At 64.8% G+C, this 57671-nt stretch carries 48 protein-coding genes (1 of these 48 running past the window's edge); 20 read left to right on the top strand and 28 right to left on the bottom strand.

Annotation, left to right across the window (positions count from 1 at the left end; all coding sequences use genetic code 11):
- Nucleotides 1–724: 724 nt before the first annotated feature.
- Nucleotides 725–1684 (bottom strand): LysR substrate-binding domain-containing protein, encoded by a 960-nt coding sequence (locus HTA01S_RS16355; protein WP_068173811.1) that lies wholly within the window; start codon nucleotides 1682–1684, stop codon nucleotides 725–727.
- 122 nt (nucleotides 1685–1806) lie between these two features.
- Here HTA01S_RS16355 and HTA01S_RS16360 point away from each other — a divergent pair, with 122 nt between their 5' ends.
- From HTA01S_RS16360 to dgoD, 13 genes are all read left to right on the top strand, one after another.
- Nucleotides 1807–3258 carry an aldehyde dehydrogenase family protein gene (locus HTA01S_RS16360; protein ID WP_068173812.1) on the top strand — a complete coding sequence of 484 codons (1452 nt, stop codon included), beginning with the start codon at nucleotides 1807–1809 and terminating at the stop codon, nucleotides 3256–3258.
- Nucleotides 3259–3304: 46 nt separating this feature from the next.
- Nucleotides 3305–4270 carry an ABC transporter substrate-binding protein gene (locus tag HTA01S_RS16365; protein WP_068173860.1) on the top strand — a complete coding sequence of 322 codons (966 nt, stop codon included), beginning with the start codon at nucleotides 3305–3307 and terminating at the stop codon, nucleotides 4268–4270.
- Between the two features lie 75 nt (nucleotides 4271–4345).
- Nucleotides 4346–5416 (top strand): multiple monosaccharide ABC transporter substrate-binding protein, encoded by a 1071-nt coding sequence (gene chvE / locus HTA01S_RS16370; RefSeq protein WP_068173813.1) that lies wholly within the window; start codon nucleotides 4346–4348, stop codon nucleotides 5414–5416.
- 102 nt (nucleotides 5417–5518) lie between these two features.
- On the top strand, nucleotides 5519–7036 hold the full coding sequence (gene mmsA, locus HTA01S_RS16375; RefSeq protein WP_068173814.1) for a multiple monosaccharide ABC transporter ATP-binding protein: 1518 nt from the start codon (nucleotides 5519–5521) through the stop codon (nucleotides 7034–7036).
- A 1-nt stretch (nucleotide 7037) separates the two neighbouring features.
- Nucleotides 7038–8279: a multiple monosaccharide ABC transporter permease gene (gene mmsB, locus HTA01S_RS16380; RefSeq protein WP_068173815.1), complete on the top strand. Its 1242-nt coding sequence runs from the start codon at nucleotides 7038–7040 to the stop codon at nucleotides 8277–8279.
- Between the two features lie 12 nt (nucleotides 8280–8291).
- Nucleotides 8292–9818 carry a sugar ABC transporter ATP-binding protein gene (locus HTA01S_RS16385; RefSeq protein WP_068173816.1) on the top strand — a complete coding sequence of 509 codons (1527 nt, stop codon included), beginning with the start codon at nucleotides 8292–8294 and terminating at the stop codon, nucleotides 9816–9818.
- 1 nt (nucleotide 9819) lies between these two features.
- Nucleotides 9820–10845: an ABC transporter permease gene (locus HTA01S_RS16390; protein WP_068173817.1), complete on the top strand. Its 1026-nt coding sequence runs from the start codon at nucleotides 9820–9822 to the stop codon at nucleotides 10843–10845.
- Nucleotides 10846–10856: 11 nt separating this feature from the next.
- Entirely contained in the window at nucleotides 10857–11894 is a 1038-nt protein-coding gene (yjfF, locus tag HTA01S_RS16395) for a galactofuranose ABC transporter, permease protein YjfF (RefSeq protein WP_068173818.1), read from the top strand.
- 32 nt (nucleotides 11895–11926) lie between these two features.
- Entirely contained in the window at nucleotides 11927–13660 is a 1734-nt protein-coding gene (locus HTA01S_RS16400; RefSeq protein ID WP_068173819.1) for an IlvD/Edd family dehydratase, read from the top strand.
- A gap of 7 nt (nucleotides 13661–13667) precedes the next feature.
- Nucleotides 13668–14600, top strand: a complete 933-nt coding sequence (locus HTA01S_RS16405; RefSeq protein WP_068173820.1) for a dihydrodipicolinate synthase family protein — start codon at nucleotides 13668–13670, stop codon at nucleotides 14598–14600.
- Nucleotides 14601–14735: 135 nt separating this feature from the next.
- Entirely contained in the window at nucleotides 14736–15710 is a 975-nt protein-coding gene (locus HTA01S_RS16410) for a 2-dehydro-3-deoxygalactonokinase (RefSeq protein ID WP_068173821.1), read from the top strand.
- A 34-nt stretch (nucleotides 15711–15744) separates the two neighbouring features.
- Nucleotides 15745–16389: a 2-dehydro-3-deoxy-6-phosphogalactonate aldolase gene (locus HTA01S_RS16415; RefSeq protein WP_068173822.1), complete on the top strand. Its 645-nt coding sequence runs from the start codon at nucleotides 15745–15747 to the stop codon at nucleotides 16387–16389.
- 41 nt (nucleotides 16390–16430) lie between these two features.
- Complete coding sequence (gene dgoD, locus HTA01S_RS16420; RefSeq protein ID WP_068173823.1) at nucleotides 16431–17579, top strand: galactonate dehydratase; 1149 nt, start codon at nucleotides 16431–16433, stop codon at nucleotides 17577–17579.
- A 31-nt stretch (nucleotides 17580–17610) separates the two neighbouring features.
- Here dgoD and HTA01S_RS16425 read toward each other — a convergent pair whose 3' ends face one another.
- The 13 genes from HTA01S_RS16425 to HTA01S_RS16480 form a co-directional block, all read right to left on the bottom strand.
- Complete coding sequence (locus HTA01S_RS16425; RefSeq protein ID WP_068173824.1) at nucleotides 17611–18120, bottom strand: hypothetical protein; 510 nt, start codon at nucleotides 18118–18120, stop codon at nucleotides 17611–17613.
- Nucleotides 18117–18680, bottom strand: a complete 564-nt coding sequence (locus tag HTA01S_RS16430; protein WP_068173825.1) for a hypothetical protein — start codon at nucleotides 18678–18680, stop codon at nucleotides 18117–18119. The genes HTA01S_RS16425 and HTA01S_RS16430 overlap by 4 nt, the downstream gene beginning before the upstream one ends.
- A 58-nt stretch (nucleotides 18681–18738) precedes the next feature.
- Nucleotides 18739–20310, bottom strand: a complete 1572-nt coding sequence (locus HTA01S_RS16435; RefSeq protein ID WP_245638107.1) for a GspE/PulE family protein — start codon at nucleotides 20308–20310, stop codon at nucleotides 18739–18741.
- A gap of 30 nt (nucleotides 20311–20340) precedes the next feature.
- The gene (locus tag HTA01S_RS16440; RefSeq protein WP_068173826.1) at nucleotides 20341–21540 is read right to left on the bottom strand and encodes a type II secretion system F family protein; all 1200 of its coding nucleotides are present in this window, start codon (nucleotides 21538–21540) and stop codon (nucleotides 20341–20343) included.
- Entirely contained in the window at nucleotides 21537–22019 is a 483-nt protein-coding gene (locus tag HTA01S_RS25565; protein ID WP_068173827.1) for a hypothetical protein, read from the bottom strand. The genes HTA01S_RS16440 and HTA01S_RS25565 overlap by 4 nt, the downstream gene beginning before the upstream one ends.
- Before the next feature lie 11 nt (nucleotides 22020–22030).
- Nucleotides 22031–22450, bottom strand: a complete 420-nt coding sequence (locus tag HTA01S_RS16450; protein ID WP_068173828.1) for a type II secretion system protein — start codon at nucleotides 22448–22450, stop codon at nucleotides 22031–22033.
- Entirely contained in the window at nucleotides 22437–22946 is a 510-nt protein-coding gene (locus HTA01S_RS16455) for a type II secretion system protein (RefSeq protein WP_068173829.1), read from the bottom strand. The genes HTA01S_RS16450 and HTA01S_RS16455 overlap by 14 nt, the downstream gene beginning before the upstream one ends.
- Entirely contained in the window at nucleotides 22943–25231 is a 2289-nt protein-coding gene (locus HTA01S_RS16460) for a general secretion pathway protein GspD (protein WP_245638112.1), read from the bottom strand. Before HTA01S_RS16460 ends, HTA01S_RS16455 begins: the two co-directional genes overlap by 4 nt.
- 75 nt (nucleotides 25232–25306) lie before the next feature.
- Complete coding sequence (locus tag HTA01S_RS16465) at nucleotides 25307–26314, bottom strand: hypothetical protein (protein WP_157572145.1); 1008 nt, start codon at nucleotides 26312–26314, stop codon at nucleotides 25307–25309.
- 9 nt (nucleotides 26315–26323) lie between these two features.
- Nucleotides 26324–26671 carry a hypothetical protein gene (locus HTA01S_RS16470; RefSeq protein WP_157572146.1) on the bottom strand — a complete coding sequence of 116 codons (348 nt, stop codon included), beginning with the start codon at nucleotides 26669–26671 and terminating at the stop codon, nucleotides 26324–26326.
- A 222-nt stretch (nucleotides 26672–26893) separates the two neighbouring features.
- Nucleotides 26894–27184, bottom strand: a complete 291-nt coding sequence (locus tag HTA01S_RS25350) for a hypothetical protein (RefSeq protein ID WP_157572147.1) — start codon at nucleotides 27182–27184, stop codon at nucleotides 26894–26896.
- Nucleotides 27184–30957: an RHS repeat domain-containing protein gene (locus HTA01S_RS16475; RefSeq protein WP_084236177.1), complete on the bottom strand. Its 3774-nt coding sequence runs from the start codon at nucleotides 30955–30957 to the stop codon at nucleotides 27184–27186. The genes HTA01S_RS25350 and HTA01S_RS16475 overlap by 1 nt, the downstream gene beginning before the upstream one ends.
- Before the next feature lie 17 nt (nucleotides 30958–30974).
- Nucleotides 30975–33731: a SpvB/TcaC N-terminal domain-containing protein gene (locus HTA01S_RS16480; RefSeq protein ID WP_084236178.1), complete on the bottom strand. Its 2757-nt coding sequence runs from the start codon at nucleotides 33729–33731 to the stop codon at nucleotides 30975–30977.
- Nucleotides 33732–33945: 214 nt separating this feature from the next.
- Here HTA01S_RS16480 and rpoH point away from each other — a divergent pair, with 214 nt between their 5' ends.
- Entirely contained in the window at nucleotides 33946–34920 is a 975-nt protein-coding gene (gene rpoH, locus HTA01S_RS16485) for an RNA polymerase sigma factor RpoH (RefSeq protein ID WP_407656119.1), read from the top strand.
- Nucleotides 34921–35077: 157 nt separating this feature from the next.
- On the top strand, nucleotides 35078–36877 hold the full coding sequence (locus tag HTA01S_RS16490; protein WP_068173836.1) for a sensor domain-containing diguanylate cyclase: 1800 nt from the start codon (nucleotides 35078–35080) through the stop codon (nucleotides 36875–36877).
- A 4-nt stretch (nucleotides 36878–36881) separates the two neighbouring features.
- On the opposite strand, the gene HTA01S_RS16495 is transcribed toward HTA01S_RS16490, so the two are convergent.
- From HTA01S_RS16495 to HTA01S_RS16540, 10 genes are all read right to left on the bottom strand, one after another.
- Nucleotides 36882–37925 (bottom strand): metallophosphoesterase, encoded by a 1044-nt coding sequence (locus HTA01S_RS16495; RefSeq protein ID WP_068173837.1) that lies wholly within the window; start codon nucleotides 37923–37925, stop codon nucleotides 36882–36884.
- An 86-nt stretch (nucleotides 37926–38011) separates the two neighbouring features.
- On the bottom strand, nucleotides 38012–39559 hold the full coding sequence (gene lysS / locus HTA01S_RS16500; protein ID WP_068173862.1) for a lysine--tRNA ligase: 1548 nt from the start codon (nucleotides 39557–39559) through the stop codon (nucleotides 38012–38014).
- 214 nt (nucleotides 39560–39773) lie between these two features.
- A complete protein-coding gene (locus HTA01S_RS16505; RefSeq protein WP_068173838.1) occupies nucleotides 39774–40490 on the bottom strand; it encodes an ABC transporter ATP-binding protein in 717 nt (238 codons plus the stop codon).
- Nucleotides 40491–40502: 12 nt separating this feature from the next.
- Entirely contained in the window at nucleotides 40503–41273 is a 771-nt protein-coding gene (locus HTA01S_RS16510) for an ABC transporter ATP-binding protein (RefSeq protein WP_068173839.1), read from the bottom strand.
- 13 nt (nucleotides 41274–41286) lie between these two features.
- Nucleotides 41287–42372 carry a branched-chain amino acid ABC transporter permease gene (locus HTA01S_RS16515; RefSeq protein ID WP_068173840.1) on the bottom strand — a complete coding sequence of 362 codons (1086 nt, stop codon included), beginning with the start codon at nucleotides 42370–42372 and terminating at the stop codon, nucleotides 41287–41289.
- Nucleotides 42373–42385: 13 nt separating this feature from the next.
- The gene (locus HTA01S_RS16520; protein WP_068173841.1) at nucleotides 42386–43315 is read right to left on the bottom strand and encodes a branched-chain amino acid ABC transporter permease; all 930 of its coding nucleotides are present in this window, start codon (nucleotides 43313–43315) and stop codon (nucleotides 42386–42388) included.
- A 231-nt stretch (nucleotides 43316–43546) separates the two neighbouring features.
- Nucleotides 43547–44854, bottom strand: coding sequence for a replication-associated recombination protein A (locus HTA01S_RS16525; protein WP_068173842.1), 1308 nt, complete (start codon nucleotides 44852–44854; stop codon nucleotides 43547–43549).
- A gap of 17 nt (nucleotides 44855–44871) precedes the next feature.
- Nucleotides 44872–45507: an outer membrane lipoprotein chaperone LolA gene (gene lolA / locus HTA01S_RS16530; RefSeq protein ID WP_068173863.1), complete on the bottom strand. Its 636-nt coding sequence runs from the start codon at nucleotides 45505–45507 to the stop codon at nucleotides 44872–44874.
- Between the two features lie 46 nt (nucleotides 45508–45553).
- On the bottom strand, nucleotides 45554–47914 hold the full coding sequence (locus HTA01S_RS16535) for a DNA translocase FtsK (RefSeq protein WP_068173843.1): 2361 nt from the start codon (nucleotides 47912–47914) through the stop codon (nucleotides 45554–45556).
- A 124-nt stretch (nucleotides 47915–48038) separates the two neighbouring features.
- Nucleotides 48039–48713 carry a Crp/Fnr family transcriptional regulator gene (locus HTA01S_RS16540; RefSeq protein WP_068173844.1) on the bottom strand — a complete coding sequence of 225 codons (675 nt, stop codon included), beginning with the start codon at nucleotides 48711–48713 and terminating at the stop codon, nucleotides 48039–48041.
- Between the two features lie 157 nt (nucleotides 48714–48870).
- On the opposite strand from HTA01S_RS16540, the gene trxB reads away from it, so the two are divergent.
- The 3 genes from trxB (at nucleotide 48871) to rpmG (ending at nucleotide 50446) form a co-directional block, all read left to right on the top strand.
- Entirely contained in the window at nucleotides 48871–49818 is a 948-nt protein-coding gene (gene trxB, locus HTA01S_RS16545) for a thioredoxin-disulfide reductase (protein WP_068173864.1), read from the top strand.
- Between the two features lie 211 nt (nucleotides 49819–50029).
- Nucleotides 50030–50263, top strand: a complete 234-nt coding sequence (rpmB, locus tag HTA01S_RS16550; RefSeq protein ID WP_056269541.1) for a 50S ribosomal protein L28 — start codon at nucleotides 50030–50032, stop codon at nucleotides 50261–50263.
- A 12-nt stretch (nucleotides 50264–50275) separates the two neighbouring features.
- The gene (rpmG, locus tag HTA01S_RS16555; RefSeq protein WP_068173845.1) at nucleotides 50276–50446 is read left to right on the top strand and encodes a 50S ribosomal protein L33; all 171 of its coding nucleotides are present in this window, start codon (nucleotides 50276–50278) and stop codon (nucleotides 50444–50446) included.
- A 189-nt stretch (nucleotides 50447–50635) separates the two neighbouring features.
- On the opposite strand, the gene HTA01S_RS16560 is transcribed toward rpmG, so the two are convergent.
- Complete coding sequence (locus HTA01S_RS16560) at nucleotides 50636–51862, bottom strand: DesA family fatty acid desaturase (RefSeq protein WP_068173846.1); 1227 nt, start codon at nucleotides 51860–51862, stop codon at nucleotides 50636–50638.
- 167 nt (nucleotides 51863–52029) lie between these two features.
- On the bottom strand, nucleotides 52030–53298 hold the full coding sequence (locus HTA01S_RS16565; RefSeq protein ID WP_068173847.1) for an RsmB/NOP family class I SAM-dependent RNA methyltransferase: 1269 nt from the start codon (nucleotides 53296–53298) through the stop codon (nucleotides 52030–52032).
- A gap of 34 nt (nucleotides 53299–53332) precedes the next feature.
- Here HTA01S_RS16565 and HTA01S_RS16570 point away from each other — a divergent pair, with 34 nt between their 5' ends.
- Entirely contained in the window at nucleotides 53333–54952 is a 1620-nt protein-coding gene (locus HTA01S_RS16570; protein ID WP_068173848.1) for a peptide chain release factor 3, read from the top strand.
- 120 nt (nucleotides 54953–55072) lie between these two features.
- Here the strand turns inward: HTA01S_RS16570 and HTA01S_RS16575 are convergent, their stop codons facing one another.
- Nucleotides 55073–55981, bottom strand: coding sequence for a porin (locus HTA01S_RS16575; RefSeq protein WP_068173849.1), 909 nt, complete (start codon nucleotides 55979–55981; stop codon nucleotides 55073–55075).
- A 278-nt stretch (nucleotides 55982–56259) separates the two neighbouring features.
- On the bottom strand, nucleotides 56260–57156 hold the full coding sequence (locus tag HTA01S_RS16580) for a porin (protein ID WP_068173850.1): 897 nt from the start codon (nucleotides 57154–57156) through the stop codon (nucleotides 56260–56262).
- Between the two features lie 354 nt (nucleotides 57157–57510).
- Between HTA01S_RS16580 and coq7 the strand changes: the two genes are divergently transcribed.
- Nucleotides 57511–57671: the beginning of a 2-polyprenyl-3-methyl-6-methoxy-1,4-benzoquinone monooxygenase gene (coq7, locus tag HTA01S_RS16585; protein WP_068173851.1), read on the top strand. Its footprint extends 493 nt past the window's final position; 161 of the gene's 654 nt are visible here — the first part of the coding sequence; the start codon lies at nucleotides 57511–57513; its stop codon lies beyond the right edge, outside the window.

Here is a 57671-nt window from a genome sequence, read left to right on the forward strand (position 1 = left end):
GGCTGAGGCTGAGGCTGAGGCTGAGGCTGAGGCTGAGGCTGAGGCTGAGGCTGAGGCTGGGGCTGGGGCTGGGGCTGGGGCTGGGGCTGGAACTTGGGCTCGAGCTGGGGCTGATGTCGGCGTGACGTAACAGGCCTTCAAAACCCCCATCAATGGATCACCAAAAATGGCATTGCTGCAATTCACGCCATTGGTGAAGCGGCGGGGACGGGTCCAGGTATTGCTTGCACCATAGATCACATTCGCAGTGCCATTGAAACTGCACTGCTGCCCCTCTATGGCACAGGACATATAGCCAACCGGGGGCGTATCGACGCTCTGCCCTTGCGCATGACTTGCTACACCGACAAAACAACATCCCAGCGCAACCACCAAAGGCCTGAAACGAAAAGGCCTCGAAGTCGCTTGAACACGTGTTTGTTTCAGCATGGGTCCCCCTGGATGCGTTGATGGTTGGCTCTTAAACCCGGACCAACGAGCAACATCAGACACGGGTTGCGGCGCGAGCATATCGACGACGCACCATTGCATCCACACCTCGGGCATGGGGACTGGATGGACGGTCGATTCCGTCTGATGGAAAGAAATACTGCTTTACGAAAGTGAGCTCGCAAAGCAACCAGCTCCCGGTTGCACTCGCTTCGAACAGCTTGACGTGACGTCCCCGGGTTTTCGCCGTCGCGAGCTGACCGTCAATGAAACCAGGGAGGGGGTTAAACCGGCACTAATCCTGCTCCAGCCGCCGCCCATACTGGGCCATGCTGGTCTGCTTGAGCGCTTTCATCATCACCTTGGCCGCGGGCGAGAGCAGGCGGTCGGTGCGGGTGATGATGCCGAAGGCGTCCATATGGCAGGGCATGTCCAGCGGCAGCACGGTGACGAGGCCGTGTGAGGCGTAGTAGTGCGCCACGTCGGCCGCCAGCACGGCCACCATGTCGCTCTGCTGCAGCATGCGCGTGATGAACAGCAGGGCCGAACTCTCGATGGTGTTGATCGGCGGGGCCAGGCCGTCCTGCTGGAACATGAGGTCGAAGCGGTGGCGCAGCACGCTGCCCGCGGGCGGCACGATCCAGCCGGCCGCGAGCACGTCGCGCAGGGTCAGCCCGCTCATGCCCGAGAGCGGGTGGCCCGGGCGGGCGATGGCGCAGATCAGCTCTTCGGTCAGCGGTTCGTAGCGCAGATGGGTCTTGTCGTGCTCGGCGAACAGCCGGCCCACCACGATGTCGAGCGCGCCCTGCTCCAGCCGGTCCAGCAGCACCGGGCTGGTCTCGATGTCGAGCGAGATGCGCAGACTGGGGTGCTCCTGTTTGACCAGGGCCACCGCCGCCGGCAGCAGGGTGAGGCCGGGTGAGGTGATGGCGCCGATGCCCACCTGCCCGTAGTGGCCGGTCTTGAGCGCGTTGAGCTCGTCGTGCGCCTGGTTCAGGCTGGCCAGCGCCATGCGCGCGTGGCGGATCATGGTCTCGCCGTACCAGGTGGGCCGCATGCCCCGGGGCAGGCGATCGAACAGCGACACCTCCAGCACGTCCTCCAGATCCTTGAGCAGCTTGGAGGCGGCCGGCTGCGTCATGCTGAGCACCTGGGCCGCGCGGTGGATGTTGCCTTCCTCGGCCAGCGCCACCAGCAACAACAGCTGGCGGGTCTTGAGGCGGGCGCGGATGAACCAGTGGTTGTAGGTGCTCATGGGTGAAGGATTGGGGGTTTTCCAGAATGTTCGGATAGATATGTATTTTGTCCAAAAAACGATTGGATTGATATACAAACCCCACATAGACTGCAGCCCGAGACAAAAAGTCAAGGGCACCCATGAAACTCGGCGACATGCAGCAGAACCCCCGGCACTTCATCAACGGGCGCTGGGAGATCGGCACCACCACCGGGGTGAGCACCAACCCGTCCGACACCCGCGAGGTGGTGGCCGAATACGCCCGGGCCGACCGCAACCAGACCGAGCTGGCGATCCGCGCCGCCGCCGACGCCCTGCCCCACTGGAGCCAGAGCAGCCCGCAGCGCCGCGCCGACGTGCTCGACCAGATCGGCAGCGAGCTGCTGGCGCGCAAGGACGAGCTGGGCGCGCTGCTGGCACGTGAAGAAGGCAAAACCTTGCCCGAAGGCGTGGGCGAGGTGGCGCGCGCCGGCCAGATCTTCAAATTTTTCGCCGGCGAGGCGCTGCGCATACCGGGCGAGGTCATCGCCTCGGTGCGCCCGGGCGTGCGGGTGGACGTGACGCGCGAACCCGTGGGCGTGGTGGGCATCATCGCGCCCTGGAACTTCCCCTTCGCCATTCCCGCCTGGAAGATCGCGCCGGCCCTGGCCTACGGCAACACCGTGGTGTTCAAGCCGGCCGAGCTGGTGCCGGCCTGCGGCTGGGCGCTGGCCGAGATCATCAGCCGCTGCGGCCTGCCCGCCGGCGTGTTCAACCTGGTCATGGGCAGCGGCCGCGAGGTCGGCCAGACGCTGGTGGACCACCCGCTGGTCAACGCGCTGAGCTTCACCGGCTCGGTCTCCACCGGCGAGCGCATCCTCAAGGCGGCCACGGCGCGGCGCGCCAAGGTGCAGCTGGAGATGGGCGGCAAGAACCCGCTGGTGGTGCTGGCCGACGCCGATCTCGACCAGGCCGTGGACTGCGCGCTGCAGGGCTCCTATTTCTCCACCGGCCAGCGCTGCACGGCGTCGAGCCGCCTGATCGTGCAGGCCCAGGTGCACGACGCCTTCGTGGCCAAGCTGCGCCAGCGCCTGAGCACGCTCAAGGTGGGCCACGCGCTGGAGCGGGGGACCGAAATGGGGCCGGTGGTGGACCGCGCCCAGCTGGAGCAGAACCTGGCCTACATCGAGATCGCGCGCAACGAAGGGGCCGAACATGTCTGGGGCGGCGACCTGCTGCAGCGACCCACGCCAGGACACTACATGAGCCCGGCGCTGTTCCTGGCCAAGCCCGAACACCGCGTCGCACGCGAAGAAATCTTTGGCCCGGTGGCCTGTGTGCTGCGCGCCGACGACTACGAACACGCGCTGGTGCTGGCCAACGACACGCCCTTCGGCCTGTGCGCGGGCATCTGCACCACCTCGCTCAAATACGCGATGCACTTCAAACGCCACGCCGAGGTCGGGATGACCATGGTCAACCTGCCCACGGCGGGCGTGGACTTCCATGTGCCTTTCGGTGGGCGCAAGGAATCGAGCCACGGCTCGCGCGAACAAGGCCGCTACGCGGTCGAGTTCTACACCACCGTCAAGACCGGCTACATGCTGGCCTGAACCGTTTCCCGCAAGCGCCTTTCTCAATCAACCAGGAGACAACATGATGAAACTGAACCGTCGCACCCTCGCCGCCGCCATCGCCTGCGCCCCGCTGGCCGGGCTGCTCCCCGCCGCCGCCTGGGCCCAGAAGCCCATCGTGCTGGGCTTCAGCCAGGTCGGTGCCGAAAGCGAATGGCGCACCGCCAACACCGAGTCGATCAAGTCGGCCGCCAAGGAAGCCGGCATCGAGCTGAAGTTCTCCGACGCCCAGCAGAAGCAGGAAAACCAGATCAAGGCGATCCGCTCCTTCATCGCGCAGAAGGTGGACGTGATCGCGTTCTCGCCGGTGGTCGAGTCGGGCTGGGAAACCGTGCTGCGTGAAGCCAAGGCCGCCAAGATCCCGGTGGTGCTGACCGACCGCGCGGTCAATGTGAAGGACACCTCGCTCTACGTGTCCTTCATGGGTTCGGACTTCGTCGAAGAGGGCCGCAAGGCCGGCCGCTGGCTGGTGGAAAAAATGAAGGACCAGAAAGGCGAGGTCAACATCGTCGAACTGCAGGGCACCGTGGGCTCGGCCCCGGCCATCGACCGCAAGAAGGGTTTCGAGGAAATCATCAAGGCCGATCCGAAGTTCAAGATCATCCGCAGCCAGACCGGTGACTTCACCCGCGCCAAGGGCAAGGAAGTGATGGAAGCCTTCCTGAAGGCCGAAGGCAAGAAGATCAACGTGCTGTACGCGCACAACGACGACATGGCCATCGGCGCCATCCAGGCCATCGAAGAGGCCGGCATGAAGCCCGCCAAAGACATCACCATCATCTCCATCGACGCCGTCAAGGGTGCCTTCGAAGCCATGATCGCGGGCAAGCTCAACGTGTCGGTGGAGTGCAGCCCGCTGTTGGGCCCGCAGCTGATGGCCGCCGTGAAAGACATCAAGGCCGGCAAGGCGGTGCAGAAACGCATCGTGACCGAAGAAGGCATCTTCCCGATGGAAGTCGCCGCCCAGGAGTTCCCCAAGCGCAAGTACTGATCCGGCCCCCGGATCGCCCTCAACCCCGCGCGCCCTCCCGGGCGTGCGTTTTCCCGAAAGACTGGAGACACATACATGAAACGTGCAACCCTCAAGGCCGCGCTGGCCGCCCTGGCCCTGGGCGCCGTCGGCGTCTCGCCCCTGGCGATGGCGCAGGACAAAGGCAGCATCGGCATCTCGATGCCCACCAAGTCCTCGGCCCGCTGGATCGCCGACGGCGACAACATGGTCAAGGTGCTCAAGGAGCGTGGCTACAAGACCGATCTGCAATACGCCGACGACGACATCCCGAACCAGCTCGCTCAGATCGAGAACATGATCACCAAGGGCGTCAAGGTGCTGGTGATCGCCTCCATCGACGGCACCACGCTCTCGCGCGTGCTGCAGAGCGCGGCCGACAAGGGCGTCAAGGTCATCGCCTATGACCGCCTGATCAAGGGTTCGAAGAACGTGGACTACTACGCCACCTTCGACAACTTCCAGGTCGGCGTGCTGCAGGCCGGCTCCATCGTGGACAAGCTCGGCCTGAAGCAGGGCAAGGGCCCGTTCAACATCGAACTCTTCGGCGGCTCGCCCGACGACAACAACGCCTTCTTCTTCTACGACGGCGCCATGAGCGTGCTGCAACCGTACATCGACAGCGGCAAGCTGGTGGTGCGCAGCAAGCAGCTGGGCATGAACAAGGTCGGCACGCTGCGCTGGGACGGCGCGGTGGCGCAGGCCCGCATGGACAACCTGCTCTCGGCCTTCTACGGCACGGAAAAAGTGCACGCCGTGCTCTCGCCCTACGACGGCCTGTCGATCGGCATCCTGTCCTCGCTCAAGGGCGTGGGCTACTGCACGGCGCAACAGCCCTGCCCGGTGGTCAGCGGCCAGGACGCGGAAATCCCCTCGGTCAAGTCCATCCTCAAGGGTGAGCAGTACTCGACCGTGTTCAAGGACACGCGTGAGCTGGCCAAGGTCGCGGCCAACATGGTGGACGCCACGCTCTCGGGCAAGCAGCCCGAGATCAACGACACCAAGACCTACAACAACGGCGTGAAAGTCGTGCCCTCCTACCTGCTCAAGCCGGTGGCCGTGGACGGCTCCAACTGGAAACCGGTGCTGGTCGGCAGCGGCTACTACAAGGAATCGCAAATCAAGTAAGCCCTCGCCGGTGAACTCCCGCCGCTCGCGTGCCCACACGGCCACGCGGGCGGCGGGCCTTTCCGGGTGCGAACCCCAGGCCTCTACAGACAAGCCCAGATCATGTTGCTCGAAATGCGGGATATCCGCAAAACCTTCCCCGGGGTGGTGGCGCTCAACCAGGTGAACCTGCGCGTGCGCGCGGGCGAGATCCACGCCATCGTGGGTGAAAACGGCGCCGGCAAATCAACCCTGATGAAGGTGCTCTCCGGGGTCTACCCCCACGGCAGCTACAACGGCGAGATCGTCTTCGAAGGGCAGGAACGCCGCTTCGACGACATCCGCGACAGCGAACACCTGGGGGTGATCATCATCCACCAGGAGCTCGCGCTGGTGCCGTTGTTGTCGATCGCGGAGAACATCTTCCTGGGCAACGAAACGGCGCGCCACGGCGTGATCGACTGGATGGCCGCGCACAGCAAGACGCAGGCGCTGCTGCGCAAGGTCGGCCTCAAGGAGTCACCCGAAACCCTGATCACCCACCTGGGCGTGGGCAAGCAGCAGCTGGTGGAGATCGCCAAGGCGCTGTCGCGCCAGGTCAAGCTGCTGATCCTGGACGAGCCCACCGCCAGCCTGAACGAAACCGACAGCCAGGCGCTGCTCGACCTCCTGCTCGAACTCAAGGGCCAGGGCATCACCTGCATCCTGATTTCGCACAAGCTCAACGAAATTTCCCGCGTGGCCGACTCCATCACCATCCTGCGCGACGGCAGCACGGTGGAGACGCTCGACTGCCGCGCCGGCGCCATCAGCGAAGACCGCGTGATCCAGGCCATGGTGGGCCGCGAGATGGCCGACCGCTACCCCCGGCGCCAACCCAACATCGGCGAAACCGTGTTCGAGGTGCGCAACTGGCGCGCCTACCACCCGCACCACAGCGACCGCGAATTCATCAAGGGGATCGACCTGCAGGTGCGCCGCGGCGAGATCGTGGGCATCGCCGGGCTCATGGGCGCGGGCCGCACCGAGCTGGCCATGAGCATCTTTGGCCGCTCCTGGGGCCACCGCATCAGCGGCGAGGTGCTGCTGCACGGCCAGCCCATCGACGTGAGCACGGTGGAAAAGGCCGTGCGCCACGGCCTGGCCTACGTCACCGAAGACCGCAAGGGCAACGGCCTGGTGCTCAGCGAAGACATCCAGTTCAACGTGTCGCTGGCCAACCTCGACGGTGTGTCCTCGGCCACCGTGATCGACAACGGGCGCGAGCACCGGGTGGCCGAAGGCTACCGCGAGAAGCTGCGCATCCGCTGCTCGGGCGTGGACCAGAAGACCGTGAACCTCTCGGGCGGCAACCAGCAGAAGGTGGTGCTGAGCAAATGGCTCTTCACCAACCCCGAGGTGCTGATCCTCGACGAGCCCACGCGCGGCATCGACGTGGGCGCCAAGTACGAGATCTACACCTTGATCGCCCAGATGGCGGCCGAGGGCAAGTGCGTGATCGTGATTTCTTCGGAGATGCCCGAGCTGCTCGGCATCTCGGACCGCATTTATGTGATGAACGAAGGCCGCTTTGTGGCCGAGATGCCCACGGCCGAAGCCTCCCAGGAAAAGATCATGCGCGCCATTGTGAAAGCCAGTTGATATGAGCCAGATGACCCCCACCACCACCGCCACACCCGCCACCGTCACCGCCGTGGCCCCCACCGAAGCCGTGGCCCACCACGGCAAGTCGCCGCTGGACCACCTCAAGCACAACTTCCGTGAGTACGGCATGTTGATCACGCTGGTGGCCATCATGGGCTTCTTCCAGTACATGACCGACGGCACGTTGATGCAGCCGCTGAACCTCACCAACCTGGTGCTGCAGAACAGCTACATCGTCATCATGGCGCTGGGCATGCTGCTGGTGATCGTGGCCGGCCACATCGACCTCTCGGTGGGCTCTGTCTGCGGCTTCATCGGCGCGCTGGCGGCGGTGCTGATGGTGGAATACGAATGGCATTTCGTGCCGGCCTCCATCGTGTGCCTGCTCTGCGGTGGCCTGATCGGCGCGGCGCAAGGCTGGTTCGTGGCCTTCTCGCGCATCCCCTCCTTCATCGTCACGCTCGCGGGCATGCTGGTGTTCAAGGGCCTGGCGCTGGCGCTGCTGGCCGGCCAGTCGGTGGGCCCTTTCCCCGACGCCTTCCAGATGCTCAGCTCGGGCTTCATCCCCGACCTGTTCGACGCCGAAGGTCTGCGCCTGACCTCGCTGCTGCTGGGCGTGGCGGTGGCCGCGGCGCTGACCGTGGCCGGCGTGCGCGCGCGCGCCAACCGGCTCAAGCACGGTGTGCACGCCGAACCCACCGCCTTCTTCCTCATCAAGACCGCCGTGTTCACCGCGCTGCTGATCTATTTCGCCTACCTGCTGGCCTCGTACAAGGGCCTGCCCAACGTGCTGATCGTGATGGCGCTGCTGATCGTGCTGTTCGACTTCGTCACCAGCCGCACCACCATCGGCCGCCGCATCTACGCCATGGGCGGCAACGAGAAGGCCGCCAAGCTCTCGGGCATCAAGACCGAGCGGCTGTCGTTCTACGCCTTCGTCAACATGGGCGTGCTCGCCGCGCTGGCCGGGCTGGTGTTCGCCGCGCGGCTGAACACCGCCACACCCAAGGCCGGCCTGGGCTTCGAGCTCGACGTGATCGCCGCCTGCTTCATCGGCGGGGCCTCGGCCTCGGGCGGCGTGGGCAAGGTGATGGGCGCGGTGATCGGCGCTTTCATCATGGGCGTGATGAACAACGGCATGTCCATCCTGGGCATCGGCATCGACTACCAGCAGGTCATCAAGGGCGTGGTGCTGCTCGCCGCAGTGCTGGTCGACGTCTACAACAAAAACAAAGCCTGAGGTGGCTCACCCATGAGCGCAACCACCGCCCCACCCGTGCTCGAACTCACGGGCATCCACAAGCAGTTCTCGGGCATCCCTGTGTTGCGCGATGTGCAACTGCGCCTGTACCCGGGTGAGATCCATGCGCTGATGGGGCAGAACGGCGCGGGCAAGTCCACGCTGATCAAGGTGCTCACTGGCGTGCTCGAAGCCAGTGGCGGGCAGATGCGCCTGGGTGGTGAATCGGTCTGGCCCGACTCGCCACGGGCCGCCCAGCGCCTGGGCATCAGCACGGTGTACCAGGAGGTCAACCTCTGCCCCAACCTCTCGGTGGCGGAAAACATCTTCGCCGGGCGCTACCCGCGCCTGGGCCTCGCGCAGGGTTTCCGCATCGACTGGGCCACGCTGAACCGGCGTGCGCGCGAACTGGTGGCGCGCATCGGGCTGGACATCGACGTGACGCGACTGCTGTCGGACTACCCCGTGGCGGTGCAGCAGCTGGTGGCGATCGCGCGCGCGCTCAGCATCGAGTCGCGCGTGCTGATCCTGGACGAGCCGACCTCCAGCCTGGACGACGACGAGGTGCAGAAACTGTTCGAGGTGCTGCGCCGCCTGCGCGACGAGGGCCTGGCCATCGTCTTCGTCACGCACTTCCTGAACCAGGTCTACGCCATCTCCGACCGCATCACCGTGCTGCGCAACGGCAGCTGGGTGGGCGAATGGCCGGTGGGCGAGCTGCCGGCGCAGGCGCTGATCGCGGCCATGCTGGGCCGCGAACTGGCCGCGCAGTCCACCGAGGCGCCGGTCTCACCTGTGTTCGACGAGGTCACCCCGGCCTTGCTGCAGGCCGAGGGCCTGGGCCAGAGCGGCCAGCTGCAGGCGGTGGACCTGCGGGTGCGCGCGGGCGAGGTGGTGGGCCTGGCCGGCCTGCTGGGCGCGGGCCGCACCGAGCTGGCGCGGCTGCTGTTCGGCCTGGAGTCGCCCGACCGCGGCGTGCTGCGCATCGACGGAAAAGCGGTGGCGTTCTCCAACCCCATGGACGCGATCCGCCACGGCTTGGCACTGTGCCCGGAAGAGCGCAAGACCGACGGCATCGTGGCCGAGCTCTCGGTGCGCGAGAACATCGCGCTGGCGCTGCAGGCGCGCATGGGCGTGGGCAAGTTCCTCTCGCGCGCCGAACAGACCGCGCTGGCCGAGCGCTACGTGAAGCTGCTGGGCATCAAGACCGAGAGCGTGGACAAGCCCATCGGCCTGCTCTCGGGTGGCAACCAGCAAAAGGCCATCCTGGCGCGCTGGCTCGCCATCGAACCGCGCCTCTTGATCCTGGACGAGCCCACACGCGGCATCGACGTGGCCGCCAAGCAGGAAATCATGGAACAGATCCTGCGCCTGGCGCAGGCCGGCATGGCCGTGCTGTTCATCTCGTCCGAAATGAGCGAGGTGGTGCGTGTGGCGCACCGCATCGTGGTGCTACGCGACCGCCGCCTGGTGGGCGAGCTGCCCGCGGGCAGCAGCGAAGACGCTGTGTACGACCTCATTGCTGCAGAACACGTTTGACATGACACACACAACCTTGAGCGCCGCGATGCGCCACCGCCTGGCCTGGCCGCTGATCACGCTGGCGCTGCTGCTGGTCGTGAACACGGTGTTCAACGACAGCTTCCTGCACATCGAGTGGCGCGACGGCCACCTCTACGGCAGCCTGATCGACATCCTGAACCGCGCCGCGCCGCTGGTGCTGGTGTCGCTGGGCATGACGATGGTGATCGCCACGCGCGGCATCGACATCTCGGTGGGCGCGGTGGTGGCCATCGCGGCCGCGGTGGCAGCCTGGATGATCGGTGGCTCGGTGGCGGGCACGGAAAGCCGCTTCCCCATGCCGCTGGCCATCGTGGGTGCGCTCGGCGTGGCCGCTCTGTGCGGCCTGTGGAACGGCGTGCTGGTGGCCAAGGTGGGCATGCAGCCCATCATCGCCACGCTGATCCTGATGGTGGCGGGCCGGGGCATCGCCCAGCTGATCACCGACGGGCAGATCATCACCATCTACTACAAGCCCTTCTTCTTCCTGGGCGGGGGCTACCTGCTCGGTCTGCCGTTCTCGCTGTTCATCGTGGCGACCGTGTTCGCCGCGCTGTACCTCGCGGTCACGCGCACGGCGCTGGGCCTGTTCGTGCAGGCCGTGGGCATCAACCCGACGGCGGCGCGCGTGGCCGGCGTGCAATCGCGCCGCCTCATCGTGGCCGCCTACACCTTCTGCGGCGTGTGCGCGGGCATCGCCGGCCTGCTCATCAGCTCCAACGTGAAAAGCGCCGACGGCAACAACGCCGGCCAGTTGCTGGAGCTCGACGCCATCCTGGCCGTGACCCTGGGCGGCACGGCGCTCACCGGCGGGCGCTTCAGCCTGGTGGGCAGCGTGATCGGTGCGCTCATCATCCAGACCCTGACCTACGCCATCTACTCGCTGGGCGTGCCGCCCGAGATCAACCTGGTGGTCAAGGCCGTGGTGGTGTTCGTCGTGATGCTGCTGCAGTCGCCCGAGTTCCGCGCCCAGGTGGGCGTGCTGGTGCGCCGCCCCGGCGTGTGAGGAGTGCAGCCATGAGTGCGGTGCCGAATCCTTCGTTCAACGCCGCCGCGACGCCCTCCATGCCGCAGACCGTGACCACGCGCTCGCGCCTGAACCCCAAGTTCCTGCCGCTGATCGCCACCATCTCGCTGTTCGTGGCCATGGCCACCATGGGCTCGGTGCTCTACACCGGCTTCTTCTCGGCCCAGGTGTTCCTCAACCTGCTGATCGACAACTCTTTTCTGATCATCGTCGCGGTGGGCATGACCTTCGTGATCCTCTCGGGCGGCATCGACCTCTCGGTGGGTTCGGTGGTGGCGCTGAGCACCATGGTGCTGGCCGCGCTGGTGGAGCACCACGGCTGGAGCGCGTGGCAGGCGATTCCGCTGGTGCTGCTCATGGGCACGGCCTTCGGCGCCTTCATGGGTTTCCTGATCGAGCGCTTCCGGCTGCAGCCCTTCATCGTCACGCTGGCGGGCATGTTCCTCGCGCGCGGCCTGTGTTACCTCATCAGCATCGACTCGATCAGCATCTCCAACGAGCCCTATTCGGAACTGGCGCAGTGGCGCCTGCCGCTGTGGGAAGACGCCTCGCTCTCGCTGGGCGCGGTGATCGCCATCGTGGTGCTGCTGGCCGCGGTGTTCATCGCGCACAACACGCCGTTTGGCCGCACGGTCTACGCCGTGGGCGGCAACGAGCAGTCGGCCGTGCTGATGGGCCTGCCGGTGCGCCGCACGCTGGTGGGCGTGTACACGCTCTCGGGCTTCTGCTCGGCGCTGGCCGGCGTGGTGTTCACCTTCTACATGCTCTCGGGTTACGGCCTGCATGCCGTGGGCATGGAGCTGGACGCGATCGCCGCCGTGGTGATCGGCGGCACCCTGCTCACCGGCGGCGTGGGTTACATGGCCGGCACGCTGTTTGGCGTGCTGATGCTCGGGATCATCCAGACCCTGATCTCGTTTGACGGCACGCTGAGTTCCTGGTGGACGCGCATCGTCGTCGGCGTCCTGCTGTTCGTTTTCTGCCTGCTGCAACGCCTGCTGACGCACCGCGCGTCCAAGCGGTCCTGACTTCCCCCTCTTCCCGAACCCAACACCCCACCATGACCACCCCCAAGCGCAAACTCCGCTCCACCGAATGGTTCGGCACCGCCGACAAAAACGGCTTCATGTACCGCAGCTGGATGAAGAACCAGGGCATCCCCGACCACGAGTTCGACGGCCGCCCCATCATTGGCATCTGCAACACCTGGAGCGAGCTCACGCCCTGCAACGCGCACTTCCGCAAAATCGCCGAACACGTCAAGCGCGGCATCTACGAGGCGGGCGGTTTTCCGGTCGAGTTCCCGGTGTTCTCCAACGGTGAATCCAACCTGCGCCCCACCGCCATGCTCACGCGCAACCTCGCCAGCATGGACGTGGAAGAAGCCATCCGCGGCAACCCCATCGACGCCGTGGTGCTGCTGGTGGGCTGCGACAAGACCACGCCCGCCCTGCTGATGGGCGCGGCCAGCTGCGACGTGCCGGCCATCGTGGTCACGGGCGGCCCCATGCTCAACGGCAAGCTCGACGGCAAGGACATCGGCTCGGGCACGGCCGTGTGGCGCCTGCACGAATCGCTGAAGGCCGGTGAAATCAACGAACACCAGTTCTTCGCAGCCGAAGCCGGCATGTCGCGCTCGGCCGGCACCTGCAACACCATGGGCACGGCCAGCACCATGGCCTGCATGGCCGAGGCGCTGGGCACTTCGCTGCCCCACAACGCGGCCATCCCGGCAGTGGATTCACGCCGTTATGTGCTGGCCCACATGTCGGGCAAACGCATCGTGGAGATGGCCCACGAAGGGCTCACGCTCTCGAAGATCCTCACGCGCGAAGCGTTTGAAAACGCCATCCGCACCAACGCAGCCATCGGCGGTTCGACCAACGCGGTGATCCACCTGAAAGCCATCGCGGGCCGCATCGGCGTGCAACTGGAGCTGGAGGACTGGACGCGCATCGGCCAGGGCACGCCCACCCTGGTGGATCTGCAGCCCTCGGGCCGCTTCCTCATGGAAGAGTTCTATTACGCCGGCGGCCTGCCCGCCGTGCTGCGCCGCCTGGGCGAAAACAACTTGCTGCCGCACCCCGACGCGCTCACCGTCAACGGCAAAAGCATGTGGGACAACGTGCGCGAGGCCCCGCAGTACAACGACGAGGTGATCCGCACGCTGGACAACCCGCTCATCGCCGACGGCGGCATCTGCATCCTGCGCGGCAACCTGGCGCCGCGCGGCGCCGTGCTCAAGCCCTCGGCGGCCTCGCCCGAGCTGCTCAAGCACCGGGGCCGTGCCGTGGTGTTCGAAAACCTGGAGCACTACAAGGAACGCATCGTCGATGAGAGCCTGGACATCGACGCCAGCTGCGTGATGGTGATGAAAAACTGCGGCCCGCGCGGCTACCCCGGCATGGCCGAGGTGGGCAACATGGGCCTGCCGCCGAAGCTGCTGCGCCAGGGCATCAAGGACATGGTGCGCATCTCCGACGCGCGCATGAGCGGCACGGCCTACGGCACCGTGGTGCTGCACGTGGCGCCCGAGGCCGCCGCCGGTGGCCCGCTGGCCGCCGTGCGCGACGGCGACTTCATCGAACTCGACTGCGCCGAGGGCCGCCTGCACCTGGACATCAGCGACGCCGAACTGGCCGAGCGCCTGGCCGCGCTGGACAACACCGACATGGGTGGGCGCGGCGGCTACCAGCGCCTGTACGTGGACCACGTGCTGCAGGCCGACGAAGGCTGCGATTTCGATTTCCTCGTCGGCTGCCGCGGCTCGGCGGTTCCCCGTCACTCCCACTGATCTGATCATGACCTCTTCTGCCCGCACGCCGCGCTACCGCGGCATCTTCCCCGTCGTGCCCACCACCTTCCACGAGGACGGCACGCTCGATCTGGAGAGCCAGAAACGCTGCCTCGACTTCATGATCGACGCCGGGGTGGACGGCCTGTGCATCCTGGCCAATTTCTCCGAGCAGTTCTCGCTGTCCGACGACGAGCGCGAGACCCTGACCCGCTTGTCGCTGGAACACGTGGCCGGGCGCGTGCCGGTGATCGTGACCACCACGCACTACGGCACCGCGGTCTGCGCCGCGCGCAGCAAGCGCGCGCAGGACATGGGCGCGGCCATGGTCATGGTGATGCCGCCCTACCACGGCGCCACCTTCCGCGTGCCCGAGCCGCTGATCCACGAGTTCTATGCGCGCGTGTCCGACGCCATTTCCATTCCCATCATGGTGCAGGACGCGCCGGCCAGCGGCACCGTGCTCTCGGCCCCCTTCCTCGCGCGCATGGCGCAGGAGATCGAACAGCTCGCCTACTTCAAGATCGAGACGCCGGGCGCCGCGAGCAAGCTGCGCGAACTGATCCGCCTGGGCGGTGACGCCATTGAAGGCCCGTGGGATGGCGAAGAAGCCATCACCCTGCTGGCCGACCTGGACGCCGGCGCCACTGGCGCCATGACCGGCGGCGCCTTCCCCGACGGCATCCGCCCCATCATCGAAGCCCACCGCCTGGGCAACCACGACCTGGCCTTCGCGCTCTACCAGCGCTGGCTGCCGCTGATCAACCACGAAAACCGCCAGGGCGGCATCCTCACGGCCAAGGCCCTGATGAAAGCCGGCGGCGTGATCGCCTGCGAAGCCGGCCGCCACCCCTTCCCGCCCATGCACCCCGAGGTGCGGCGCGGGCTGTTGGACATCGCACGCCGGCTCGACCCGCTCGTGCTCCGCTGGGGACGCTGAGAGGTATGAGCCCCCCCTGCGCCGCTTCGCGTCTTCCCCCAAAAGGGGGGACGCACCTGGTGGCCCGGCGAAGCCGGTTCCACGGGTGCCCTGGGCGGAGTCGCTGTGCTCCGGCCAGTTCTTTGAGAAAGTGATATGAACCCAACCGAACTGCTCGAAACACCCGTGCTGATCGCTCTCGACTGGGGCACCAGTTCGCTGCGTGCCTATGCCATGGGGGCGCACGGCGCGGTGCTGGCCGCGCGGCGCAGCGAACACGGTGTGATGCACCTGCCCGCCGGCCCCGGTGTCGACTCACCGGCCGCCGCCTTCGAGCAGGCGCTGCAGGCGCTGTGCGGCGACTGGCTGGCCGACCACCCGTCCGCCCCGCTGATCGCCTGCGGCATGGTCGGCAGCGCACAGGGCTGGCGCGAAGCGCCCTACCAGCCGCTGCCCAGCCGCGAGGCCGATCTGGCGGAAGCGGTGACACGGATCGAACGCCCCGGTGGCCAGCCGCTGCACGTGGTGCCGGGCCTGCTGCAGGCCGGCGAGCTGCCCAATGTGATGCGCGGCGAAGAGACCCAGATCATGGGCGTGCTGCAAAGCCGGGCGAACGGGCGCCACACGCCGTCGCGGCTGCTGATCGGCCTGCCGGGCACGCACACCAAATGGGCTTGGGTCGAGGACGGCGCCGTCACCCGCTTCGAGACCTTCATGACCGGTGAGGTGTACGCCGCGCTCTCCCAACACACCATCCTGGGCCGCACCATGGAGCTGGGCGGGCCGCAGGACGAACCGGCCTTCGCGCGCGGCCTGCGCGTGGCGTGCTCCAAACTGGGCGCTTTGGGCGTACTCTCCACCGTCTTCAGCGTGCGCACCCTGGGGCTCACCCGCCAGCTCCCCGGCAGCGCCCAGCCCGACTACCTGTCGGGGCTGCTGATCGGGCACGAGGTGGCGGCGCTGGCGCCCGCCCTGCGGGACGGTCCGGCGGTGGTGCTGTGCGGCGAACCGGAGCTGTGCCTGCGCTACGCGACCGCGCTGGAAGCGCAGGGCCTGCCGACGCCCGAGATCCGTTCCGGCGTGACGCCCCTGGGCCTGTGGCGCATCGCCCAGGCCGCTGAATTGGTATGAAGCGCCCCCCGCGCCGCCGCCCTGGAACACCGACATGAACATCCCCCGCTCCTTTCACCAGGCCCTGTCCGAGTGCGGCCTGATCGCCATCCTGCGTGGCCTGCGGCCCGAAGAGGCCATCGCCATCGGCCGCGCCTTGTACGACGCGGGCTTTCGCATCATTGAAGTTCCGCTGAACTCACCCGATCCGCTGGCCAGCATCCGCGCCCTGCGCGACGCCTTGCCGGCCGATGCCCTGGTGGGCGCCGGCACGGTCATCTCGGCGCAGGCCTGTGCCGACGTGGCCGCCGCGGGCGGGCAGATCGTGGTCATGCCGCACAGCGACCCGGCGGTGATCCGCGCGGCCAAGGCAGCCGGCATGGCCTGCGCGCCCGGCGTGGCCACCCTGACCGAGGCCTACGCCGCGCTGGCCGCGGGCGCGGACATCCTCAAACTGTTTCCCGCTGAAGCCCTGAGCCCCGCCGTGCTGAAAGCCTGGCGCGCCGTGCTCAAGCCCCCGGTGGCCCTGGTGCCCGTGGGCGGCATCACGCCCGAGAGCATCGCGCCCTATGCCGCCGCTGGTGCCAGCGGTTTCGGCCTGGGCTCGGCCCTGTACCGCCCCGGCGACAGCGCCGCCGACGTGGCCCGCCACGCCGCCGCGTTCATGCAGGCCTGGCGCCTGGCCTGCCCCGGCGCCTGACCCTTCAAAACCCTCACCCCATTCCCGACGAGCACGTTTCCATGAAGATCACCCGACTGACCACGTTCCTGGTGCCACCGCGCTGGTGTTTCCTGAAGATCGAGACCGACGAAGGCATCGTCGGCTGGGGTGAGCCGGTGCTGGAAGGCCGAGCCCACACGGTGGCCGCCATGGTCGAGGAACTCGCCGATTACCTGGTCGGCAAGGACCCGCGCCACATCGAAGACCACTGGACCGTGATGTACCGCGGCGGCTTCTACCGCGGCGGCGGCATCCACATGAGCGCACTCGCCGGCATCGACCAAGCACTGTGGGACATCAAGGGCAAGGCCCTGGGTGTGCCGGTGTCCGAGCTGCTGGGCGGCAGCGTGCGCGACCGCATCCGCGTCTACAGCTGGATCGGCGGCGACCGCCCCAGCGACACCGCCGCCGCTGCCAAGGCGGCCGTTGGGCGTGGCTTCACCGCCGTCAAGATGAACGGCACCGAGGAACTGCAGTTCATCGACAGCCACGACAAGGTGGAGCGCTGCCTGGCCAACGTGGCGGCCGTGCGCGAAGCCGTGGGCCCCAACGTGGGCATCGGCGTGGACTTCCACGGGCGCGTGCACAAGCCCATGGCCAAGGTGCTGCTGCGCGAACTGGAACCCTACAAACTCATGTTCGTCGAAGAGCCGGTGCTGAGCGAACACCACGAGGCGCTCAAGGAGCTGGCCCACGTGGCGACCATGCCCATCGCGCTGGGCGAGCGGCTGTACACGCGCTGGGACTTCAAGCGCATCCTGTCCGAGGGCTATGTGGATATCATCCAGCCCGACCCCTCGCACGCGGGCGGCATCACCGAGACCCGCAAGATCGCAGCCATGGCCGAGGCCTACGACGTGGCGCTGGCGCTGCACTGCCCGCTCGGCCCCATCGCGCTGGCGGCCAACCTGCAGATCGACGCGGGTTGCTACAACGCCTTCATCCAGGAGCAGAGCCTGGGCATCCACTACAACGCCGCCAACGACCTGCTGGACTACGTGAGCAACCCCGAGGTCTTCGCCTACGAGGACGGCATGGTCACGATCCCGACCGGCCCCGGTCTGGGCATCGAGGTCAACGAAGCCTACGTGCGCGAACGCGCGGCCGAAGGCCACCGCTGGCGCAACCCGATCTGGCGCCACAAGGACGGCAGTTTCGCGGAGTGGTGAGGGGCCGCCGGGCTGGCGTCCAGGCCCTCGTTCAACGCTCCCAGACCGCCCGAATCCCGGGACTCGACGAGGTCTGGCTGTTCGACGCGCCCACGGAGATCAAGGACCAGTGCCCCGATGAAGCCTTCATGTGGTTCAGCGCATAGGACAACTCCGCCACACGCGTCCATCCGTCCAATTGGTATTCGACCCGAACCTGGTCAGGATAGGTGCCGGCCTGTACCGACAGCAGTCGTACACCAGGCAAGACAATGCCTTCGAGCCCCCCCATCAATCGATTCCAGTCGTGGCGCAGCGTGGCATCGGCCTCTTGAACCCAGGGTGGCTCTGCCTGCGGAGAACCCTCGGGTTTCCGCACCTCCAAGGCTCCCCGAATGTTCGCATTGAGCTCTGCCATCTGCTTCTGCACGTCGGCTCGCGCCGCCCTGGCCCGCCACTCCAGCCACGCCCCCGCAGACAGCGCCAGCAGCAAGACGACCACCATGGCAGCCGCCAGAAAACGCGGCCGCCGGGTCACAAAGTGAATGTGCAGCGGCTTCATGTCGCATCCGCCTCAAAACAGGACTTCCAGCCACCCGTGCTGCTCGCCGGATCACCGCTGCGGGATGTCCAGCCCAGCCGCACGCGCGCGCCATCGACACCAGCCCCCAGCACCACCGGCCCGCCATCCGGCTCCAGCAACTCAAGACCGGAGGCATGGCGCAACAGCTGTCGATGGGCAAGGGTCAAGTGCGACCACATGGGTTCCACGGCGACGCATTGCCACCCCTGGCTCCCCACCCATTGGCGAATCAGTTCCAGCATGGCGCCAGGCATCGCCGCCGCCAGGCCATGCACCGTGGGTGAAAGCACACAGGCCATCTTGTCGGCCTGCTCGGCAGCCAGCCCCCAATGCAATGCCGCCTTGCGCTGTGCGATCCAGGCCCGTTCTTTCCAGCGGATGCCTTTGGGCGCCTCAAAGACCACCGGCGGGCACAACTGCGCGCTCAAACTGATGTGGACGCGACAGCGCGACCCGGGTGCATCCGCCTGAAGCGCCTCTTCCACCTTGCGCAGCAACGCCTGCAAGGGCAGCGTCGTGGGTGCGGTCACCGAGGCCATGGGCCGACCGGGACGCCGGATCCAGACCTGGCCCCGACACACGTACAGATCGAGTCGCTCAGCCCAAACCGACCACACGGTGGACCTCCTCGATCGTGGTGCGTCCGGCACCGACCAGCTCCAGGGCCTGGTACGCCAGCCGATGTCGGCCATCGCCGTACAGCAGATCCTTGAACGCCGACATGCTCTCCTGGGCCAGCATCATGTCTCGAACCCGATCATTGAGCACGTGCACTTCCGCGAGCACGAAGCGCCCTCGGTAACCCGTGCCACGGCAGGCGGGGCATCCCGCCGCCACGGGCACCCTGGCTGGAACGGGCAGCGCCTCCTGCTTCAACTGCGCCAGCTCCAGCGGCGACAGGTCACGCCACTGGATGCAATCCGGGCAACACTGGCGCAGCAAGCGCTGCACGACCACACCATTGAGCGCCGAGGCCAGGGCAAACGCCTCGATCCCGAAATGCCGGAAACGGCCCAGCACATCCGGCAGGCTGTTGGCGTGGACCGTGGTGAACACCAGGTGCCCGGTCAGCGCCGACTGCACGGCAATCTGCGCCGTCTCCGGGTCACGGATCTCCCCGACCAGAATCTTGTCCGGGTCGTGCCGGAGGATCGAGCGCAGTCCCGTCGCAAAGGTCAAACCTTTTTGCTCGTTCACGGGAATCTGCAACACGCCCGGCAGCTCGTACTCCACCGGGTCTTCGATGGTGATGATCTTCTCCAGCCCATCGTTGACCTCGGACAGGGCGGCGTACACCGTCGTGGTCTTGCCGCTGCCGGTCGGGCCGGTCACCAGCAACATGCCGTGCGGCTTGGAGGCCAGCGCCCGAACCTTGGGGGCCAGCTCCGCTGAAAACCCCAGCAGGTCCAGCGAAATCGTGGCGGTTTCGTGCCGCAGCTGCGCCTTGTCCAGCAGACGCAGCACCGCATCTTCGCCAAAGATGCTGGGCATGATCGACACCCGCAAGTCCACACCCTCTCCAGCATCGCTTTGCCAGCGGATGCGCCCGTCCTGCGGGCGCCGCCGTTCGGTGATGTCCAGCTGCCCCATGACCTTGATGCGGGAGATGACTTCCTCCGCCTTGCTGGGGTCTTCCATCGCGGGTCCGGCCGCCATCACACCGTCCAGGCGGTACTTGACATGAATGCCTTTGCGGTTCGTCTCGAAGTGGATGTCGCTCGCCCCCCCGGCGTAGGCGCCCGCAATGGCCTCGTTCACGAACGAAACCACCGAACCCTGAGGCGCCGCGGGTGAAGCCTCGAGCTTGGGCGCATCCGCCAAAACAGGAGCCCGCTGCGCACCCGACTGCGCTCGCTGCCCTGGCTGGGCAATGGCCAGGCGCAGGTCCGCGCGGCCCGCTCCGTCCAGCCGGCGCATCGAGTCGGCGGACCACGGATCGTCAACTAGCAGATAACTTGCGTGGTCAACCGCCAGCAACACGGCGGCACCATCGCCCGACACAACCGAGGCCGTGCGCCAGAAGGTCGGTGTCGCGGGCAGCACTTCCACCCCCTGCCAATCGCTCAAACACCGCGCCAGCTGCTCGGCCGGCACGCCACTGGCCGCGAGCAGACGCTCCCAAAGCCAGCCCTCCAGCTCAGAGGGTTGCCGCCTGGCCTCCTGGATCAAAGTTTGAAGTCGTTCTGGTGTCATACAGGGTCAACGCAAACGGGTGGCCATGTCGAAGACAGGCAGATACATCATCACCACGATACCGCCCACCATCAGCGCCACGGCCATCAGCAGCACGGGCTCGACAATGCGCGTCAGTCGCTCGACAAACAGCTCGAAGCGCTCACCATGCATGCGCGAAACCACATCGGCCGCGAGATGAAAGCTGCCATTGCGCTCGGCCGCTGCCATCAGGCGCCGCCCCACCTCATCACACAGATGCGCGTCGTTCAAGGACTGGGCGACCGGCGCGCCCTGCTCGATCCGGGCCAGCGCATCCCGCAACGACCGGGCCAGATTGTCGTCCAGCGCGGAGCGGCTGGCCACCGCCAGGGCTTCGGTCATGGGGTACCCGCCCTTGAGCATGAGCGCCAGCGCCTGGTACATCATCGCCAGCTGAAAATCTTCCACCTTGCGCCGGACGTACGCGGGCTTCTGAATCCAGACCATGACCTGGCGCCGGGCCATCCCGCTCCAGCCCCAGGCCAATGCGGCCAGGATCAACACAGCCACCGCCGTCAGTGCCAGGGCGTGGTGGTCGCTGACCCACAGGCTCAGCTCAATCATCCAGCTCGCGGCACCTTGCGCATCGCCGCGCACCTGCGCGTACATCCGCGCGAAATTCGGCATCACCACCAACAGCAGGAACAAGGAAATGCCCACGCCCAAGGTCGTGACCAACGCGGGGTAAATGGCCGCGCTCGCAACCTTGCGCTTGAGCACGGTGATCATCGTGTCAAAGCGCAGGTAGTCGTCCAGGGCCTGGGCCAGATCGCTGGTCCGTTCCCCGGCCTTGACCGCCGCCACCAGAACGGACGGCGCGCCCGGCGTCTCCACCAATGCGGTGGACAAGGACTTGCCTTGCTCCAGGTGGCGTAACAGCTGGGCCGCCAGGGACCCACCGTTTCCCATGGCCCGTTCCCGCGCCGACAGGGTGTCCACCGCTTCGACCACCGTCATGCCCGCCTGAATCAAGGTGCGCAGCTCCCGGCAGAACAGCGCGAACGATGGCGCCGCCTGTCGTTTCCATTGCGGGAGAAACCGGCGAACAGGGCGGATGCCCAGGGGCACCAGGCCATCGGCCAGCAAGCGGGCCCGCAGCGCGGCCTCGGACGGCGCTTCACGCAGCTCCTCGGTCACGCTCCCAGAAGCCTCCTGCAGCAGACGCACACGGAAGGTCTGGCTCATAGCGGCGCCTCCGATGCCTTCGAGGGCGGCACATAGACGAACCGCCAGTCGACGTAGCGTGCCGCCGGCTCCACCCCATACACGGCCAGATCGACACCACTGGTGCGGATCGAACGATCCTGGCTCAAGGAATACACCCCCGCCACCCCACCATCGGGGGCAGGCACCAGACCCCATTCGCCGGAGCGCTGGATCGGGTCGGCATACAGGCGGCGCAAATGCCGGCGCAGCACCACCGAACGGCGATCGTCCAGCAGGGCCTCCAGACTGGGCGGCCACTGCTTGACCACCCCCGGTGACGACTCCACATACCGGCCAATCGCGTCCCGAATGGCCGAGCCCACCCGCAACAGCTCCAACTCGCGTTCACGCTGGGCCTGGGTGGACACCACCCACATCACGCCCTGCAAAGACAAGGCCAGCAACAGAAGCGCCGCCAGCACCGCCAGCATCGTGAAACCCTGTTGTCGCGCACGCATCGGCCCGCTCCTCACCACTGGGCAAACGGAGTGCCGTCGCGGGCGCGTTCAGGCGAGCCGCTTCTGACGTCGAACACGCCTTCGCGCTGGCCTGCCACCGGCGGCACGATCACCCAGCTGTCCGTCCCGCCCGTCATCGGGTCCTCGGGAACGGCCCGTATGTAGCGCGCGTCCACCAGTTCCTTGAGGTCTTTGGGGTAGCGGCCTTTGTCCCGGTAGAACAGATCGACCGCCTCGCGCAGCCCCACCAGGTTCTTGCGCAGCACCGTCTCGCGCGCATCGTCGATGCGGTCGAGGTACTGCGGCGCGACCAGGCTGGCCAGAATCGCCAGGACCGCCAGCACCACCAGCAGCTCGATCAAGGTGAATCCCGCGAACGCTCCACGTCCGCGTGACGGGCGCGGCCCATTGACGGACTTACCACGACGCATGGGGTGTTCCATCCATGCCCAGCGCATCCGACCACGAGCGCAGATCAAACACATCGGCCCCGGGCTTGGGGTCGTCTGGTGGCGAAGCGAAGCTGCGCAGCCGCCATGTGGCTTCCGCCGGCAACGACGCGGGCGCAAACGGGTCGCGCGGCAACCGGCGCAGAAAATACAGCTTGCGCCCGGTGCCGCCGGGGCGCATGTCGTCCACCCCCACCACCAGCACACCCAAGCTGGCCGGGTAGCCCGTGCCCGCCGGGCCTGCGGCAATGAAACCCTTGTCCGCCAGGCGCTTGTGTTCGTCGATGGCCGAGCGGATCTCCCACAGGGCCGCCCTCAAATCGCGCTCCTTCTGCGCCTGGACCATGGCTTCACCCAAGGGCATCACCGCCGCCGCCAGAATGCCCAGCACCGCCATCACCACCAGCAGCTCGATCAGCGTGAACCCACGGGCCAGTGGCCTGCCCGTACCGCCCAAGCCAAGGAGCCGAGTGTTCATGGCACCTGCACGGACCACTGGGGTTTGACCGGCATGGGCACCACCACATTGACGCCGAGCACGTCGCCGCTGTGCACGGCAATGCTGGCCGGGCCCGGGGCCAGGGCCTTCACGCGCAGGCTCACCACCTCGCCTTCACCGGTCACCCCCTGCGAAACATTGCTCAACAGGCCCAGGCTCAAGCGCCCCTCCTTGGCCCGCACGGCATGCGTGAAGCTGCTCACAGCCTCCCCTTGGCGAAAATAGTCACCCTCGCTCACACCCAGGATCTGCAGGGTGTCTTGCGTGAAACGCAGATTCAGCGGCAATGCCGTCAGCGGCACCTCGGACCTGGCCTGCAGCACCACGGTCGCTTCTTCGCCCACCTTGAGCTGGGCCGGCCCCTGAAAGCTCAAGGCAAAACCGGATGCCTGCGCCTGCGTTTCCGAGGACGTGGCGGGCGTGGCTCCCGCCGTGGCCGGCTCCGCCGCCATGCCTTGGGGCGAAGTGCCCAGAGCGCCCACCAGGGGTTTGAAGCCCGAAACGGGGGACGGGCGCAGTCGCGTGAAGTTCTCCGTGCCCACCCACATCTCGGCCTGCGCCAGATCCGGGTTGGGCGCACTGCGCAGGATGCGCGGCGTGATGGCCAACACCAGCTCGGTGCGCTGGGTATCGTCCTTCTGGCTGGAGAACAGGCGCCCGGCCACTGGCAGGTCGCCCAGGCCCGGTACGCGGTTGGAAGTCATGCGGTCTTCGTTGGTGATCAGGCCGCCCAGCAACTGGGTCTCGCCGTCGCGCAAGCGCAGGGTGGTGTTGGCGTTGCGCGTACCAATCTGGTAGGCCACCGAGCCGGTGGAGCTGCGCACCTCGCGTGCCAGCGAACTGACCTCCAGGGCCAGTTTGATGGCCACCTCGTCGTCGGGTGAAACGGTGGGCTCCACCTCCAGCTTCAGGCCCACATCGAGGTAGTTCACGCTCTCTGAAACGAAGCCACCACTGGAGGCCGCCGTGGTGGTGATCACCGGCACCTTGTCACCCACCATGATGGTGGCTTTTTCCTTGTTGCGCGCCCGGATGCGCGGGTTGGCCAGGGTATTGAAGTCTCCCACCTCGCGCTTGAGGTTGACCAGCAGATTGCCCACCGACAACCCCACCTGGGCATAGTTGATGCCGTTGAAGCCACCACGCAGATTCAGGTTGTTGAAGGTATCGACCGTGATACCGGTCTGGTTGGGCATGGGCAGCAGCGAAAGCGAGAAATTGTTGGGGAAGTTCACCCCCAGCTCGGTCAAGCGCGAAGACTTGACCTCCAGCACCTCGACCTCCAGCATCACCTCGGCCTCGCCCATGTCGTGCAGGGCCACCAGGCGTTCGGCCACCGCCATGAGCTCGGGCGACTCACGCAACGCCAGCATATTGGCCCGTTCGTCCACATACGGTGGCTGTATCCGCAACATGTACTGCAGCAGTGTGGAGGTGGCTTTGGCGTCGGCGTGGGAGAGGTGAAACACGCGGATCACCTGCTCCCGGTGCTCCTTGTGTTTTTCCGGCGTGTTGGGGTAGACCAGCACCGTCTTGCCGTCCACGATGCGGCGCGAGAGCTGAAACGCGCCCAGCACCAGGTCAATGGCGTCTTCGACCCGCGCTTCGCGGATGTACACGCTCGCGGTCTGCTCGGCCTGCACTTCCCGGTCGAGCACAAAATCGATGCCCGTGCCGAGGCGGATCGCCTCCAGCAAAGACGACAGCGGCGCCTGCCTGAAGCTCAGGCTGATGGGCCGGGTTTCAGCCAGACCGTGCTGGCGGGCAAACGCACTGCGCTGGCGCAGATCCGCTTCCAGTTGCCGCTTGTAGGCCAGAAGGTCGGGCTGGCGGGGCGTGCGCACCAGGCCTTGCTCCACCATCTGCAGCGCCTGCGCCAGTTGCGCAGGCTGCCCGCCCTGTGCGGTTTTTCGGGCCAGCGCCAGCGCCTGCAAGGCCGCCTCTTCGGCGCGCAGTTGCGCTTGCAGGTCGCGCACGCGCGGGTGTTCGGGGTGCAAGGTGGCGGCGCGCTGGAGCGTGTCTTGAGCGACCTGCCACTGCCCGGCGGCCCGCTCAGCCGTGACTTGTGCCAGCAAGCGCGCGATCACATCCGTCTGCGCCGTGGCCAAACCCGCCCGCAGCAGCGCGCTTTCGGGATACTCGGCCACGCCTGCTTTCAGGGTCTGGATGGCTTGCTCGTAGCGCCCGTCGCGCATCAGTTGGTTGGATTCGTCGCGGATGCGTTGCTGGGCGCAGCCGGCCAGGCCCACCCCGAGCAGCAGCACCAACGCCCACGTCCCCCCTCTTGTCCAAGGGCTGCGGCCGCCCTCTGCCATTGTTTTGCGTGTGTGCATGCTGGATTATCGGCGTTCGAATCGGGGGGCCTGCGGCAGACTGAACCGCAAACGCTCCTGGGTATCGGGGTGCAGCAGCTCCATGGTTTGGGCGGTGATGCGGGCCACCCGATGACCGCGCGGACTCTCGTCGCCTTCGGCCAGTGTGACCGTGGCCGCCGGGTCGCCCCAATGGCCCGTGACGCGATACCGCCCGTCTGGCCCCCGCAGGCGCCCCAGCGTGACCCACACCAGGGGCGGCGGCACCGGCGGCAACTGGACCGCTGGAGCCGGCGGGGGCACGTAGGCCACCACCGGCGCGGGCGGCGGCGGGGGCGCCGTCATGCCAAAAGGGTCACGCCGCGCTTCGGCCAGCCACGGCCGCAACGGTGCGGGCGCGCCCGCCAACGAAGAACCGGCCTGTGCACCACCACCCCCAGGCTTGAGCCACAGACGCCATGTCCAGTCGGCGCTGAGTTGCCCCGAGCCGTCGTTCGGCGGGGCCTGCCAACGCAGGCGCTCCACCCCCAGGCTGGGCAGTTGTTGCATGCGGGTCTGCCAGGCTTTCAGGGCCGCGTAGCTGCCGCGGGCCGAGACCTGCAGCACCGCATAAGAGACGGGAGCCGCTTCGCCGACAGCCGGTGGCTCGGGGTAGGTGACGCTCAGTTGCTGCAGCGACACCCCGGCGGCGTCAGCCGCTGCATGGGCGGCCACCCGCACCCAGCCATCCACCCCCTGCGCGCGGCCGGGCCAGAACGCCGGCTCCATGGGGGTCTGCGCGCCAGAAGCCACCCCGGCACCGGATGCACGCTTGTCAGCCGCCGCCTTGGCGGTCTGCACATCGGCCCATTGGCCTTGCAACACACGCAGCTGCGCCTGACTCGCGCCCAGCGCGCGCTGCTGCCATTGCCTCTGCCCCAGCAGCGCGAGCCCAGCAACGCAGAGCACCCCGGCCAGCATGGCCCACTGCGCAGCGGGCGGCCAAGCAGACCACGGGCGGTGCAGGTCCAGCGTCACCATGCGGGGCCTGTGCATCCCCGCCATTCAGAACGACTGCGACTGGTTGCCGCGGTACCCGGTGACGATCTTGCGGGTCACCCCGTCCTTGTCGTGCACCGTCACCAGCAGGGTGGTGTGGCGGTAGGTGTTGGCGCCGGTTTCCCAGGTGAGGATCTGTGCCTTATCGCCATCGGCCTGGCGGCGCTGCGGCTCGACACCGATAACGGACTTGACCTGGACTTCGCTCATGCCCCCTTCTATCACGTCGTAGGCGCCGTAGAGGTCGGTGGAGCCGGTTTGCTCGTTGCCGCCGCCGCAGGCGGAGAGGAACAACGTACCCAGCAGGATGAGGACTGTCGCGCGTCTGGCACTTTTAAGCACTGAGAGCCTCATTCAATTTATTGATTTAATAGATTTTATCCGCAGCAAACATCATTTTTATCAAAAAGGCAGGATCCGACCCCAATGCAATGCCAAACAGAGAAACTATCCGATTACCTTTGTAGAGATTGCGTAGACAGCTATAAATTTTGCAGCAATGGTGATCTTGCGTTGCGCTTACTTATATGCACATTCGCGAAATATTTTCGGCCGACCATTCTTCAAACCTCAATATTAAGATGCAGAGCCGATGTCCAAAACCTGAAGTACCAAACACTCACCAAGTGGTTCGACAGCTTCATAAAAATAGAGCTTAGCTCCTTCAACAACCCCAACATCTAAAAATTTAACTTCAACCACACCCTCATCACCTGGCATGAATTCCTTTCGATCCAACAAGGCAATCATTCCAGATGTGAAACCATATCCTTCAATATCAAATAACGGCCTATATCCAGTGACAAATGCTGTTTTCCGTTTATTGGCGCCACTGTAAAGCTTCAAACGTGCTAGTATTTTTTTCATCATTTCACCCGTGGCGAATAATTAATGAATGTCGCTTTTAACGCATTCAATTGATCTGCCGCTATTGAAACCGCTTTCATGCTATCCGCTGTAAACGAATGGGCAGCATCCATCACACTTTTTGGAACATCCACCTTTACCAAATAGTTTTGAATACCGTCCAACTTGAAGTTGTTTTTCCCAAATTTAGCGGCATCTTCCAAGCTGGTCGCGAACAGCTTGCCAGTTTCATAGCCGCCCTCAGTAACACGAAGACCATTCGCCGCAATATCGTTTAATTCGGCCTTGGAGACTGCTCGATATAGCGTCGTTGTCTCCTTTGCAGCGCCAAAAAGCCTTGTGGCGACCTTCAATCCAATATTTTCAACCCCCCCGACCGTGCCGAGCGCCACGCCTCCAAGCAAGTGCCCCAATCCCAAGCCAACCGCTCCATTGTCCATGGCGTCCTCGGCTTTGTCTGCCCATCCGAATGTCGCCTCGTTGGCCACAAATCGTATGCCATTGTCTAACACTGAGAACAATGAGCCAACAGTTGAGGCCCTTCGCTCCTTCTTTTTCTCCGGTTTTTTGACCTCAAGCGGCTCATCTGGCTCACCTAGCTCATTGGATCCAGCTGGCGATGTGACCGGGTTGACAACCTGGTTCTGACCAACTGGAGACGGCGATGGATGTGATGCATTGTAGTCGTCCAAAAAGCTCGAAGATGACGGTAGATCGTCAGCCCACCCCGTTTCAGAAGAGTAGTTCTCGTTGGCGTATTGCTGCCCCTCTGAAACGCCTGCATCTCCATCAAGATCAAAGCCTGTGGGGTCAGTGAAGCCCAACGGATTGTTGAGTACATAGCCGTAGCGGTTGAAGCTCTGTAGGTCGTAAGGAAAGGTCACGTGTGGATCAGCCGTGAGGAACCTTCCGATCGCTGGATCAAACACCCGCCCATTCATGTTGATCATTCCCATCTCGTCCATGTGCTCGTGCATGGTGTAGCCACGATCGGTGACGGTGGAGGTCAGGGTGTCGTTGCTGTCCTTGTTGCCATCGCTGAAACGCCGCTTGCCCCAGGGGTCGTAGGCGAGACGCTCGACCACGACTCCGGCCTCATTGCTGATGGCCGCCAGACTACCCAGGTGGTCGTTGTGGAAGTAGCTCACCGCCTTGGCCGGTTTGCCGCCCAGGGCTCCCTCGCGCTGGGTGTGCAGCGCGAAGCTTTCGCCGCCCGCGCTCAGGTAGTGCTTGTGCTCGATCAGGCCGTTGGCCTTGACTTCTTTCTCGTAGCTCAAGCCCAGGCTGTCGGGGCCGTTCATGTACCAGGTGGTGCCCGCTTCCATGTGGCTGGGCGCGTTGCTGGTGAGTGTGATGGTCTGACGCAGCCGCTGGTGCTCGGGGCCGTAGACGAAGGCCACCGTGCGGTCGGCCGTGGCGTTGGTCGGATCGGATGGTGCGTTCAGGTTTCCAAAGCGCATCTCCCGGATCATGTTGAAGCTGGTGTATGCCTCCCAGCGCACGGTGTGCGCACCACCGGCCTGGTCTTGGCTGACGGTGTACATGAGATTGCCGTTGCCCAGGGCCACATCACCCTGGCCCAGGTTGATGTTGCGCACGCCGGGCAGGTAGTCGTCAAAAGCGTAGGCCAGCGCCTTGGTGCCCGCGTTCGGCGCGGTGACCGTGCCGACGGCGCCGCCCCAGTTCTCCTGCGTGGTGGTAATGGCTGTCAGGCGGTTGGGCCGGTCACCGTCGTAGTGGTAATAACCCACGTCGCTCTTGTATTTGATGTTGCCGCGCGCGTCGTAAAGCACCTGCACCTGCTGCTGGTTCTCCAGCCCTCCACCCAGGGTTGCGGTGAGGCTCAGGCGGTTGAGCGTGTCGTAGCTGAAGCTTTCGGCCACGCCGGTGTTGGCGTCGCTGCGCGTGAGCAGGTTGCCCAAGCTGTCGTAACCGTAGCTGTGCTTGAGCACGTTGCCCTCGGCCTGGCCATTGAGCGTGGCCTGGATGCCGTTGACTTTGCCGGTGGCGGCTTCGATGTCGCGCTGGGTAACCACGCCATTGCCACCCTGGTAGCGAACAAGGCGCCCCTGCGGGTCTTTGTCCTTCGCTTGCCACAGCGCGTTCTGGGTGGCACCGTCCATGCCGCGCACGCGCCACAGGTGCCCCGCGCTCCAGCTAGCGCCGGCTTCGGTGTACTCGTAGAGGGCCTTGTAGCCGCTGGGCCAGGTCTGTTCCTTCAGTCGCCCGGTAACGCTGTCGTAGACCTGCGTGACCACCGCTGGCTGCGTGGCGTTGTCCAACACGTTGGAGGTGCTGGTGGGTCGGCCCATGGCGTCATAGGTGTGTTGCCTGCGGTAGCCGTTGTTGGCGGTGGCTTCGCACAGCTTGCCGATGCCCGCGCCACAGCTGCTGCCGTCGACCTTCTTGTCGTAGTACCAGTGGCTGATCAGATCGGGCTCGATACGGTCGGTCATGCGCCCGAGCGGGTCGTAGGCGATGGTCACGGCCTGGCTCAGGCTGTCTTGCTGCCAGACGAGCTCGCCAAAGGCGTTGTAGGCGTAGTCCCAGCGGCCCATGGCCGGGTCTTGCATGCTGGTCTTGCGCCCACGAAGGTCGTAGCTGAGCTTGGTGATGGAGCCCGCCGCGTTGGTCTGGGTGAGCTGGCCCAGCGCGTCGTAGCCGTAGAGCACGGTCTGGCCTTGGGCATCTTCGACGCGCTCGGCCTGGCCGGTGGCGTTCCTGTAGGTCTTCTTGACCTGGCCCAGGGCATTGGTGGTGACGGTTTCCAGCCCGTTGTAGGCGGTTTGCAAAACCGCCGTGCCGCCATTGCCGTCCGGGCGGGTTTCCTTGATTACGCGGCCGAGTTGGTCGTATTCGTAGCTGCTCCACCGCGGGCTGCTGCCCGGCTGCAGCCAAGCAGGCGCCATGAGCTCGCTGTCGCCCGACGAGCCACTTGCGACCAGCAGGTAGGCAATGGACTGTTGGGCTGTCTGGCCCAGCGCGTTGTAGATCGTGTCCTGGATGCTGGGATAGCGGTTGCCCGCGTTGCCTTCGGCCATGAAGCTGTCGCTGCGCACGCGCACGACACGTCCGAGCGTGTCATGGATCTGATACTGGGCGGCGGCCAGGGCCACGCCGTTGTTGCCGTAGGAGAGTTCCTGGACGTACCACTCCTGCGCATGGGTGAAGCTTTCGCCGCTCACGGGTTTGGCACACACCGGATCCAGGGCTTGGCCAGCCACCTGGCAGAGCTTGTATTCCCAGACGGTGTAGGTGCCGTCGGCCCGGTTCTCGCGGGTCTTGCGCCCAAAGCTGTCGTAGGCCCAGGTGGTGATGCCACCGTTGGGGCCGATGAGCTTGGTCATCTTTCCGTAGCGCGGGTCGTGTTCGTAGCTTTCGCTCTGATTCAGCGCGTTGGTGGAGCTGGTGGCAAACACCCCCGCCGGGGTGGCGTAGCTCACCCCATCGATGGTCACCGTCTGCGCCACGTAATCCTTGGTGGTGGTGCGAGCCACCCCAGCGCTGGAGATCGCATGGCCGCTGGCGCCAGCGCAGGCACTGGTGCTTGTCGAGATCGGGTTGCCTTGCGCGTTGTAGCCGTGCGTGGTCTGCAAGCAGTGGTCAGGGCTGTCCGGCTCGATCACTTCCTTGATCAGCATGCCCGCAGCGTCGTATTCGAAGCTGGCCACTCGCGTGATCACACTCGTCTGCGCCTGAGCGGACGTTGCTACCGTCATCCACAGCAAAGCGGCAACGGCCCAAACCTTCATGATTGATGGCGTGTTTCTCATGGTTCCTCCCTGCCCGCTCAATACTGCGTACTGGTTGCGGTGGCCTTCTTCAGCCGCCCGATCTGCCAGTCTGTCCCCGTCGTCTTGGCCGGGTGGTATTCGTTGACCGTGCGCTTGCGGTGCTTGAGCACCCCTGCTTGAAGCACATCGACCCGAAGCACCGTGACATCACCCAACTGCTTGAGGCTTCCATCCGTCAGGTTCGTGCCGTTGTATGCCCGCCAGGTTTGCACTTCTGGCAATGCCACACCGTTGTAGTCCCAGCTCTTCACAGTCGCCACGTGCGGCCAGACGAGGTAGATCAACCCAGGTACACCGGCGGGGCAACCCGTTGTCGGGCTCGCGCCCATGGTCTGATAGCAGGTGTACTGCGTGTCCGTGAGCTTGATGGCCTCATCGGCCGCTCTAGCCCCGACCACCCTGACTCGGCTTTGTATGGTTTGCCCCGTATATGGCCAGTCCTGCGCATGCCAGAAGTGCAACTCCGTCTGCGTGGGCTCTTCGAACAACCGATACCAACGGAACCCCTGATTGCCCCGACCACGACCAGCCGCACTGGCGAGCTCGGCCCGCATGCCCCCGTAGTGGTAGCGAGTTGCATTGACACTACCCACGCCATTGCTCACGGTGGTGCGCCGCACCAGCCACATGGGTGATTGAATGTCCCTGTACGGGTAAACCGACGAGTTTTCTTTGGTGTACACCAACTGCCCCGGCGCCGACATGCCGTGGTATTCGATCCCAGTGGCCACCGTGCCCCGAGTGATGCTCTGGATCAGTGGCCGCTCTTTTTTGAGCGAAAACGAAAAGCGCCACTTCCCACTGGAACCGGTGTAAGCGGCAAAGTCGTCGATGCCATCGCCGTTGTAGTCTCCCTGCGCTTCGTCATGCCCAGAACCTGACCACATGGAACAGGTGAAATTGGTTCCCGTCGACAGACACATCCGCCACTGCGCCAGCGAGAAGTTGTAGGCAGCCAGGTCGGTGCGCCCATCACCGTTGTAGTCGCCCACGGCGCCCAGCAACCCGGCGTTGTGTGCCGTCCAGTCGCTGCAGGTGAAGTTGGTACCGGTGGACAGGCAGATCTTCCAGGGTGCAACCCCGGAACCGGGCGTTCCGAGGAAACCCGCCATATCCGTGAGCCCGTCGCCATTGAAGTCACCCAACTTGGTTTTGCTCACCCCACCGGTGTGGCTGGTCATGTAGGAACAGTTGAACCCTGCTCCATTGCTCAGACACACATGCCAATTGCCATTGGCGCCGGTGTAGCCAGCCATGTCGTCCAGCCCGTCGCCATTGAAGTCGGCGGTCAGGTTGTTGGCATACCCGCCACCGTGCGAAGCCCAGTTCGAACACGAGAAGCCGCTTCCAGTAGAAAGACACATGCTCCAGATGCCGTTGGCACCGGTGTAGTAAGCCATGTCGGTGCGGCCATCGCCATTGAAGTCGCCACTCACGTTCTTGGTGACTCCCCCACTGTGGCTGTACCAGTAGGCGCACTGGAAACCACTGCCCGTAGAGAGACACACATGCCATTTATTGGCGGTGCCTGTGTAGGCCGCCATGTCTGTACGCCCATCACCATTGAAGTCTTTGGCAACCACCGACTTGACCCCAAGTGCAGAGCCTTGCCACAACGCACAATCGAATGCGGGGGCGGCCACGGTCGCGGAAGCCAGACAAACGTGCCAGTTTGTACCCGACCCGGTGAAGCCCATCATGTCGCTTCGGCCATCTCCATTGAAATCGGCAGTGATGTTGTTGTCCTTTCCACCCCCATGGCTGAAACCAAAGGCGCTGGTGTAAGCATCCGGCCCCACGGAGGACCAGCCAAATGTGGCGGGTGCCAAGCACCTGTTATCCTTGTCGCACAACTGCACCGACGCAAGCCGGGAGCCATAGAGATTGGAAGACGCGTCGTATGTCAGGTTCGTGCGCTGGACCACCGCAGTGCCGATACGGGTTTCAACCTGTGTCAACCTGGCGTAGGGGGCAATCAGCGAGCCAACCTGGTAGCCGCGATAGATGTCCGGCCGCACCTCGTAGATGAAATGCACCGAGCGCCCGGCATAGCCAACGCTTTGCAAACGCCAGTCTCCGCCAGCGGTGTCCTCACCGTAGTTGAAAACCATGGTGTTGCCCTTGACGTCACTAATCGAGTGCACTGCCCAGGTCGCCACCACAACCTTGCCTTGCGCTTCGATGCGCGAGTCCTCGGTGTTCCCGTATTGCAGAGTACGCCCGTCTTTCGTGTAAACCGTGAAACTCTCGGGGCCGTTGGCTGCGTTTCCGGCTGCCGCTCCGTTGGCCACCACTTTGCTGAATTGGTCAAACTCGGTTCGGTACTCGCTGCCCGCCGCGCCATAGCCACCGCTGACGACCATGAGCCGCTGACCATCCAGGCAAAAGCGGTCATTGCCATCGTGGTTCACCCGGCCTTGCACGCCGTCCGTGGCCAGCGTCCTTGGGCACCGCGTAATGCTTGACTCGGCGTCGAGCGACCAGCCCAAGCCGGCGATTCCATTGCCGCCCTGACTGCTGTAGTTCAACGACAGGCTGGGCACAAGGCCCGCCACCCCGGGAGGCACTTGAATGGGAATGCTGTAAGTGGCTGCGCCACTGGGCGAGACGGAAAATTCGCCGGGCGTGTGCCCCGGTACCAGAGTCTGCGTCTGCGCCTGCGCGATCCCAAGGACCGCAGAAGCGCCCACCAGGGAAAAACGGACACACAACTCCACCAAACGCCGACTGCGCGGCACGCCAAACCATTCCATGGGAATACCCCTCCGCTGCGGCACCAAGGACCAATAAAGTCAGGTGCACTTATCCATTAGGTTACTGTCTGTGAAAAATTGTATCTCATGAATGCAATCCTTTTCACCGCTCTTTTTCGGTGTCCTGAGCGCCATACCCCGTCCCCGCCCGGGTCATGGAACTTCTGCCTTAGCACTCGCTCACAGAGAGTGCTAATATAAAAGGCAAGTCAACCTGAGGAGGGTTTTCACGATGTCTGCTTCCCTTGTCCCCGCCGCCCTGCCGTCCGCCACACTGGCCATGGCCAGCCCCTGGGCGAGCCGTTCGCTGACCCTGCCCGCGCTGGGCAACCTGGACGCCTATATTTCGGCCGTCAACCGCATGCCGCTGCTGACGCTGGAAGAAGAACAGAGCGCCGCGCGCCGCCTGCGCGATGGCAACGATATCGACGCCGCCGGGCAGTTGGTGCTCTCGCACCTGCGGCTGGTGGTGTCCATCGCCCGCCAGTACCTGGGCTACGGGCTGCCGCACGGCGACCTGATCCAGGAAGGCAACGTGGGCCTGATGAAGGCCGTCAAACGCTTCGACCCCGACCAGGGCGTGCGTCTGGTGAGCTACGCCATGCACTGGATCAAGGCCGAGATCCACGAATACATCCTGAAGAACTGGCGCATGGTCAAGGTGGCGACCACCAAGGCCCAGCGCAAGCTGTTTTTCAACCTGCGCTCGATGAAGCAGGGCTTCCGCTCGGAGGCGCTGGACGGCGACACCCACCGCGAGGCGTTTTCCGACGGCGAGGTGGACGTGGTGGCGCGCGACCTGAAGGTCAAGCCCGCCGAGGTGCGCGAAATGGAGACCCGGCTCTCGGGGGGTGACGTGGTGTTGGACCCGAGCCCGGGCGACGATGGCGAAGACAGCTTCGGCCCCATCGCCTACCTGGCCGACGCCACCCACGAACCGACCGCCGTGCTCGAATCGGCCGAGCGCGATGCGCTGGCCACGGAAGGCGTGGCGCGCGCCATGGGCGAGCTGGACGAGCGCTCGCGCCGCATCGTCACCGAGCGCTGGCTCAAGGTGAACGACGACGGCTCGGGCGGCATGACGCTGCACGAGCTGGCGGCCGAGTACGGCGTGAGCGCCGAGCGGGTGCGCCAGATCGAGGTGGCGGCCATGAAGAAGATGCGCAAGGCGCTCTCTGCTTTCGCCTGACCCCGCCCCACCCGGCCCACAGGCCCCAGGCGGCAGCACGCCGGCTGGGGCTTTTTCACGTCCGCGGGTGCAGCCAACAGGCCGCTCATTGCAGGCCATGACCCCTGGCGCCAAGGATGAACACGCGCCCCGCGGCTCCTGGCGACAAAATCGGGGGATGCTTCACACGAACCCGGCGGCCCGGGCACCCGCGCCGCCCGCCTACAGCCCTTCGCCAACCCCCGTGCGCCGTTTCATGGCGTGGCTGCTCTGGCTGACGCTGTTGCTGTGCGCCAGCGCATTCGCCGCGCTGGCCACCCCGTCCGGCCTGCCCCCGGTGCTTCTCGACAGTTCCACGAAGAGCGTGCACCTGGCCCAGCGCAGCGCCTGGTGGGTGGACGCCAGCGGCCAGCTCACGGTGCAGGACGTGGAGCAGCGCCAGGCCGATCTGCCCTTCGGCCTGCGCGCGGCGCAACACCGCCTGCGGCTGGACGACCAGGCCGCGCTCTGGATCGGTTTCACTGCCTGGGCGCAGGACAACAGTTCCCACTGGGAACTGGAGCTGGCGCGCTCGGGCACCGACCGCGTGAGCCTGTTCTACCGCGGTGCCGACGGCAGCTGGCTGGAGCAGCACGCGGGCGACCGCCTGCCGGTGAGCGCCTGGGCGTCGCCCGACCGCTACCCGGTGTTCAAGCTGGCCCCGCGCAGCGGTGCGCCGGTGGCCTACTGGGTGCGCATCGAACACGCGCGCGTGCCGTTCTCGGGCGAGCTGTTCATCCACAGCCACGACCAGTTGCGCGAGCAGCGCATCCACCAGCAGTTTTTACTGGGCGCCTATTTCGGCATGACCTTGTTGCTCGTCGTGGTGGCGGTGGCCAACGCACTGGTGTTCCGCGACAGCAGCTTCGCCGCCTACGCGATCTACATCACGCTGCTGGGGCTGTCGCTGGCCGCTTCGCTGGGCGTGGGCGGGCAGTTCCTGTGGCCCGATACGGCGCGCTGGAACGGCGCGGCCGAATTCGTGCTGATGCCGCTGGCGGCGGTGGCCGGGCTGCTGTTCGTGCGCCATCTGGTGCAGCCGCGGCGCATCGGGCGCTGGCTGGACCGCCTCTCGCTCACCCTGGCCGCAACGATGCTGAGCCTGGTGGTCTGGGACCAGGCGGCTCCATCCCAATGGAGCTTCGAAGCCATCACCGCCACGGGCGCGCTGGCCATGCTGCTGGTGTACGCCATGCTCTGGACCGCCTGGCGCAGCCGCGAGGGCTGGGCGCGCTGGATCGCCCTGGGCATCCTGCCGGTGCTGCTGGCTGGCGCCTTGCCGGTGATGCGCAACTTCGGGCTCATCTCCTCGGGCTTTCTCTCGCAGTACGGCATGGTGATCGCCGCGGCCATCGAAGCGCCGCTGCTGATCTACGGCCTGCTGCAGCGCTCGTCCATGCAGCACGAGTCACAAACCCGCGCCAAGGCGCTGGCGGTCACCGAGCCGCTCACCGGCCTGACCAACCGGCACAACTTCATGCTGCGGCTGCACGACAGCCTGATCCGCGCCCAGCGCTACAACCACCACAACGCCCTGCTCCTGATCGACCTGGACAACCACGAGACGTTCGAGCACGAGCACGGCCGCGAAACCGCCGACCGCGCCCTGGTGCTCACCGGCTCGCGCCTGCGCTCGGTGGCGCGCGACGTGGACACCGCCGCCCGGGTGGGCGACAACAGCTTTGCCCTGCTGATGGAGGGCCCGGTGCGCACGGCCCAGGCCGTGGCCGCGGCCACCAGCATCGTGGCCAGTGGCCTGCGCCCCTCCGATCTGCTGCCGGTGGGCACCTCGCTGCGCTTCAAGGTGGTGGTGGCGCTGCTGCCCGACGGGGGGCACGAGCTTCAGGCCGACGCCCAGGCCCATCTCGCCTGGCTGCGCTTCGCACTGGACGAACTGCGGGCCGACAAGCGAAAACACATCCTCACACTGAACTGCTGACGGATCAGCGCTTGAGCTCCACCACATCGATGGTCGGCACCACCGCTAGGCGCGCCGGCGGGCCGATGGTGCCGATGCCGGGCGTGACCAGCAAGGGCCCCGCCGGGGTGGTGTAGAGACCGTTCCACCATGGGTGCTCGGTGTTGGTATGGCGCAGGAACCAGGGTGTGAAGCCTGGAATCCAGATCTGCCCGCCATGGGTGTGCCCGGCAACCGAGAGGAACGCGGCCGACGGCGGCAGCAGCGCGACGGTGTCGGGCTGGTGCGTGACCACCAGGCGGGCGGGCGCTGGAGCGGCCGGGGCGGACCCCGATGGCCAGAGCGCGCGAATCTGCGCCTGGGGTTTACCACCCCAGAGATCGTCCAGCCCCACCAACTGCCAGCCGCGCCAGTCCAAGGTTTGCCCGTCGAGCAGGCGCACGCCGTGGGCCTGGAGCGCCGCGCGAAGCGGCTCGGTGAGGTCAGGCCCCGGGGCCTGCACATCGTGGTTGCCCATCACCCCGAACACGGGCGCCCGGATTCGGGCCAAGGGCGCCAGGCCCGCGAGCAAGTCGCGCGGCGGCTCGTGCACCCAGTCGCCCGCCACCAGCACGGCGTCCACCTCCAACGCGTTGAGCCGCTCGACCAGCCGCTGCAGCTGGTGGTCCCGCAGGAACAGGCCCCAGTGAATGTCGGCGATCACCGCCAGGCGGACCGGCTGGGCACCCGCCGGGATGCCGGTGAGCGTGGTGGTGCGCACCCGGATGAGCTCGGGCTCCACCAGCGAGGCCCACAGGCCGACCGAGACCAGCAGCGCCGCCAGCAGTGGGCGCCAGCGCCGCGACCAGGGCAGCGCAAGGGCCTGCGCGACCAGTCCCCACAGCAGGAAAGGCCCGGCCAGCCGGGAGCCCCAGAAGAGGCCAAGCATGATGAAGTTGCGCAGTTCCAGCCGCGGGGTGTACCAGCGCCCGGCGTAGTCCCACAGACTGATGCCCACCGACAGCAGCGCCGCCAGCGCAAACAGCCGCCACGCCCACCAGCCGCTCCGCTGGATCGACGCCCAGGTCATGACCCGAGCGTCAGTTTTCCATGGCGCCGGAGCGCTACCCCAACGCATGAAAAGGTGCAGCCCAGGGCGCGGGGATGTTCACTACTTCAAGCCTCGCGGCGCAGGGCCGGGAACAGAATCACGTCGCGGATGCTCGGGCTGTCGGTCAGCAGCATCATCAGACGGTCGATGCCGATGCCGCAGCCGCCCGCCGGGGGCATGCCGTACTCGAGCGCGCGGATGAAGTCGGCGTCGTAGTACATGGCTTCTTCGTCACCACCGTCCTTGGCCGAGACCTGGGCGTGGAAACGCGCGGCCTGGTCTTCGGCGTCGTTCAGCTCGGAGAAGGCGTTGCCGAACTCGCGGCCGGTGATGTAGAGCTCGAAGCGCTCGGTCACCTCCGGGCGGTCGTCGTTGGCACGGGCCAGCGGCGAAATCTCGGTCGGGTGGTCCATGATGAAGGTTGGGTTCCAGAGCTTCTCTTCCACCGTCTCTTCAAAGTACAGCACTTGCAGGCTGGCCAGGCTGCGCGTGCTGAGCTGGTGTTTGGCCTCGGACAGGCCGAGCTTTTTCAACGCCTCCAGCAGCCAGGCCGCGTCGTCCACGCCCGCACCGGCCTCGGTGTATTTCAGGATCGCCTCGCGGATGGTCAGGCGCTCGAACGGCGACTCCACATCCACCGGCTGGCCGTTGTAGCTCAGCGGCGTGTCGCCGTGCACCTGGCGCACCACGTGGCGGATCAGCTGTTCGTTGAAGTCCATCAGGTCGCGGTAGTTCCAGTACGCCGCGTAGAACTCCATCATGGTGAATTCGGGGTTGTGGCGGACCGAGATGCCTTCGTTGCGGAAGTTGCGGTTGATCTCGAACACACGATCAAACCCGCCCACCAGCAGGCGCTTCAAGTACAGCTCGGGCGCGATGCGCAGGAACATTTCCTGGTCCAGCGCGTTGTGGTGCGTCTTGAAGGGCTTGGCGTTGGCGCCACCGGGGATGGGGTGCAGCATCGGCGTTTCCACTTCCAGGAAGCCGTGGCTCACCATGAAGTCGCGGATGCTGGAGAGCGCCTGGCTGCGGGTGACGAAGCGCTTGCGCGCGCTCTCGTCGGTCATCAGGTCCACATAGCGCTGGCGGTACTTGATTTCCTGGTCGTGGATGCCGTGAAACTTGTCGGGCAGCGGACGCAGGCTCTTGGTGAGCAGGCGGATGCGGTCGGCGTGGATGGTGAGCTCGCCGGTGCGCGTGCGCATCAACACGCCCTCTGCGGCCACGATGTCGCCCAGGTCCCAGTGCTTGAAGGCCGCCAGCGCCGCCTCGCCCACGCTGTCGGTGTTCAGGTAGATCTGGATGCGGCCGCCCGAGGGGCCAAACGACGCGTCCTGCAGCGTGGCAAAACTGGCCTTGCCCATGACGCGCTTGAGCATCATGCGGCCCGACACGCTGGCGCGCGTCGGCGTCGCTTCCAGCGCCTCCTTGCTCACCTCGCCATAGGTCGCGAACAAGGCCTCGGCCTTGTCGGCCGGCTTGAAGTCGTTCGGGAAGGCCACGCCCTTGCCCTCTTGCTGGGCCACACGCAACGCCTTGAGTTTCTCGCGGCGCTCCGCGATCAGCTGGTTGTCGTCGGTAGCAGGGGCGGCTTGGGCGTGGTCGGTGGTCATGGTGTTGGGGCAATGAAAAAACGGGTTGCGCCCGGAAAAGCGCAACCCGTCATTGTAAGTTCCGGTGAAAGAGACCCCTAAACCAGAAGACGGTGCAACTGCATCCTCTCCGGAGCACAGGGCCCGAACCCAGAACGCGGCGGAACCGGCTTCGCCGGGCCGCTCGCGTTGCCCCCTGAGGGGTGACGCCGCTGGCGGCGCGGGGGGTGGGAGATCAATGCCCCAGGTATGCCTCGCGAACCTTCGGGTCGGTCAACAGGTCCTTGCCGCTGCCGGTCATGGTGATTTCACCCGAGTCCATCACGTAGCCACGATCAGCGATCTGCAGGGCGCGCTGGGCGTTCTGCTCCACCAGCAGGATGGTCACACCCTGGGCCGACACGTCGCGCACCACCTCGAAGATTTTGTCCACCATGATGGGCGACAGGCCCATGGACGGCTCGTCGAGCAGCAGCACCTTGGGCTGGCTCATCAGCGCGCGCGCCATGGCCAGCATCTGCTGCTCGCCGCCCGACATGGTGCCGGCCAGCTGGTCCTTGCGCTCTTTCAGGCGCGGGAAGATGCCGAACATGCGCTCGATGTCGTTGGCGATGCCCGCCTTGTCGGAGCGGATGTAGGCGCCCATCTGCAGGTTTTCGGTGATGGTCATGCGGGTGAACACGCCCCGGCCTTCCGGCACCATGGCCAGGCCCTGCTTGACCAGGTCCCAGGCGCCTTTGCCTGCGATGCTCTGACCCAGGTATTCGATGTCGCCGCCTTCGAAGGCCAACGAACCGGTGACGGCCTTCATGGTGGTGGTCTTGCCCGCGCCGTTGGAACCGATCAGCGAAATCAGCTCACCCTCGCGCACTTCCAGATTGATGCCTTTGACGGCCTTGATGCCGCCGTATGCGACCTTCAGGCCGCTGACTTTGAGTAGTGTGTTTGCCATGTTCTTGTGTCCTCAGGCGCCGCCGGTGCCCAGATAGGCTTCGATCACTTTCGGGTCGCTCTGCACCTCAGCCGGCGTACCGGACGAGAGCTGCTTGCCGTAGTCCAGCACCGTGACACGGTCGCACAGACCCATGACCAGCTTCACATCGTGTTCGATCAGCAAAATGGTGCGGTTGTCCTTGCGGATGCGGTCGATCAGCTCGCGCAGCAACACCTTTTCGGTGGCGTTCATGCCCGCGGCCGGTTCGTCCAGCGCGATCAGCTGCGGATCGGTGGCCAGCGCACGCGCGATCTCCAGCCGGCGCTGATCGCCGTAGCTCAGGGTGCGCGACTTGAAGTCGGCGAATTTGGCAATGCCCACGTACTCCAGCAGTTCGCGCGCCCGTTCGGTGATCTCAGCCTCTTCGCGCTTGAAACCCGGGGTGCGCAGCACGGCGCCGATCAGGCCCGAGTGCGTGCGCACGTGGCGCCCGACCATCACGTTTTCCAGCGCCGTCATTTCGGCGAACAGGCGGATGTTCTGGAAAGTGCGGGCAATGCCCGCCTTGGCCACTTCGTGCACCGCCGTGGGCGTGTAGGGCTTGCCCGCCAGTTCAAACGAACCGCTGTCGGGGGTGTACAGCCCCGTCAGCACGTTGAAGAAGGTGGTCTTGCCCGCGCCGTTGGGACCAATCAGGCCATAGACCTGACCACGTTTGATTTCGATGCCCACATCGCTCAGGGCCTGCAGGCCACCGAAACGCTTGGAGACATTGGCGACTTTGAGAATCGTATCGGTCATCTGGTTGCTCCGCTCACTTGCTCAGGGATTTGCCGTGCTCGGGCGCGGGCCACAAGCCTTTGGGGCGGATCAGCATGACCACCACCATGGCAAGCGCGATCAACAACTGACGCAGGATTTCCGGAGCGAGACGACCGTCGGTCATGGCGGTCAGCGGGTGCGCCACATGGCGCAGCAGTTCGGGCAGGCCGGCGAGCAACAAGGCCCCCAGGATCACGCCCGGGATGTGGCCGATGCCACCCAGCACGACCATGGCCACCACCATCACCGACTCCATCAGCGAGAAGGACTCGGGCGACACGAAGCGCTGGAACGAGGCGAACAGCACACCGGACACGCCGCCGAAGGTGGCACCCATGCCGAAGGCCAGCAGCTTGAGGTTGCGCGTGTTCAGGCCCATGGCCTTGGCCGCGATTTCGTCTTCACGGATCGCCATCCAGGCGCGACCGATGCGCGAGTCCTGCAGGCGGTAAGACAGGATCACCGCCCCGACCACGAAGAACAGGAACAGGTAGTAATACAGCGTGACCGGCTGAAAGGAGTAATCCCCAATGGTCAGGCGCTGCCCCAGGTCGAGGCCGAACACCGAGATGGTGTCGATCTGGCTGATGCCCTTGGGGCCGTTGGTGATGTTCACCGGGCGGTCCATGTTGAGCAGGAAGATGCGGATGATCTCGCCGAAGCCCAGGGTGATGATGGCCAGGTAGTCGCCACGCAGTTTGAGCGTGGGCGCGCCCAGGATCATGCCGACAACCCCGGCAATCACCGCGGCAATGATCATCACGATCCAGATACTGATGTGCAGACCTTCGGGGAACATCGCCTTGATGGCCGGGAAGGTGTCGATCAGGTGCGGCGAACCCAGCAGCGCAAAGACATAGGCGCCCACCGCGAAGAACGCGATGTAGCCCAGGTCCAGCAGGCCGGCGTAGCCGACCACGATGTTCAGGCCCAGGGCCAGCAGCACGTAGAGCAGGGCGATGTCAAGGATACGCACCCAGGAGTTGCTGCCGGTGGACTGCAACAGGATGGGCAGGAGCAGCAGGGCTGCACCCGCGAGCAGGAAAACGATCAGTTTGCCGGATTTGGTGTTCATCATGATGGTCAACTCCTCAGGCGCGGTCCGCCACGCGTTCGCCCAGCAGGCCCGAAGGACGCAGCGTCAGCACGATGGCCAGCACGATGAAGGCAAAGATGTCGGTGTACTGACTGCCCAGCACCCCCCCGGTGAGCTTGCCGAGATAACCGGCGCCCAGCGATTCGATCAGGCCCAGCGCGATGCCGCCGACCACCGCACCGGCCAGGTTGCCGATGCCACCCATGACGGCCGCCACGAAGGCTTTCAGGCCGGGCATGAAGCCCATGGCGTGCTGCACCGAGCCGTAGTTGGACGCCCACATGATGCCCGCGATCGCGGCCAGCATGGCGCCGATGATGAAGGTGGCGGAAATCACCACGTCGGGCTTGATGCCCATGAGGGCGGCCACACGCGGGTTTTCGGCCGTGGCCCGCATGGCGCGGCCCAGGTTGGTGCGGTTGACCAGCCACATCAGGAAAGCCAGTGTGACGGCCGTGGTCGCCAGAATGGCGATCTGCGTGACCGAGATCACAGCCCCCCCGAGGTGCACCGGGTCGGTGGAGAGCATGTTCGGGTACGACTTGGGATTGGGTTTCCAGATGATCATGGCAAAGGTCTGCAAGAGCAGCGACATGCCGATGGCTGTGATCAAAGGGGCCAGGCGCGAGGAATTGCGCAACGGCCGGTAGGCCAGTTTCTCGATCGTGTAGTTGAGCGCGGCGCAGACCACCATCGCGATCACCGTGGCAAACACCAGGATCAGCCACAGCGGCATACCGGGTGAGGCCTCCCGCATGACACCGATGATGGTCCAGCTGGTGAGCGCGCCCACCATGAGCACGTCGCCGTGCGCGAAGTTGATCAGTCCGATGATGCCGTACACCATGGTGTAGCCCAAGGCAACCAGCGCATACATGCTGCCCAGAACCAGACCGTTGATGATCTGCTGTAGCAAGGTTTCCATGAAAAAGTTCTCCGTGTTTTTATCGGGCCCAGGCGGATTGCCCAATCTGGCCCGATTCAACTTAGCAAAAAACCCGCCAGGCTCGACCTTGAACAGGACAGACTGCGGGTTGGTGGCGGCATTGTATCGATGCGTTTTGCCTGCTCTTATGCGTGTAAGCCCTTAGATATCACGGGTTTACCCTAATTTTCGACGATGCCGGGCTGCTGCATCAGTGCAATTGGTCTTGCATTAGTTTTTTTGATTATTCAGTTTCTTGAGCTCCCGCAGCTTATCGGCGATGCGGATCTCCAGTCCCCGCTCGACCGGGCGGTAGAAACCCGGTTCGGCCATGCCCTCGGGCAGGTAGCGCTCCCCGGCGGCGAAGCCATCGGCCTCGTCGTGCGCGTAGCGGTAACCCTTGCCGTAGTCGAGCTCCTTCATGAGCCTGGTCGGTGCATTGCGCAGGTGCATGGGCACCGGACGGGTGCCGTCTTTCTTTACGAAGGCCTTGGCTTCGTTGAAAGCCTTGTAGACCGCATTGGACTTGGGCGCCACGGCCAGGTACACCACGCACTCGGCCAGGGCCAGCTCGCCCTCCGGGGTGCCCAGGCGTTCGTAGACTTCGGCCGCGTCCAGCGCCAGGCGCAGTGCGCGCGGGTCGGCCAGCCCGATATCCTCGCTGGCCATGCGGATGAAACGCCGCGCCATGTAGCGCGGGTCCGCACCACCGTCGAGCATGCGCACGAACCAGTACAGGGCCGCGTCGGGGTCTGAGCCGCGCACGCTTTTGTGCAGTGCGCTGATGGTGTCGTAGAACTGCTCGCCGCCCTTGTCGTAGCGGCGCATGCGTTCACCCAGCACCCGCATCAACCAGTCGTCGGTGACTTCCGGCAGTTTTTCCCGGGCAGCCGCCACGGCCAGGGTTTCCAGAGTGTTGAGCAGGCGGCGGGCGTCGCCATCGGCGTAGGCAATGAGCCGCTCGGCCGCGGCGTCCTGCACCGGCGGCACGGCATCGATCGCCTGCGCCTTGCCGATGATGCTGCGCAGATCGTCCTCGGCCAGCGGCTGCAGCACATAAACCGCGGCGCGCGAGAGCAGCGCCGAGTTGACCTCGAACGAGGGGTTCTCGGTGGTCGCACCGATGAAGGTGAACAGGCCCGACTCCACGTGTGGCAAAAAGGCGTCTTGCTGGCTCTTGTTGAAACGGTGCACCTCGTCCACGAACACGATGGTGCGCTGCTGGTGCAGGCCGTCACGCGCCGCCTGGGCCTGCTCCACCGCCTCGCGGATGTCCTTCACGCCCCCCAACACGGCGCTGATGGTGATGAACTGGGCATCAAAGGCGTCGGCCATGAGCCGGGCGATGGTGGTCTTGCCCACGCCCGGCGGGCCCCAGAGGATGCAGCTGTGCGGCTGGCCCGACTCGAAGGCCAGGCGCAGCGCCATGCCTTCGCCCAGCAGGTGCTGCTGGCCGATCACCTCGGCCAGCGTGCGTGGCCGCAGGCGCTCGGCCAGCGGCGTGTGCGGTGAGACGCGGGAAGCGGCGGGCGAACTCACGGCGCGAAAGTGTTCGCTCAGGGGCGGATCACGTCGGCCCCGGCGGGCGGCGTGAAGCGGAAGCGCTCGGCCTTCAGCGCCACGTTGTCCTGCCATTGGCCAAACGTCAGCACCGATCGCTGGCCCAGGCTGTCCGCGATCTCCAGCACGGCGAGCTGTCCCTGGCGAAACCCGACACGCACGCTCTGCAGCTGGCCGTCCTTGTTGCGCGGACGCGCCTCCAGCCATTCCAGCCCATCCTGCGCGGGCGCCGCCTGCAGCTCGAACACCTCGGACAGCGCGCGCATGTCGGTGCCCGCCGCAATCAGGGCGGCCGGCGTGCTACCCAGCACCTCTTGCTGCTTGCGCGCGGTCACCTGGTTGAGATCGACGTCGTACAACCAAAGCGTCTGGCCATCGGCCACGATGGTCTGCTCAAACGGCTTGGTGTATTCGAAACGGAAGCGGTTGGGCCGCAGGAACTCGAAGCGTCCGCTGGAGGTCTTGCTGCGCGCCACGGTTTCGCCCGTGCGCTTGGGCGAAGTCACGACCTGGGTGAAGCTGGCCTGCGCACTGTTGACGTCGCGCAGGAACTGCTCCAAGTCTTTCAGGCCATCGGCGTGGGCTGCGAAAGTGGTCAGCGCAAACGCTGCGGTGGTGAGAAGTTTTTTGATCATGTCGGGTCGGACCCGTTTGCGGTCACAAGGTTGCACCGTGGGCTCATTCGCCACGTGACGGCACCAGAATGTCGCGCTGCCCGCTCGATGTGAGCGCACTGACCAGGCCCGCGTTTTCCATGTCCTCCAGCAGGCGGGCCGCGCGGTTGTAACCGATCTTGAGTTTGCGTTGCACGTAGGAAATGCTGGCCTTCCGGTCCTTGAGCACGATTTCGACCGCCTGGTCGTAGAGCGCGTCTTTTTCACCGTTGCCACCGCCACCGTCCCCGAACATGTCGCCACCCTCGCCATCGCCCGCAGCGCTTTCCAGCACACCATCGATGTAGTTAGGCTCGCCGCCCTGCTCTTTCAGATAGGCCACCACACGGTGCACTTCGTCGTCGCTGACGAAAGCGCCATGCACCCGGATCGGAAACCCGGTGCCGGACGGCATGTACAGCATGTCGCCCATGCCGAGCAGGCTCTCGGCGCCCATCTGGTCGAGGATGGTGCGGCTGTCGATCTTGCTGCTCACCTGAAACGACAGGCGGGTGGGGATGTTTGCCTTGATCAGACCGGTGATCACGTCCACGCTGGGTCGCTGCGTGGCCAGAATAAGGTGGATGCCGGCGGCACGCGCCTTTTGCGCCAGGCGTGCGATCAATTCTTCGATCTTCTTGCCCACCACCATCATCAGGTCGGCCAGTTCGTCGATCACCACCACGATGTAGGGCAGGCGCTCCAGCGGTTCGGGTTGCTCGGGCGTCAGGCTAAAGGGGTTGCCGATGATTTCGCCACGCGCCCTGGCCTCGTCGATCTTCTGGTTGAAACCCGCGAGGTTGCGCACGCCCATCTTGCTCATGAGCTTGTAGCGCTTTTCCATTTCGCCCACACACCAGTTCAGGCCGTTGGCCGCGTGCTTCATGTCGGTCACCACCGGCGCGAGCAAGTGCGGGATGCCCTCATAGACGCTCATCTCCAGCATCTTCGGGTCGATCAGCAACAGGCGCACGTCTTTCGCATCGGCCTTGTACAGCAGCGAGAGGATCATGGCGTTGATGCCGACCGACTTGCCCGAGCCGGTGGTACCGGCCACCAGGCAGTGCGGCATCTTGGCCAGATCGGCCACGACGGGCTGACCGCCGATGTCCTTGCCCAGACCCATGGTCAACAGCGACTTGGCGTCGTTGTAGACCTGCGAGCCCAGGATTTCGCTGAGCTTGATCATCTGCCGCTTGGCGTTGGGCAGCTCCAGCGCCATCAGGTTCTTGCCGGGGATGGTCTCGATCACGCGGATCGACACCAGCGAGAGCGAGCGCGCCAGATCGCGACCCAGGTTGACGATCTGCGACCCCTTCACACCGGTGGCGGGCTCGATCTCGTAGCGCGTGATCACCGGGCCTGGCGCGGCCGCCACCACCCGCACTTCCACGCCGAAGTCCTTGAGCTTCTTCTCGATCAGGCGGCTGGTCATCTCCAGCGTCTGGCTGTCCACACCCGCCTGGTGCAGCGGCGCGCCGTCCAGCAGGTCCACCTGCGGCAGCTTGCTGTCGGGCATCTCGGTGAACAGCGGCTTCTGCCGCTCCTTGGCCACCCGCTCGCTCTTGGGCACGTCGATCAGGGTGGGCTCGATCACCACCGGTATCGGGTGGTGTTCTTCAATCTCCACCCGCTCGACCTTGACCACTTCCTCGCGCTCGCGGGCCGCCTGCTCACCGATGCGCTGGTCTTCCACCGCTTCGCGTTTCTCGCGCCGGGCCTCAAACCAGCCGTCCAGCGTGAAGCCCAGGTGTTCGGCCCAGTGCCCCCAGGAAAAACGGAACACGCGCGGCAAGCACAACACCAGCAGCGCGAGCATGGCCAGCGCCGAACCCGTGAACCCCAGCCAGCGCATGGCCAGTGTTCCCACGGCCTGGCCCAGCACGCCACCCGCATGCCCTGGCAACAGCCCCTCAAGACGGTACAGCCGGCTCCATTCCAGCGTGGTGCTGGCCACCAGCAACAGGCCCAGCGCAAGCCAGAAAACGGCACGCCGACCCCGGATGCGTTGCCACACTGTGGCCTTTTCCAGGGCGTGCGCCTCGTCGTCCGCATCCAGCCCCTGATACCCCCGTATCCAGCGTGCCAGCGCCGACAGCCAAGCCCGCACACCGGCGAAAAAGCACCACCAGACTGAAAAGCCCAGCAGGAAATAGCTCCAGTCGGCCAGCAGGGCGCCGAACCGGCCACCCCAGTTGCCCGCCTCCGGCCGGGTACCCGTGGTGCTCCAGGCCGGGTCGGCCAGCGAGTGGCTCAGCAAGGCCAGCAACCAGAACGCCAGCGCTGCGGCGCCCAGCACGAGCCCGATCTCCTGGGCAAAACGGGTCACCCCCGCCGGCGCCGTGTTGGCGCGGTCGGCGTTGAGCGTGTTGAGTGAATAAGTCATAGGCTCCGCAATATTCCGGGGGCAAGCTTACCCCATGGAGATGCGTCTCCGCGCCCGCCGCAAGGGGCACCAAAGCACTGGCGAGCGGGCGGCCCGAAGCCACTCGCCGGACGGTCAGTGTCGTTCAACCCAGTGAATTGAGACGTTCCTTGATGACGGTGCTGCCGTCCTCAGCCAGCTCGATGAACCCCCGATCCTCCAGGTCCTTCATCACCCGGCTGACCATCTCGCGCGAGGCGCCGATCATTTTCGCAACATCCTGGCGCGAGACCCTGTCGCGGATGACGAGCTGGCCGTCCTTGCCGGGCTGCGCGAACTCCAGCAGCGCGCGGGCCACCCGGCCATACACATCCATCAGGGCGAGCGATTCGATCTTGCGATCGGCATGGCGCAGGCGTTGCACCAGCCCTTTCATCACGGCATAGGCCATGGAGGTGTTTTCCGGCAGGCAGCGCGCGAACTCCACCCGCCCCAGGATCAGCACGTCGGTCTGCACCTCGGCTCGCACGGTGGCCGAATGCGGCTGGTTGTCGATCAGACTCATCTCACCCACGTAGTCGCCCGGGTTCATGGTGGCCAGGATCACTTCACGACCGCGGCTGTCGGCGGTCACCACACGGGCCCGGCCCGTCAGCACGATGGCCAGGCAATTGGACTTTTTCCCCTGCTCGACGATGCATTCCCCGCGCTTGAAGCGCCGCTTGACCACCGCATCGGCCACCGATTCGGCCTGTGCCTGCGTCAGCGTGGAAAACAGCGGTACCCGGCGAATCAAATCCAGATTGGACAGGATGGACATGCGTTTATTCCTATGCTTGAACTGCGGACGCAGCGCTCTTTCATACAATGACTCCAGTCACCGGCCCACCCTCCCAGGTTGAGCACAAGGCCGCGGAAGCCGCGAATCAACGTCAACTCTAAACCACTTGCCCCAAAGTTCGATGGGGCTGCGCAACATGAAGCACTCCAAAGTTCTTATTCTGGGATCCGGCCCTGCCGGCTACACGGCCGCGGTCTATGCCGCCCGCGCCAACCTCAACCCGGTGCTCATCACCGGGATTGCCCAGGGTGGCCAGCTCATGACCACCACCGACGTGGACAACTGGCCCGCCGACGTGGACGGCATTCAGGGCCCTGAGCTGATGCAGCGCTTCCAGGCGCACGCGGAGCGCTTCAAGACCGAGATCGTGTTCGATCACATCAATGCGGTCGATTTTTCCAAGCGGCCTTTTGTGCTCAAGGGCGACAGTGGTGAGTACAGCTGCGATGCGCTGATCATCGCCACCGGCGCTTCGGCCAAGTACCTGGGCCTGCCCTCGGAAGAAGCCTTCATGGGCAAAGGCGTGAGTGGTTGCGCCACCTGCGATGGCTTTTTCTACCGCGAGCAGGACGTGGCCGTCGTGGGCGGCGGCAACACCGCCGTCGAAGAAGCCCTGTATCTGTCGAATATCGCCCGCAAGGTCACCCTGGTGCATCGCCGCGACACGTTCAAGGCCGAGCCCATCCTGGTCGACAAGCTGATGGAGAAGGTCGCTGCGGGCAAGATCGAGCTCAAGACCCATTTCACGCTCGACGAGGTGCTGGGTGACCAGAGCGGCGTGACCGGCGTGCGCCTGAAAAGTGTGAAGACCGGCGAGACCGAAGACCTCGTGCTCAAGGGCTGTTTCATCGCCATCGGCCACAGCCCCAACACCGATATCTTCAAAGGTCAACTCGAGATGCAAGACGGCTACATCGTCACGCAATCAGGGCTGAAGGGCATGGCCACCATGACCAGCGTGCCCGGCGTGTTCGCTGCGGGTGACGTGCAGGACCACGTGTACCGCCAGGCCATCACCAGTGCTGGCACCGGCTGCATGGCGGCACTCGACGCCCAGCGTTTTCTGGAACAAAACGAGGCCTGAGCCCTTCCCGCCGGGCGGTGTTGGCCAGGCCAACCCACCCGCGCTATAATTCAAGGCTTTGCTGCGTTTGACCGGTTTCGGTTGTGCGTGACGAATTCGGGTTACCGCCACCCTTTCCTGGCGAGGTGAGGCTGGAACGCCAGATGCAGAACGGACACCTGTCCACCGGCATCCTGGGCCAACAGCTGTATAGAAGTATCGGAGTGTCCTCATGGCACGCGTCTGCGACGTCACGGGCAAGAAGCCCATGGTCGGGAACAACGTTTCCCACGCCAACAACAAAACCAAGCGCCGGTTCCTGCCGAACCTGCAATACCGCCGTTTCTGGGTCGAGAGCGAAAACCGCTGGGTTCGCCTTCGCGTGTCGGGCGCTGCCCTGCGCCTGATCGACAAGAACGGCATAGATGCCGTGCTCGCTGACCTGCGCGCACGCGGCCAGGCATAAGGAGCACACACCATGGCAACCAAAGGCGGACGCGAAAAGATCAAGCTGGAATCCACTGCGGGTACCGGCCACTTTTACACCACGACCAAAAACAAGAAGACCACGCCCGAGAAGATGCTGATCAAAAAATTTGATCCCAAAGCTCGCAAGCACGTGGATTACAAGGAAATCAAGCTGAAGTAATTCAGCCGGTTCTCCCAACAAAAAAAGCCGCTGTGAAAACAGCGGCTTTTTTGTTTGTCGGCGACCACACTCGACTCGTTCCGGAACGAAGTGCCTCTATCCCAGAAGGCCGCGGAACCGGCTCCGCCGGGCCGCCAGCGTTGCCCCCCTTGAGGGGGTGACGCGCCGCGGGGGTGGGACATCAGACCCTCAAGCGTGCGCGGAGCGCAGACGAATCGAGAAGTCGCGCAGCGCGGCGATACCACTTTCTTCAGCGCGACGACACCAAGCCTGCAGGTCACTGGCAAGCTGCTCGCGCGTGGCGTTTGTGCTGGACCACAGCGCACGCAGCTCTTCGCGCATGGTCACCATCTTGTCGAGCACCGGATGTTCGGCCCGGGCCAGCGCCAGTTGAGGCTTGACTTCGGCCGGCACCTTGTCGTCGTCGCGGTGCAGCCAGCGGCGAGCCGCGTCCAGAACCGAAGCGTCGGCACTGCGGGACTTCAACCCCTCGATCTCGCGCTTGCAGGCAGTGCGCAGCTCGCGCGCGAATCCGGCCATAACCTCATACCGGTTGGCAATGATGGCTTCCAGCGTTTTTTCATCTGCCACCGGCTTCACGTCGCCAAAGGCCATCTTCGGTGGCAACTTTTTCACGCGCGCCAGACCCAGCGACTTGAGCACGCTGATATAGAGCCAGCCAATATCAAACTCGTAAGGTTTGACCGACAGCTTGGCGGATGTGGGGTAGGTGTGGTGGTTGTTGTGCAGCTCTTCGCCGCCAATGAGAATGCCCCATGGCGAGACGTTGGTGCTGGCATCGGTCGCTTCGAAGTTGCGGTAACCCCACCAGTGGCCAATGCCGTTGATGATGCCGGCCGCGGTGATCGGAATCCAGATCATCTGAATAGCCCATACCGTCAGGCCCAACACGCCAAACATGGCGACATTGATGATCAGCATCAGGCTCACGCCCAGGCGCGAACGCCCGGTGTACACATGGCGCTCGATCCAGTCGTCCGGCGTGTTGTGCCCGTAGCGCTCCAGGGTTTCCTGGTTCTTGGCTTCGGCCCGGTACAACTCGCTGCCCTCCCAGAACACCTTCTTGATGCCAAACACCACTGGGCTGTGAGGATCACCCTCGTGTTCACACTTGGCGTGGTGTTTGCGGTGAATGGCCGTCCACTCCTTGGTAACCATGCCGGTGGTCATCCAGAGCCAGAAGCGGAAAAAATGCGAGGCCACCGGGTGCAGGTCCAGTGCGCGGTGCGCCGAATGGCGATGGAGGTAAATGGTGACACTCGCAATGGTGACATGGGTCAACACCAGTGCCACCACCATGGCCTGCCACCACGACGCACCGGTCAGACCGTGGGCCAGGAACTGGATCAGGCCATCCCACAGAAGGGAAAAAGCCCCCGAATCAGAAGAGAACATTGATTTCCTAAAAGAACGCCTGGAAGCGTCCATATCAAACAGGCCAGGCTCGCGCACACAGCGGGCCGAAGGGAGCCTTTGATTTTAAGGGCGAGGGTGAAAAACACCTAGCCACAACCACCCGACCGGCGAAAGCTCAGATGAAAATCGGGTGTTTTACCGGTTTTTCAAGGCTTTTTCCGCCAGACGGCAGCAAAGAAGCCATCTGTTGCATGCCGATGCGGCCACAGACGCAGCCAGCGCCCCCGCTCACCCGAACACAAAGCCGCAGCCTGCGGCACATGCAGAGCGTCCAGCAGGGCAGACACGGGTACCTCTTCGAATTCAGGATGGGCCAGGGCAAAGGCTTCGCAAACCGCCTCATTCTCCGCCCGCAGCAGACTGCAGGTGGCGTACACAAGCCGCCCGTCTGGCTTGAGCAGGCGCGCAGCGCTGTGCAGGATGGCCTGTTGCAGTTCCGCCTGCGCGGCCACGGTCTGCGGTGTTTGCCGCCATTTCAGGTCGGGGCTGCGACGCAAAGTGCCCAGGCCAGAACACGGTGCATCGACCAGTACACGGTCGATCTTGCCCGCTAGGCGCTTGATGCGGTCGTCGCGCTCGTGGGCGATGGCCACGGGGTGCACATTCGACAGTCCGCTGCGTGCCAGTCGGGGTTTGAGGGCATCGAGCCGATGACCAGAGGTGTCGAACGCATACAGGCGTCCGCTGTTGCGCATGGCCGCGCCAATGGCCAGCGTTTTGCCGCCCGCGCCCGCGCAAAAGTCCACCACCATTTCGCCACGCTTGGCGTCCAGCAGCAGTGCCAGCAGCTGTGATCCTTCGTCCTGCACTTCCACGTCGCCCTGCACAAAGGCCGGCAGTTTGGTCAGTGAAGGTTTGCCCTGCAGTCGGATGCCCAACGGGGAATATGGGGTGGCCTCACAGGCCAACCCCGCCTGGCGCAACTCGGCCAAGACCACTTCGCGCTTTTTCTTCAGCACATTGACGCGCAGATCCAGCGCAGCCGGCTGGTTCAGACTGGCCACAAGCGCATCGAACTCGTCACCCACCTGCTCGCGCAGTGCGCTGGCCAGCCAATCGGGCAGGTTGTGGCGGTGCTGCGCCATCAGGTCGGCGTCGTTCACCGCCAGACAGTGGTCCCACCAGGTCTTTTCCGCGTCGGTCAACGCGCTCTTGAGAAAGTCGCGATCCCCCGGGAAACCCAGGATGGCGAGTCGGCGCCACTTGGAACCGGTGCCGGAGCGGGCCAGCCATTCGAACTTCAGGCGCTCGCGCAGGATGGCGTAAACCGTGTCCGACAACGTGGCGCGCTCGCGCGGGCCGAGTGACCGGTTCTCCCGGAAATGGCGCGCGACCACGGCGTCGGTGGGATGGTCAAATTTGAAAACCTGTTCGATCAGGGCGGAACATTCGTCCAGGAGGGCTTTGGGGTGCATCGTCCTATTGTCCCACCCGCGATAATCATGAGCTATGTCCGAAATTGCCCAACAGGTGAAGCGTCGCCGTACCTTCGCCATCATTTCCCACCCCGACGCGGGTAAAACGACCCTGACCGAGAAGCTGCTGCTGTTCTCGGGCGCCATCAACATCGCTGGATCGGTGAAGGCGCGCAAGGCTGCGCGCCACGCCACGTCCGACTGGATGGAGATCGAAAAGCAGCGCGGCATCTCCGTGGCGTCGTCGGTGATGCAGATGGAATACCGCGACTGCGTGATCAACCTGCTCGACACGCCCGGTCACCAGGATTTCAGCGAGGACACCTACCGCGTGCTCACCGCCGTGGATGCCGCGTTGATGGTGATCGACGCTGGCAATGGTGTGGAACCTCAGACGCGGCGACTGCTGCAGGTCTGCCGCGCGCGCAACACACCCATCCTCACCTTCGTCAACAAGATGGACCGCGAGGTGCAGGCGCCGCTGGACCTGATGGACGAGATCGAGCGTGAACTGGGCATGACGGTCGTGCCATTCACCTGGCCCGTGGGCATGGGCAAGACCTTCCGCGGTGTGTACGACCGCCGAACCGACCAGATGCGCGTGTTCGCAGCGGGCGAAGACCGCAGGGGCGGTGACGAGGAAGTGCTGGCCGGATTGGACAACGCCGAGAGCCTGAAGCGCTTCGGCGCCGAGTTCGAACAGGCCAAAGGCGAACTGGAACTGGTCGAAGGCGCTTCGCCCGCGTTCGACGAAGAACAGTTCCTGGCGGGCAAACAGACACCCATGCTGTTCGGCTCGGCGGTCAATAACTTCGGCGTGCGCGAGGTGCTGGATGCACTGGTGGACCTGGCGCCGCCTCCGGGCGACCGCCCCGCCATCCAGCGTGTGGTGCACCCTGAAGAGCCGAAGTTCACCGGCGTGGTGTTCAAGATCCAGGCCAACATGGACCCGGCGCACCGCGACCGCATCGCCTTCGTGCGCGTGGCCAGCGGCCACTTTGAACGCGGCATGAAGCTCAGGGTGGTGCGCAGCGGCAAGGATCTGCGGCCCAATACCGTGGTGAGCTTTTTGTCGCAGCGGCGCGAGCTGCTCGACGAGGCGTTTGCTGGCGACATCATCGGCATCCCGAACCATGGCGTGTTGCAGCTCGGAGACACACTCACCGAAGGTGAGAACCTGCAGTTCACCGGCCTGCCCTTCTTCGCGCCGGAAATCATCCGAAGTGTGGAAGTGGCCGACCCGTTGCGCAGCAAGCAATTGCGCGCCGGCCTGACCCAACTCGGTGAAGAGGGCGCGATCCAGGTATTCCGTCCGGTGGCGGGTTCGGTTCTGCTACTGGGCGCTGTGGGCCAACTGCAGTTCGAGGTGGTGGCGCATCGCCTGGAGCACGAATACGGCGTCAAGGCCCGCATCATGGGAAGCCCCTACCAGGTGGCCCGCTGGGTGACCTGTGCGCCGGAAGATGGTGGCGAGGTCGAGCTGAAAAAATTCATCGACGCCAACAGCCATCGGGTGGCGCTGGACGCGGTGGATGCACCCACGCTCCTGGTCGACCACCAGGCGACGCTGCGCGCCGTGGAAGCCAATTGGCCAAAAATCAAATTCCACGCGATGCGCGAGCACGCGGGTCTTGTGTTCCACAAGGGCGTGTGACCACCGTGTCTGCACGTTCCTTCTTGTGAAGGCGTAGGCCAGGCAAATAAAAAAGGCCGCTGGGGTTGCCCCCAGCGGCCTTTTGTTCAACTGAGTCAAGCAGCCTTGCGGCCGCCCAGATCAGAAGGTGTGCTTGACGCCAGCGGCGAACAGGCTGGTGTCGCCAGCAGCCTTGTTTTCCTTGCGGAAGCCGGTGTACAGCGTGGTGCGCTTGGACATGGAGTAAGCCACGCCCAGGCCAACGCTGTTGCGGTTGTCGCCACCGTCAACCTTGGACGATGCCAGGCCGGTCGACAGGGTCAGAGCAGAACCCAGGGGAACGTCGGCACCGAAAGAGTACTCGGTGGTCTTGGAACCCACTTCAGGTTTGACCTGACCGTAGCCAGCCAGCAGCTTGACAACGCCGAGGTCGTAGGAACCGTTCAGGCGGGTGAACTTGTTGCCGGTGCGATCAGCTTCGTCTTGGTAACCAAAACCCACGTAGACCGGGCCACCTTCGTACTTGACGTTCACAGAAGTCACCTTCTGCTTGGAGCCGTCCAGCGCGTAGCTGACGGCACCGCTCACGCCACCGAAGGACGGAGAAGCGTAATAGATGTTGGAGCCGGGGTTGCTGATGTAACCGGTCGAAGCCCACACCACGGTCGGGGCCAGAACGGAATCGAACACGGGGTTGGTGGCGCCGGAGATGTCGTCGTAGGCGGTGTACACGTTGCCCAGCTTCACTTCGCCGAAGCCGCCAGCCAGACCGACGTAGGCCTGACGGGCAAAGCCGTTGCCTTTCAGGGCGCCGGTGGTCAGGTCAATGCCTTCTTCGAACAGGAAGTTGGCTTTCAGGCCACCACCGAGGTCTTCGGTGCCCTTGAAGCCCAGACGGCTGGTGCTCACGCCGCCAGAGGCGAGCTGAGCGCTCGAACCCTTGGCTTTGACCAAGGCGATATCAGCAATACCGTACAAGCTCACGGAAGATTGGGCAAAAGCGGCGCCGGAGGCTGCCAGAACGGCCAAAGCAATCAGAGTTTTCTTCATGACAGGATTCCTTCTTAAGTGATGTCCGGTCTCGCAATCAAGACCAGCTGTGAGGTTGATTCACGAAGTGATGGTAATGGCCTCGCGATCAGTGCCAAGGGTTTTCCCTGCAAATATCGACTTACATACACCAGATGTCGGTTTTTTGAAACAGTCGATCCCCCAAGACACCAGCACCCTGACATATGGATACTTGTCGTTCCACAAGCAAAAAAAACCCTGCCGCATTCGCGGCAGGGTTTCCTGTTTGATCGCTTGCTGGCAAAGCCAGCGCGAGATCAGAAGTTGTGGCGCAGACCCAAACCGAGACCGTTGACGTTCTCTTCGGTCTTGCCCTTGCCATCACGCACAAAAGCCACGTACGTGAAGGTGCGCTTGCTCAGCGGGTACTTCACTTCCACCAGGGTGTTGGTGTCTTTGGCTTCGGTATCGCGAGCAATGTCGAGCACGATGTTCACAGGACCGGCCTGGACACCGCCACCGATGGAGAAGCCTTTGGAGTCACCAGCGGGGTCCATCACCGAACCAGCCAGTTGGAAGGCGCCGAAGTTGTAGTTGGCGCCAATGCCCTTGGAGGCTTCGGTACCGGTGGCCTTGGCATAGGAGAAGCCCACAGCCAGAGGACCATTCTTGTAGATGGCATTCAGGCTGTTCTTGGCGACGTCGGCGTTGTTGCCCTTGAGCACGTGACCAAAGCTGACGGAGAAGCCACCAAAGTTGGGGCTGGTGTACATCATCATGGCGTCGTTACGCGAAGGACCAGCGAAACCAAACTGGTTGGCGACCACGGAGTAGTTCGCGGTACCGGTCAGTTCCCAGGCAGCAACACCGTAGAAGTTGGGGGTCAGGCTGCGGCCCAGACGCAGGTCACCAAAACCGCCAGCCAGGTTCAACCAGGCAGCACGATCGAAGGTGTTGGCATTGGTTGCACCGGTGGCCAGGTTCACGGCCTGCTCAAAGGTGAAACCGGCCTTCAGGCCACCACCGAGGTCCTCGGTACCCTTGAAGCCCAGGCGACTGGTGCCGTTGTTCAGGCCACTGCTGGCGCCGACGGCTGCGGAGGAACCGGTCACCTTGGTCAGAGCAACGTCGGCCACGCCGTACAGGGTCACGGAGGATTGGGCAAAAGCGCTGGTGGCAGCCAGGGCGGCCAGAGCGATCAAGGTCTTTTTCATTGAAGATTTCTCCAAGGGTTGAATGTGAGGCTGCGGGTCTTGTCTGCCCGAGCCAACCTCCGTTCTGGAAGCTGTAGCCATTGCACCAGAATGCACCGGCGGCCGCCACGCCATGAGCCGCATTCGTGGGTAAACCCTGAGTCATCCCACCCCGTTTTGTTGCTCACGAACGACACTCCGGGACGCATCAAGATGAGCAGCGCCTGCAGCTGCATGCCCTCCTCCGCTGCTGGCGCTTTCTCGAGCGAAAGGCATCTTGAAGTGCCGCGGTGGCAATCCCCGTGTCGACCCGGTATCCCAACACGCCAGACGGCATACTCATGCGCACTTGATTCAAGAACGGAACCTCTCACCATGCCCATGGATGCCATGCTGATCGCCGCCGACTCGGCCCTGCGCACGTTGTTCGTCGCGCCCAGGGCATCGCGGGACTGCCCGCTACTGCCGCAAGCAGGTGGCGAGGTTCATCTGAGTGACGCCGAACGCGTGCAATCCGGCGCCTTGATGCGTGTGAA

The sequence above is a fragment of the Hydrogenophaga taeniospiralis CCUG 15921 genome (assembly GCF_001592305.1).
Classification (GTDB): Bacteria; Pseudomonadota; Gammaproteobacteria; order Burkholderiales; family Burkholderiaceae_C; genus Hydrogenophaga; species Hydrogenophaga taeniospiralis.

Bases quoted from the DNA above. Each gene is read 5' to 3' on its own strand.
- HTA01S_RS16355 (WP_068173811.1), bottom strand. From the start codon at position 1,684: ATGAGCACCTACAACCACTGGTTCATCCGCGCCCGCCTCAAGACCCGC.
- HTA01S_RS16360 (WP_068173812.1), top strand. From the start codon at position 1,807: ATGAAACTCGGCGACATGCAGCAGAACCCCCGGCACTTCATCAACGGG.
- HTA01S_RS16365 (WP_068173860.1), top strand. From the start codon at position 3,305: ATGAAACTGAACCGTCGCACCCTCGCCGCCGCCATCGCCTGCGCCCCG.
- chvE (WP_068173813.1), top strand. From the start codon at position 4,346: ATGAAACGTGCAACCCTCAAGGCCGCGCTGGCCGCCCTGGCCCTGGGC.
- mmsA (WP_068173814.1), top strand. From the start codon at position 5,519: ATGTTGCTCGAAATGCGGGATATCCGCAAAACCTTCCCCGGGGTGGTG.
- mmsB (WP_068173815.1), top strand. From the start codon at position 7,038: ATGAGCCAGATGACCCCCACCACCACCGCCACACCCGCCACCGTCACC.
- HTA01S_RS16385 (WP_068173816.1), top strand. From the start codon at position 8,292: ATGAGCGCAACCACCGCCCCACCCGTGCTCGAACTCACGGGCATCCAC.
- HTA01S_RS16390 (WP_068173817.1), top strand. From the start codon at position 9,820: ATGACACACACAACCTTGAGCGCCGCGATGCGCCACCGCCTGGCCTGG.
- yjfF (WP_068173818.1), top strand. From the start codon at position 10,857: ATGAGTGCGGTGCCGAATCCTTCGTTCAACGCCGCCGCGACGCCCTCC.
- HTA01S_RS16400 (WP_068173819.1), top strand. From the start codon at position 11,927: ATGACCACCCCCAAGCGCAAACTCCGCTCCACCGAATGGTTCGGCACC.
- HTA01S_RS16405 (WP_068173820.1), top strand. From the start codon at position 13,668: ATGACCTCTTCTGCCCGCACGCCGCGCTACCGCGGCATCTTCCCCGTC.
- HTA01S_RS16410 (WP_068173821.1), top strand. From the start codon at position 14,736: ATGAACCCAACCGAACTGCTCGAAACACCCGTGCTGATCGCTCTCGAC.
- HTA01S_RS16415 (WP_068173822.1), top strand. From the start codon at position 15,745: ATGAACATCCCCCGCTCCTTTCACCAGGCCCTGTCCGAGTGCGGCCTG.
- dgoD (WP_068173823.1), top strand. From the start codon at position 16,431: ATGAAGATCACCCGACTGACCACGTTCCTGGTGCCACCGCGCTGGTGT.
- HTA01S_RS16425 (WP_068173824.1), bottom strand. From the start codon at position 18,120: ATGAAGCCGCTGCACATTCACTTTGTGACCCGGCGGCCGCGTTTTCTG.
- HTA01S_RS16430 (WP_068173825.1), bottom strand. From the start codon at position 18,680: ATGGCCTCGGTGACCGCACCCACGACGCTGCCCTTGCAGGCGTTGCTG.
- HTA01S_RS16440 (WP_068173826.1), bottom strand. From the start codon at position 21,540: ATGAGCCAGACCTTCCGTGTGCGTCTGCTGCAGGAGGCTTCTGGGAGC.
- HTA01S_RS25565 (WP_068173827.1), bottom strand. From the start codon at position 22,019: ATGCGTGCGCGACAACAGGGTTTCACGATGCTGGCGGTGCTGGCGGCG.
- HTA01S_RS16450 (WP_068173828.1), bottom strand. From the start codon at position 22,450: ATGCGTCGTGGTAAGTCCGTCAATGGGCCGCGCCCGTCACGCGGACGT.
- HTA01S_RS16455 (WP_068173829.1), bottom strand. From the start codon at position 22,946: ATGAACACTCGGCTCCTTGGCTTGGGCGGTACGGGCAGGCCACTGGCC.
- HTA01S_RS16465 (WP_157572145.1), bottom strand. From the start codon at position 26,314: ATGCACAGGCCCCGCATGGTGACGCTGGACCTGCACCGCCCGTGGTCT.
- HTA01S_RS16470 (WP_157572146.1), bottom strand. From the start codon at position 26,671: ATGAGGCTCTCAGTGCTTAAAAGTGCCAGACGCGCGACAGTCCTCATC.
- HTA01S_RS25350 (WP_157572147.1), bottom strand. From the start codon at position 27,184: ATGAAAAAAATACTAGCACGTTTGAAGCTTTACAGTGGCGCCAATAAA.
- HTA01S_RS16475 (WP_084236177.1), bottom strand. From the start codon at position 30,957: ATGAGAAACACGCCATCAATCATGAAGGTTTGGGCCGTTGCCGCTTTG.
- HTA01S_RS16480 (WP_084236178.1), bottom strand. From the start codon at position 33,731: ATGGAATGGTTTGGCGTGCCGCGCAGTCGGCGTTTGGTGGAGTTGTGT.
- HTA01S_RS16490 (WP_068173836.1), top strand. From the start codon at position 35,078: ATGCTTCACACGAACCCGGCGGCCCGGGCACCCGCGCCGCCCGCCTAC.
- HTA01S_RS16495 (WP_068173837.1), bottom strand. From the start codon at position 37,925: ATGACCTGGGCGTCGATCCAGCGGAGCGGCTGGTGGGCGTGGCGGCTG.
- lysS (WP_068173862.1), bottom strand. From the start codon at position 39,559: ATGACCACCGACCACGCCCAAGCCGCCCCTGCTACCGACGACAACCAG.
- HTA01S_RS16505 (WP_068173838.1), bottom strand. From the start codon at position 40,490: ATGGCAAACACACTACTCAAAGTCAGCGGCCTGAAGGTCGCATACGGC.
- HTA01S_RS16510 (WP_068173839.1), bottom strand. From the start codon at position 41,273: ATGACCGATACGATTCTCAAAGTCGCCAATGTCTCCAAGCGTTTCGGT.
- HTA01S_RS16515 (WP_068173840.1), bottom strand. From the start codon at position 42,372: ATGATGAACACCAAATCCGGCAAACTGATCGTTTTCCTGCTCGCGGGT.
- HTA01S_RS16520 (WP_068173841.1), bottom strand. From the start codon at position 43,315: ATGGAAACCTTGCTACAGCAGATCATCAACGGTCTGGTTCTGGGCAGC.
- HTA01S_RS16535 (WP_068173843.1), bottom strand. From the start codon at position 47,914: ATGACTTATTCACTCAACACGCTCAACGCCGACCGCGCCAACACGGCG.
- HTA01S_RS16540 (WP_068173844.1), bottom strand. From the start codon at position 48,713: ATGTCCATCCTGTCCAATCTGGATTTGATTCGCCGGGTACCGCTGTTT.
- trxB (WP_068173864.1), top strand. From the start codon at position 48,871: ATGAAGCACTCCAAAGTTCTTATTCTGGGATCCGGCCCTGCCGGCTAC.
- rpmB (WP_056269541.1), top strand. From the start codon at position 50,030: ATGGCACGCGTCTGCGACGTCACGGGCAAGAAGCCCATGGTCGGGAAC.
- rpmG (WP_068173845.1), top strand. From the start codon at position 50,276: ATGGCAACCAAAGGCGGACGCGAAAAGATCAAGCTGGAATCCACTGCG.
- HTA01S_RS16560 (WP_068173846.1), bottom strand. From the start codon at position 51,862: ATGTTCTCTTCTGATTCGGGGGCTTTTTCCCTTCTGTGGGATGGCCTG.
- HTA01S_RS16565 (WP_068173847.1), bottom strand. From the start codon at position 53,298: ATGCACCCCAAAGCCCTCCTGGACGAATGTTCCGCCCTGATCGAACAG.
- HTA01S_RS16570 (WP_068173848.1), top strand. From the start codon at position 53,333: ATGTCCGAAATTGCCCAACAGGTGAAGCGTCGCCGTACCTTCGCCATC.
- HTA01S_RS16575 (WP_068173849.1), bottom strand. From the start codon at position 55,981: ATGAAGAAAACTCTGATTGCTTTGGCCGTTCTGGCAGCCTCCGGCGCC.
- HTA01S_RS16580 (WP_068173850.1), bottom strand. From the start codon at position 57,156: ATGAAAAAGACCTTGATCGCTCTGGCCGCCCTGGCTGCCACCAGCGCT.